Origin of the sequence: Pantoea sp. SIMBA_079 (genome assembly GCF_046940275.1) — a bacterium.
Lineage (GTDB): Bacteria > Pseudomonadota > Gammaproteobacteria > Enterobacterales > Enterobacteriaceae > Pantoea > Pantoea borealis.
Genome location: NZ_JAWRYR010000014.1, coordinates 1 through 56431, shown reverse-complemented (window position 1 = coordinate 56431; position 56431 = coordinate 1). Strand labels below are relative to the sequence as shown.

Here is a 56431-nt window from a genome sequence, read left to right as displayed (position 1 = left end):
CTGTTGGTTTTCGTCTGACGTTGACATACTGTAACGTCTGCGCAAGGACACGCGCAGCAATTCCATTGAATTTGTGAGGGTTTGAATGACCAAAGAAATGCAAACTTTAGCGATTGCTCCTCTGGGCAACCTGGAATCTTACGTTCGGGCTGCCAATAACTGGCCGGTATTGACGGCAGAAGAGGAAAAAGCACTGGCTGAGCGGCTGCATTACCAGGGCGATCTGGATGCAGCGAAAACGCTGATCCTGTCACACCTGCGCTTTGTTGTTCACATCGCACGTAACTATGCAGGTTATGGTCTGCCACAGGCGGATCTGATTCAGGAAGGCAATATCGGCCTGATGAAAGCGGTGCGCCGCTTTAATCCGGAAGTCGGCGTGCGTCTGGTCTCATTTGCGGTGCACTGGATCAAAGCTGAGATCCACGAATATGTGCTGCGCAACTGGCGCATTGTCAAAGTCGCAACCACCAAAGCGCAGCGTAAGCTGTTCTTTAACCTGCGTAAAACCAAGCAGCGTCTGGGCTGGTTTAATCAGGATGAAGTTGACATGGTGGCGCGTGAGCTCGGCGTCAGCACTAAAGATGTGCTGGAGATGGAGTCGCGCATGGCGGCGCAGGACATGACCTTTGATATGTCCTCTGACGATGAGGCAGGCGACGGCAAGCCAATGGCTCCCGTGCTCTACCTGCAGGATAAAACGTCAGACTTCGCTGACGGTATCGAAGAGGATAACTGGGACGCCCACGCTGCTGATAAGCTGAGTGATGCGATGCTCAGTCTGGACGAGCGCAGTCAGCATATCATCCGTGCCCGCTGGCTGGATGATGATAATAAAACCACGCTGCAGGAGCTGGCCGACCGCTATGGCGTCTCAGCAGAGCGCGTGCGTCAGCTGGAAAAGAACGCGATGAAGAAGCTGCGTTTGGCGATTGAAGCCTGATATTCCGCAGACCGCAATAAGGGCGACCTCAGGGTTGCCCTTTTTTATGTCTGTCATCCGGCCGGTCGCGCGGCTCTACTCTGTCTCTTTTACCCACCCGTCCGCCTGCGCGCGGAAGCCACATGCCTGCATAAAGGCCGCCCGGATCCCCTGGTCAGCATAGCCATCATCAGCGATCCACCAGTGAGCCTGCGAACGATTCTGCGCCAGAGTCTCCTCCAGTAAGTAACGCCCGACGCCGCGCCGGCGCGTGGCCTCGCGTACTTCAAAGTGCGTGATTTTGCCGTGGGTGCCGCGGATTTCCAGCTGCAGCGCGCCCAGCAGCCGGTCGTTAAACCGTGCGGCATAGAGCCGCTGCGTATCACTCATTGTGCTCTCCAGCTGCGCGATATCCTGCTGCGGCCAGATTTTAGCGAGGTCGATGCGATCCTGCGGCGTAAGTGAAACGATACGCTGAATAGTGAGTTTCATAACCCGTACCTGTACTGGCTGAAAGGGCATAGTGTAGCGAATTTATACAGTCAGAGCGCTGTCACTTTTTTGCGATAAAAACAGGTCAAATGGCAGACACTTTGCCAGGATTGTGGAGTAAGCCCGCAACGATTGCTGAATAAGCCAGCATAACGCGCTGCCCTGGTGCGCAAATTACGGCCATAACCTCCAGAGTATTATGCTGTTCAGGCCACTCATTGCTGAATATGTCAGTTGATTTACAGCAGAAAATTCCTGTTTAATAACCTGAAAATAAAGCTGTTTTAACAAAAAAAGCCAGATAAGAGCGCTAACTCCTTCTATCTGAATCAGTTTCTTCTTTCACTGGCTGAAATAAAACCAATCACAACAGACACGACATAACAGATGGGGAAGTACGCATGAAGATGAGTAAAGGACGCGCGTTACTGGCGGGCTGCGTTGCGCTGGCAATGAGCCATGCCGCGCTGGCTGCTGATATCAAAATTGCTATCGTAGGTGCAGCAACCGGCCCGGTGGCGCAATATGGTGATATGCAGTTCACGGGCGCAGCGCAGGCGATTAAAGACATTAATGCCAAAGGTGGCGTAAACGGCGACAAGCTGGTTGGCGTGGAGTATGACGACGCGTGTGACCCGAAACAGGCGGTTGCGGTTGCGAACAAAGTCGTTAACGACGGCATTAAATATGTTATCGGCCATCTCTGCTCTTCTTCTACGCAGCCTGCGTCTGACATCTATAACGATGAAGGCATTCTGATGATCACGCCGGCCGCCACCGCCCCTGAACTGACGGCGCGTGGCTATGCTGACGTTATGCGCACCACCGGTCTCGACTCCGATCAGGGTCCGACGGCAGCGACCTATATTCTGGACCAGATCAAGCCGAAGCATATTGCCGTCGTGCATGACAAGCAGCAGTACGGCCAGGGTCTGGCAGAGTCCGTGCAGAAAACCCTGAAAGCCAAAGGCGGTAACGTGGTGCTGTTTGAGGGGATCACTGCCGGCGATAAAGATTTCTCCACGCTGATTGCCCGTCTGAAGAAAGAGAACGTCGACTTTGTTTACTACGGTGGCTACTACCCGGAGCTGGGGCAGATCCTGCGTCAGGCAAAAACGGCCGGCCTGAAAGCGGGCTTTATGGGGCCAGAGGGCGTGGGTAACGCATCACTCTCCAATATTGCGGGTGATGCGTCCGAAGGCCTGTACGTTACGCTGCCGAAGCGTTATGACCAGCTGCCAGAGAACAAGGCAATTGTTGATGCTATCAAAGGCAACAGCGCCTCAAACCGCAAAGATCCGACCGGTCCGTTTGTCTGGACTACCTATGCCGCGATCCAGTCGCTGGTGGCGGGTATTGAGCGCAGCAAGAGCGACGAGCCCGATGCCATTGCCAAAAACCTGAAAGAGGGCGCACCGGTGCCAACCGTGATGGGCAACCTGAGCTGGGATCAGAAAGGCGATCTGAAAGGGTTCGAGTTCGGCGTGTTCAAATGGCACAAAGATGGCTCATCAACCGCAGTGAAATAATCGCTGTTAACCGGTTATACCCTATAGCGTAACTATCTCCCCCTCCCGTACGCGGGCGGGGGCAGGGAGCAGGCAAACGCGCTGCGAGCGGTTTGCTTCCCTGACCCTTTCTTACCCCAGAGAGGGAATCTCTGATTCACTTGCAGGTCCTCACTATGTCCGAGCAGTTTCTCTATTTTATTCAGCAGATGTTCAACGGGGTGACCCTCGGGAGCACCTATGCGCTGATCGCCATTGGCTACACCATGGTGTATGGCATTATCGGCATGATCAACTTCGCCCACGGCGAGGTCTATATGATCGGCAGCTATGTCTCTTTTATTGTCATTGCCGCCCTGATGATGATGGGTATTGATACCGCGTGGCTGATGATTGCCGCCGGTTTTATCATGGCAGTGATCATCTCCAGCGCCTACGGCTGGAGTATTGAACGCGTCGCCTATAAACCGGTGCGCGCTTCCAAGCGGCTGATTGCGCTTATCTCCGCCATCGGGATGTCTATTTTCCTGCAAAACTACGTCAGCCTGACCCAGGGCTCGCGCGATCTGGCGCTGCCGAGTCTGATCACCGGCCAGTGGACATTGGGTGAAAGCAACGGCTTCGCCGCCACGCTCACCACCATGCAGCTGGTGATCTGGGTAGTGACGTTTCTGGCAATGCTGGCGCTGACGCTGTTTATCCGCTATTCGCGTATGGGCCGCGCCTGCCGCGCCTGCGCAGAAGATCTGAAAATGGCGAGCCTGCTCGGCATCAATACCGATCGCGTCATTTCGCTGACCTTTGTGATTGGTGCGGCTATGGCAGCGGTTGCTGGCGTGCTGCTGGGGCAGTTCTACGGCTCAATCAACCCGTTTATCGGCTTTATGGCCGGCATGAAAGCATTTACTGCAGCGGTGCTGGGCGGTATCGGCAGTATTCCGGGCGCCATGATTGGCGGACTGGTACTCGGCATTGCGGAAGCGCTGACGTCAGCTTACCTCTCGACGGAATATAAAGATGTGGTCTCCTTTGCGCTGCTGATCGTGGTATTGCTGGTGATGCCAACCGGTATCCTGGGCCGCCCGGAGGTAGAGAAAGTATGAAGCGTCTCGGGCTGCTTAACGCCGTGCTTTCCGCGGCAATGCTGCTGGTACTGGCCAGCTTCTTTATGGGCGTGCGTCTGGACCTGGATGGCACCCGGCTGATTGTTGTCAGCGCGGGCGACGTTCGCTGGAACTGGATCTTCGTGGGCTGCGCGGTGGTCTTTATCTTTCAGCTGCTGCGTCCGCTGTTTGCAGGCCGGCTTCGCCGCAGCGGTAAAGCCTTTGTGCTGCCGGCGTTTGATGGCTCTACTGCGAAGCAGAAGCTGCTGATGGCGCTGCTGATCGTGGCTGCCGTTGCGTGGCCGCTGTTTGCGTCACGTGGCAGCATCGACATTGCGACGCTGACGCTGATCTACGTCATGCTGGGCCTGGGGCTTAACGTAGTGGTCGGACTCTCCGGGCTGCTGGTACTGGGCTACGGCGGCTTTTATGCCATTGGCGCCTATACCTTTGCGCTGCTGAACCACTACTACGGTTTTGGTTTCTGGGAGAGCCTGCCGCTGGCGGGCATCGTGGCTGGCGCCTTTGGGCTGATGCTGGGGTTTCCGGTGCTGCGCCTGCGCGGCGACTATCTGGCGATTGTTACGCTCGGCTTCGGTGAAATCGTGCGTATTTTGCTGCTCAACAGCACCTCCATAACCGGGGGGCCGAACGGTATCGCACAGATCCCTAAGCCCGGCCTGTTTGGCATTGAGTTTGGCCGGCGCGTCAGCGAAGGGGGATGGACCACGTTCCATGAACTGACGGGGCTTGCCTACAATCCCAACCACCGCGTGATTTTCCTCTACCTGGTGGCGCTGCTGCTGGTAGTGCTGACGCTGTTTGTGATCAACCGCCTGCTGCGTATGCCGCTGGGCCGCGCATGGGAAGCGCTGCGTGAAGATGAGATCGCCTGCCGCTCGCTGGGCCTGAGCCCGACGCGTATCAAGCTGACCGCTTTTACCATCAGCGCCGTGTTTGCAGGCTTTGCCGGCACGCTGTTTGCGGCACGCCAGGGCTTTGTCAGTCCGGAGTCGTTTACGTTTGTCGAGTCCGCTTTTGTACTGGCTATCGTGGTACTGGGCGGGATGGGGTCTCAGCTGGCGGTGATCCTCGCCGCTGTTTTGCTGGTGGTGTCGCGTGAACTGATGCGCGATCTTAATGAGTACAGCATGCTGGTGCTGGGCGGCCTGATGGTGCTGATGATGATCTGGCGTCCGCAGGGTTTACTGCCGATGAAGCGTCCGCATCTGAAACTGAAACAGAGCAAACAGGGAGAGCAGGCATGAGTCAGCCTTTATTAGCCGTTGAAGGCCTGATGATGCGTTTTGGCGGCCTGCTGGCCGTCAACAATGTGGCACTGGCGCTGCATCCGCAGGAGATTGTTTCGCTTATCGGACCAAACGGGGCCGGTAAAACCACCGTGTTCAACTGCCTGACCGGCTTTTATAAGCCTACCGGCGGAACGATCACACTGCGCGATCAGCCGCTGCAGGGCCTGCCGGGACAGAAAATCGCGCGCATGGGCATCGTGCGCACGTTCCAGCACGTGCGTCTGTTCCGTGAGATGACGGTGATTGAAAACCTGCTGGTGGCACAGCATCAGCATCTGAAAAGCGGTGTCTTTTCTGGTCTGTTAAAAACCCCGGCGTTTCGCCGTGGCGAGAGCGAGGCGCTCGATCGCGCTGCAACCTGGCTGGAGCGTATCGGCCTGCTGGAGCTGGCAAACCGCCAGGCGGGCAATCTCGCTTACGGCCAGCAGCGCCGGCTGGAAATTGCCCGCTGCATGGTCACGCGCCCGGAGATCCTGATGCTGGATGAGCCGGCAGCAGGCCTCAACCCGCGTGAAACGCATGAGCTGGATGCGCTGATCGCCGAGCTGCGCAGCGAGCATAAGGTGTCAGTACTGCTGATTGAACACGATATGAAGCTGGTTATGGGCATCTCCGATCGCATCTACGTGGTTAATCAGGGAACGCCGCTGGCGAACGGTACGCCGGAACAGATTCGCAACAACCCGGATGTGATCCGGGCTTATTTAGGTGAGGCGTAAGATGGCAAACCCGATGTTAACACTGCAGGGTGTAAGCGCCCACTACGGCCCGATTCAGGCGCTGCACAATATCAATCTGCATATCAGCCAGGGGGAGATCGTCACGCTGATTGGTGCCAACGGCGCCGGCAAAACCACGCTGCTGGGCACGCTGTGCGGTGAGCCGCGCGCCACCAGCGGCACCATTGTGTTTGACGGTAAAACCATTACCGACTGGCAGACGGCGAAAATCATGCGGGAGGCGATCGCTATTGTGCCGGAAGGACGCCGGGTGTTTTCCCGCATGACGGTGGAAGAGAACCTGGCGATGGGCGGCTTTTTTGCCAGCCGGCAGGAGTATCAGACGCGCATTGAGCGGGTTTATCAGCTCTTTCCCCGGCTGGCAGAGCGCAAAGTGCAGCGTGCCGGCACGATGTCCGGCGGTGAACAGCAGATGCTGGCAATTGGTCGTGCGCTGATGAGTCAGCCGCGCCTGCTGCTGCTGGATGAACCTTCACTCGGACTGGCCCCTATCATCATCCAGCAGATTTTTGACACTATCGAGCAGCTGCGTAAAGAGGGGATGACCATCTTCCTCGTTGAGCAAAACGCCAATCAGGCGCTGAAGCTGGCCGATCGCGGTTACGTGCTGGAAAACGGCCACGTGGTGCTGGAGGACAGTGGCGAAGCACTGCTCTCCAATGAAGCGGTGCGCAGCGCCTATCTCGGCGCCTGATCTGCCTGCGGCCCGGGATCCTGCCGGGCCGCCTTTCTCCCTGCCTGCGTTTTTTTGCTAAAAAGTGTGCACAGCGTTCACGTTTTGCCCCCTGGCTGCCCCGTTTCTGTGTGTCACATCTCTGTCATATTTCGGTTATTTTTCTATCATCTTCCCGTGTCATGTTACTCCGCGAACAAAAAATGCGTGATATTGCGCGTACCTAACAGCACAGGAAAACTTTATGACCGCTTTAACGCTTCGTCCCCGTCTGATGAGTGTGTTGCTTGGTCTGGCGCTCAGCGGTAACGCGCTGGCTGCGACCGAAATCCCTTTCTGGCACTCAATGGAAGGGGAGTTAGGCAAAGAAGTTGACTCTCTGGCACAGCGTTTTAACCAGGCGCATCCCGATTACAAAATTGTGCCCACTTATAAAGGTAACTACGAGCAGAGCCTGGCGGCGGGGATCGCAGCAGTACGCACCGGCAAAGCGCCTGCGCTGCTGCAGGTCTATGAAGTCGGTACGGCAACCATGATGGCCTCAAAAGCGATTGTGCCGGTGCATGAAGTGTTCAGCCAGGCTGGCGTGCAGATGGATGCGAAGCAGTTTGTGCCGGCCGTGGCGGGTTACTACAGCGACAGCAGCGGTCAGCTGATCTCTCAGCCGTTTAACAGCTCAACGCCGGTGCTCTACTACAACAAAGATGCCTTTAAAAAAGCGGGGCTGGATCCGGAACAGCCGCCGAAAACCTGGCAGGAACTGGCAAAAGACGCTGCCGCGCTGCGTAAAGCCGGCATGAGCTGCGGCTATGCCAGCGGCTGGCAGGGCTGGATCCAGATTGAAAACTTCAGCGCGTGGCATGCGCTGCCGGTAGCCAGTAAAAACAACGGCTTCGACGGCACGGATGCGGTGCTGGAGTTTAATAAACCGGTACAGGTGCGGCATATTCAGATGCTCGAAGAGATGAACAAAAAAGGTGATTTCACCTACTTCGGGCGCAAAGATGAGCCAACCGCCAAGTTTTACAACGGCGACTGCGGTATTACTACCGCCTCCTCAGGTTCGCTGGCGGATATCAAGCACTACGCCAAATTCAACTTCGGCGTCGGCATGATGCCGTATGACGAGACCGTACCTGAAGCCCCGCAGAATGCCATTATTGGCGGTGCCAGCCTGTGGGTGATGAAAGGCAAAGATGCGGCCACGTATAAAGGGGCGGCAGAGTTTATGAAGTTCCTCGCCCAGCCGGAGATTGCCGCCGAATGGCATCAGAAAACCGGCTACCTGCCTATCACCACCGCTGCCTATGAGCTGACCAGAAAGCAGGGCTTCTATGAGAAGAATCCGGGCGCGGATATCGCCACCCGGCAGATGCTCAATAAAGATCCGCTGCCGTACACCAAAGGTATGCGCCTCGGCAACATGCCGCAAATCCGCACGGTGGTGGATGAAGAGCTGGAAGGCGTCTGGACCGGCAAGCAGACGCCACAGGCGGCGCTGGATAATGCGGTTAAACGCGGTAACGCACTGCTGCGCCGTTTTGAACAGCAGGTGAAATAAATCCGATCCACCGGGAGCGGCGCTGTGCCGCTCCCGCTTTCAGCGTGAGTTTTCTATGCCCTCATCGTCTCGTCCGGTCTTTCGTGCCCGGCTGCTGCCCTATTTGCTGATGGCACCGCAGCTGATTATCACCGCCATTTTCTTTCTCTGGCCCGCCGGAGAAGCGCTATGGTATTCGCTGCAGAGCATCGATCCGTTTGGCATCTCGAGTACCTTTGTCGGGCTGGAGAACTTCAGCCGTCTGTTCAGCGATCCGTATTATCTCGACTCGTTCCGCACCACCATCGTCTTCAGCCTGCTGGTCACGGTACTGGGCATGCTGTTTTCGCTTCTGCTGGCAGCGCTGGTTGACTATGTCGTAAGCCTGCAAAAACTCTACCAGACCCTGCTGCTGCTGCCGTACGCGGTGGCGCCGGTGGTCGCCGCGGTGCTGTGGATGTTTCTCTTTAATCCGGGGCTTGGGCTGTTCAGTCATCTGCTCAACCAGGCTGGCTATAACTGGAATTATGCGCAGAACAGCGGTCAGGCAATGTTTCTGGTGGTGCTCGCCTCTATCTGGCAGCAGATGAGCTACAACTTTCTGTTTTTCTTCGCCGCGCTGCAGTCGATTCCGAGGTCGCTGATTGAGGCGGCAGCCATCGACGGGGCCGGGCCGGTACGCCGCTTTTTTCATCTTTCACTGCCACTGATTACGCCGGTGAGCTTCTTTCTGCTGGTGATCAATCTGGTCTACGCCTTCTTTGATACCTTCCCGGTCATTGACGCCGCCACCGGTGGCGGGCCGGTACAGTCTACCACCACGCTTATCTACAAAATTTATCGGGAAGGATTTACCGGTCTCGATCTCTCCTCATCTGCCGCGCAGTCGGTTGTGCTGATGCTGCTGGTGATTGGCCTGACTATTCTGCAGTTCCGCTTTGTTGAGCGTAAGGTGCAATATCAATGATTGAGAACCGACGCGGGCTGGATATCTTCAGCCATACTCTGCTGATTCTGGGTGTGCTGACCATTCTGTTTCCGCTCTATGTGGCCTTTGTAGCCGCCACGCTGGATAACACCGCGGTTTATCAGGTCCCGATGACGCTGGTGCCCGGCACGCATCTCTGGGAGAACGTCTCGCGTATCTGGACGCAGGGCGTTAACGGCAGCGCGGCGTTTGGCATGATGCTGCTGAACAGCTGTATCATGGCGCTGGCAATTACGTTCGGCAAAATCAGCGTCTCTATGCTCTCAGCCTTTGCGCTGGTCTGGTTTCGTTTTCCGCTGCGCACGCTCTTTTTCTGGCTGATTTTCATTACCCTGATGCTGCCGGTTGAAGTGCGCATCTTTCCGACGGTAGAAGTGATCGCCACGCTCAACCTGCTCGACAGCTACAGCGGTCTGACGCTGCCGCTGATGGCGTCGGCAACGGCCACGTTTCTGTTTCGCCAGTTTTTCCTGTCGCTGCCGGATGAGCTGATTGAAGCCGCGCGCATTGATGGTGCCGGACCAATGCGCTTCTTTTGGGACATTGTCCTGCCGCTGTCAAAAACCAACCTCGCCGCGCTGTTTGTGATCACGTTTATCTATGGCTGGAATCAGTATCTCTGGCCGCTGCTGATTATTAATGATGCCAGCCTGAGCACCGCCGTAGCGGGGGTAAAAAGCATGATCAATACCAGCGGCGGCCCGACGCAGTGGAATGAAGTGATGGCAGCGATGTTATTAACCCTGATCCCACCGGTTGTGGTGGTTCTTGTAATGCAGCGCGCGTTTGTGCGTGGCCTGGTGGAGAATGAGAAATAGATGGCAGGCGTAACCTTACAGAGCGTGACAAAATCGTATGACGGCAAAAATGCGGTGATCCAGCCGCTGACCATTACCATCAACGAGGGCGAGTTTATGGTGATGGTGGGGCCCTCCGGCTGCGGTAAGTCGACGCTGCTGCGTATGGTGGCCGGACTGGAGCGCGTCAGCTCCGGCGACATTTTTATTGCTGAGCAGCGGGTCACGGAGATGGAGCCGAAAGATCGCGGCATCGCGATGGTGTTTCAGAACTATGCGCTCTACCCGCATATGACGGTAGGCGAAAACATGGGCTATGGCCTGAAGATCCGCGGTATGAGTAAAGCGCAGATCGCTCAGCGCGTGCTGGAAACCGCGCGCAGTCTGGAACTTGATCACCTGCTGACCCGGCGACCGCGTGAACTTTCAGGCGGCCAGCGGCAGCGCGTGGCGATGGGACGCGCTATCGTACGTGAGCCGGCTGTATTCCTGTTCGATGAACCCCTGTCTAACCTTGATGCGCGGCTGCGCGTGCAGATGCGCCTTGAACTGCAGCAGCTGCACCGTCGCCTGAAAACCACCAGCCTCTATGTTACGCACGATCAGGTTGAAGCGATGACGCTGGCAGAGCGGGTGATGGTGATGAATAAAGGGATTGTGGAGCAGGTTGGCACGCCGGTAGAGGTCTATGAGCGTCCGGCCAGCCAGTTTGTCGCCGCTTTTATCGGCTCACCGGCGATGAACCTGCTGCCAGGGCAGATCAGCCGCGACGGCACGCACTTTACGCTGGATGCCCTGAACAGCCTGCCACTGGGCGGGAGACGGCCGCAGTGGGCTAACCAGACGATGACGCTCGGCATTCGTCCTGAGCATATCCATCTCTCTTCACGTGAAGCAGGCGGCGTGCCACTGGTGATCGATACGCTGGAGATCCTCGGCGCAGATAACCTTGCGCATGGCCATCTTGGCCAGGCGCGGCTGGTGGTCCGGCTGCCGCACAGCGAACGTCCGCAGGCGGGCAGCACGCTGTGGCTGCATCTGCCGGCGGATGCGTTACACTTCTTCGATTCTGTACATGGAAAACGTCTGGAATGAGTGACAACAACTGGCCCTACCCGAAAATTGTGGCCCATCGCGGCGGCGGTAAACTCGCCCCGGAAAATACGCTGGCGGCGATTGATACCGGCGCGCGCTATGGCCATACCATGATTGAGTTTGATGCCAAACTCTCGCAGGATAAACAGATCTTTCTGCTGCACGACGACACGCTCGATCGCACCAGTAATGGCTGGGGCGTGGCAGGCGAGCAGACGTGGTCGCAGCTGGCACAGCTCGATGCCGGCGACTGGTTCGGCCGGGCATTTACGGGCGAACCGCTGGCGCTGCTGACAGATGTGGCGGCGCGCTGTCGCCAGCACCGGATGATGGCAAATATTGAGATCAAACCGACCACCGGCACCGACGCTGAGACAGGTGCTGCCGTGGCGCTGGCTGCCCGTAAGCTCTGGCAGGGGCAGATACCCCCGCTGCTCTCTTCATTTTCACCTGACGCGCTGGCAGCGGCACAGCAGGCCGCTCCGGAGCTGCCGCGTGGTTTGCTGCTGGATGAGTGGGATGACGCATGGCAGGCACTGACCGCCAGGCTGGGATGCGTGTCGATTCACCTGAATTACCGGCTGCTCGACGCAGAGCGCACAGCGCGGCTGAAAGCAGCCGGGCTGCGTATCCTGGTGTATACGGTTAATCAGCCCGCGCGTGCACGCGAGCTGCTGAACTGGGGTGTGGATGCCATCTGCACCGACCGCATTGACATCATTGGTCCCGACTTCAGTTAGTTACTGTTCGGCATTGTGCCGTTCTGCTGCGTATTCTGACCCGGCTGCGACTGCAGCACCTGCTGCCGGGTACTGTCGCGTTTTTCCTGCAGCTGCCGCTGCATATTTTGCGTCTGCCGCTGCTGATCCTGATGCAGCAGGCGCTGCTGCTGCTGCTGCTGGGTCTGCATCTGCGTCTGCATACGCTGCTGGCTTGGGTTATAGCCGGGCTGATTCACATTGTTATTATTCAGCGTGTTCGCCATACCGCTCAGCGGCAGCAGGGCTGCCAGCGCAATAAGCCATGGTTTCATTATTCCCTCCGGTCGTCTGACCTGCTGTGTAAACAGGCTGCCTGCAGGCAGTCTGCGTCTTGATCATAAGTTTATGCGATATCACAAAGCCTGAAATCGGGCGTGCGTGCAATTTGCGTTAAGTGGTATGTTTTTACTGCATTAGCAAACACTTGCATTACTAAATAACAAATGTAAACAACTGAAAAGGATGGTGGCAGGATGAAGACAGCAGGCAGGTTGCGCCAGTTGAGCTGGGCGATGTTAATGAGTTTTACCGTGGTGCAGGGGGCCGCCGCCGCGCCCGCCAGTGCACCGCCTGTCTCTTACGGCGTTGACAGCGACACCTTTCATCCGGTGAAAGCGCAGCACGGCATGGTTGCTTCGGTGGACGCTATGGCAACGCAGGTGGGCGTGGAGATCCTTAAGCAGGGTGGTAATGCAGTGGATGCGGCGATCGCCGTGGGCTTTGCGCTGGCGGTTACTCATCCGCAGGCGGGTAATCTCGGCGGCGGCGGCTTTATGCTGCTGCGCACCGCTTCCGGACGGACTGCTGCTATCGACTTTCGTGAAATGGCGCCGGCGCGCGCCTCGCGCGATATGTTCCTTGATAAGCAGGGCAACGCGGATAGTAAGTTATCGCTTACTTCGCACCTGGCGTCGGGTACGCCGGGCACGGTGGCAGGATTTGCGCTGGCGGCACAGAAGTATGGCACGCTGCCGCTGCGCACGCTGCTGGCCCCGGCTATCAGGCTGGCACGTGACGGTATTATCGTCAACGACGCGCTGGCGGACGATCTCGCCACCTATGGCAAAGAGAATCTGATCAATTACGCCACCAGCCGGGCAATTTTTTATAAAGCGGACGGTAAACCTTATCAGAAAGGCGATCGGCTGGTGCAGAAGAACCTGGCCCGCAGCCTGCAGCTGATTGCGCAGCAGGGGGCAGACGCATTTTATAAAGGCCGTATTGCTGATGAGATCGCTGGCGAGATGGCACAGCATGGCGGGCTGATTGGCAAAGCCGATCTTGCTGCTTATCGTGCCGTGGAGCGCAAACCGGTCAGCGGCACCTATCGCGGCTATGAAGTGTTCTCTATGCCGCCTCCCTCATCCGGCGGGATCCACATTGTGCAGATCCTGAATATTCTGGAGAACTTCGACCTGGCGAAGTGGGGCTTCGGCAGCGCAGATGTCATGCAGGTTATGGCAGAAGCGGAGAAGTACGCCTATGCCGATCGCTCCGAGTATCTTGGCGATCCCGATTTCGTCAAAGTGCCGCAGCAGGCGCTGACCAGCAAAGCTTACGCCAGAACCCTGGCGCAGCAGATCGATGTCAGCAAAGCGCGGCCGTCATCAGAGATCAAACCGGGTAAACTGGCACCGTATGAGAGCAATCAGACCACCCATTTCTCTGTGGTGGATAAAGCGGGCAATGCCGTGGCAGTGACCTATACCCTGAACACCTACTTTGGCAGCGGGATCGTGGCGGGCAACAGTGGCATCCTGATGAACAATGAAATGGATGATTTCTCCGCGAAGCCCGGTACGCCAAACGTCTACGGTCTGGTCGGCGGTGAGGCGAATGCGATTCAGCCGGCGAAGCGTCCGCTCTCCTCAATGTCACCAACGATTGTGGCAAAAGAGGGGAAAACCTGGCTGGTCACCGGCAGTCCGGGCGGCAGCCGGATCATCACAACCGTGCTGCAGATGGTGGTTAACAGCATCGATTTTGGGATGAACGTGGCGGAAGCAACTAACGCCCCGCGTTTTCATCACCAGTGGCTGCCCGATCAGCTGCGCGTGGAGAAAGGCTTCAGTCCTGATACGCTGCGGCTGCTGGAAGCCAAAGGCCAGCACGTGAAGGTGATGCCTGCAATGGGCAGCACGCAGAGCATCATGATTGGGCCGGACGGCATGCGCTACGGCGCGTCCGATCCGCGTTCCGTCGACGATCTCAGCGCCGGTTATTAACCGCTGCGGCGGCGCACACCGGTGCGCCGTCTGCGTCGCTGACGCAGCATAACGAACGGTATTCTGGCGCATGGCGTTTCCCTGCAGGCCGGGAAAATTCTATCCGAGCTCAGCCAGTTCTGGCATCGGATGAATAAAAACCGGAAACGGGGTTTACAGACGAGAATGATAATGATTATTATTGTCATGCGAGCCCGGCCTGACAGCTGTGGTAAGCACGACATTGCTCACATTGCTTCCGGTATTGTTTAGCCAGCCTGCGTGCTGGCTTTTTTTTTATCCGCAGGCGGTCCGCCCTGGGTGCAGACGGGCATTAGACGCGGAAGCGGTAAAAATAGTGATAAACTCAGCGTATCTCTGGCCTCAGGTGCATACGATGAAGAAGAAAAGACCGGTATTACAGGACGTCGCCGATCGCGTCGGCATCACCAAAATGACCGTCAGTCGCTACCTGCGCGACCCCGAGCGCGTCTCTGCGGCGCTGCGTGACAAGATTGCTGTTGCGCTGGATGAGCTGGGCTACATTCCTAATCGTGCACCCGATATGCTCTCAAACGCCACCAGCCGCGCCATTGGCGTGCTGCTGCCCTCCCTGACCAACCAGGTTTTTGCTGACGTGCTGCGTGGCATTGAAACCGTGACCGATGAGGCGGGATATCAGACGCTGGTGGCGCACTTTGGCTACAACCCGGAAAAAGAAGAGCGACAGCTGCGCTCGCTGCTGGGCTGGAATATTGACGGGGTGATCTTAACCGAACGCACCCATACCACCGGCACGCTGCGCATGCTGGAGGTGGCCGGGATCCCGGTTATTGAGATAATGGACAGCGTTACGCCGTGTCTTGATATGGCGGTGGGATTTGACAATGTCGAAGCGGCGCGGCAGATGACGCAGGCTATCCTGAAAAAAGGGCATCGCCACACGGTCTACCTGGGGGCACGGCTGGATGAGCGTACGCTGCAGAAGCAGCAGGGATATGAACAGGCGATGCGCGAGGCGGGCCTGACACCGCATAGCGTGATGATGGAAGACGCCTCTTCCTTCAGCGCCGGCGCGCAGCTGCTGTGCGAGGCGCAGAAGCGTTATCCGGCAACGGACAGCCTGTTCTGTACCAATGATGACCTGGCTGTAGGGGCCATGTTTGAGTGCCAGCGTCAGGGGCTGCGCGTGCCGGAGCAGATGGCGATTGCGGGCTTTCACGGGCATGACATTACGCAGGTGGTGACGCCACGCCTGGCAACCGTGCTGACGCCGCGCGAACGCTTGGGGCGCGAAGCGGCCGCCATGCTGCTGGGGCGCATTGGTGGCGATTACGCCTTCAGCGGCCCGCTCGATATCGGCTTTGAAATCGCTGAAGGTGGCAGCATCTGATTTTAGCGATTATATGCGTCACTTCACACTTTTACGCTTTTCCGGCTGCCGAGGGTTGTCAGCACCGGAACGCACTCCGACAATGAATGACAGATTTGTTATCGGTAACATTGGCAGAATAAGCTGCCGGAGCGCAAAACTATGATCACGCCATCTTCATCACATCACGTTTTTATCCTGATGGGTGTATCCGGCAGCGGAAAGTCTGTCGTCGCTAATCGGGTCTCACACGAACTGAATACCGCCTTTCTGGACGGGGATTTCCTCCATCCGCGCAGCAATATCATGAAAATGGCGGAAGGCCATCCGCTGGATGATAACGATCGCCAGCCGTGGCTGCAGGCGCTGAACGACGCGGCTTTTGCCATGCAACGGACCCAGGCAGTGTCGATTATCGTCTGCTCGGCGCTGAAAAAGTCCTATCGCGACATTCTGCGTCAGGGCAATCACAACCTGAAGTTTATCTACCTGAAAGGCGATTTTGATACGATTGAAACCCGTCTCAAAGCCCGTAAAGGCCACTTCTTTAAGCCGCAGATGCTGGTGACGCAGTTTGCCACGCTGCAGGAACCTGGCACAGATGAGGCTGACGTCCTGATGGTGGATATCAATCACTCGCTGGATGACGTTGTTGCGGCTACGGTTGCGACCATCAGGGATGCAATCAACAAGGGCGAGTAATGAGTACCGCAACGCTGGTGTTAACCGCAGCAGGCTCTGTCCTGCTGCTGCTGTTTCTGGTAATGAAAGCGCGTATGCACGCCTTTGTCGCCCTGATGTTAGTTTCTATCGGCGCCGGGCTCTTCTCCGGAATGCCGCTCGATCAGATCGCCGACACCATGCAAAAAGGCATGGGCGGTACGCTGGGCTTTCTTGCCATTGTGGTGGCGCTTGGCGCCATGTTTGGCAAAATCCTGCATGAAACCGGTGCGGTAGATCAGATCGCTATCCGGATGCTGAAAACCTTTGGCGAAAGCCGGGCGCACTATGCGATGGGGATTGCCGGGTTGATCTGTGCGCTGCCGCTGTTTTTTGAAGTCGCAGTCGTGCTGCTGATCAGCATCGCCTTTGCGGTAGCGCGCCGCACCCATGACAATCTGGTGAAGCTGGTGATCCCGCTGTTTGCCGGCGTGGCGGCGGCGGCGGCGTTTCTGCTGCCGGGACCTGCGCCGATGCTGCTGGCAGCACAAATGCACGCTGATTTTGGCTGGATGATCCTGCTGGGACTCTGTGCAGCCATCCCGGGCATGCTGATCGCCGGGCCGCTGTTTGGCAGCCTGATCGCCCGGCACGTCAGCTTCAGCGCACCGCCGGAAGATCATCAGCCGGAGGTAGGCGAGGGGAAGCTGCCCTCATTTGGTTTCAGCCTCTCTCTGATCCTGTTCCCGCTGCTGCTGGTTGGCCTGAAAACCATCGGTGCCCGCTTTACCACGCCGGATACCCGGCTTTACGAATGGCTGGAGTTTATCGGCCATCCGTTTACCGCGATCCTGCTGGCGCTGCTGGTGGCGATCTATGGTCTGGCGTACCGGCAGGGCATGGATAAAGAGAAGGTGATGCAGGTGTGCGGCAGCGCGCTGCAGCCCGCTGGCATTATTCTGCTGGTGATCGGTGCCGGCGGCGTCTTTAAGCAGGTGCTGGTCGACTCTGGCGTGGGGCCGGTGCTGGGGCACGCGCTGACCGGTGCCGGTATGCCGATTGCGCTGGCCTGCTTTATTCTGGCGGGGGCCATCCGGGTGATTCAGGGTTCTGCAACCGTGGCCTGTCTGACCACTGTGGGTCTGGTGATGCCGGTGATCGAACCGCTGCATTACAGCGGCGCGCAGCTGGCGGCGCTCTCTATCTGCATTGGCGGTGGTTCAATCATTATCAGCCACGTCAATGACGCCGGCTTCTGGCTGTTTGGCCGCTTTACCGGTGCCACTGAGGGCGAGACGCTGAAAACCTGGACGCTGATGGAGACCATTCTCGGCACCACCGGCGCTGTCGTCGGCATGATTGCGTTTAGTCTGTTATCGTAAATTACCCGGGGGCGCATGAATGCGCCCCTGGATTACCCCGTAGGGTCGCCATTCATGGCGACCGTGTTAATTCCCGCACCGGATCCGATGATGCCATTCACGGCGAATAGTACCGTGCACGCCATAAACCCGGGACCGGGACGCATGAATGCGCCCCCTGCATTACCCTGTAGGGGCGTCATTAATGACGCCCTAGCCGATGCCTGCACCGGATTCGATGACGTCATTCATGACGCCCGTGTTAATTCCCGCACCGGATCCGATGATGCCATTCACGGCGAATAGTACCGTGCGCGCCATAAACCCGGGGCGCATGAATGCGCCCCCTGCATTACCCTGTAGGGGCGTCATTAATGACGCCCTGGCCGATGCCTGCACCGGATTCAATGACGTCATTCATGACGCCCGTGTTAATTCCCGCACCGGATCCGATGATGCCATTCACGGCAAATAGTACCGTGCGCGCCATAAACCAGGGGCGCATGTATGCGCCCCCTACATTACTCCGTAGGGGCGTCATTAATGACGCCCTGGCCGATGCCTGCACCGGATCCGATGATGCCATTCACGGCAAATAGTACCGTGCGCGCCATAAACCCGGGGCGCATGAATGCGCCCCCCTACATTACTCCGTAGGGGCGTCATTAATGACGCCCTGGCCGATGCCTGCACCGGATCCGATGATGCCATTCACGGCAAATAGTACCGTGCGCGCCATAAACCAGGGGCGCATGAATGCGCCCCCTGCATTACCCTGTAGGGGCGTCATTAATGACGCCCTGGCCGATGCCTGCACCGGATTCGATGACGTCATTCATGACGCTCGTGTTAATTTCCGCACCGGATCCGATGATGCCATTCACGGCGAATAGTACCGTGCGCGCTATAAACCCGGGACGCATGAATGCGCCCCTGCATTACCCTGTAGGGGCGTCATTAATGACGCCCTGGCCGATGCCTGCACCGGATTCAATGACGTCATTCATGACGCTCGTGTTAATTCCCGCACCGGATCCGATGATGCCATTCACGGCAAATGGTACCGTGCGCGCTATAAACCCGGGACGCATGAATGCGCCCCCGGCATCCTTACCTTAATCCATCTCCCGCTCATCTTCCGGCTGATCCAGCACCGTATAGGCCACTGCGCAGAACAGCGAGTTCAGTCGCTTCATGTCGCCCAGCAGCCCCAGATGCAGCGAACTGGTTTCAATGCTCTGTACGTTATTCAGATGCAGCCGCTCCACATGTGAGTGAGAGAAGCGGCGGATCAGAATACGGAAGCGATGTTTGGCTCGTCGCAGCCGTTTCGCGCTGGTGACATCATGCGACAGAAACACGGAGAGGCTCAGTCGCAGATTATTCAGTACCTGCTCCTGGAGCGTATTCAGCTCTTCCAGCCCCTCTGCCGAAAAGGCGCGTCGCGCCTGCAGCGATTTATCCGCAACGTCACCGCTCATGCGCTCAATGATGTCACCCGCCTGCTCAAGATTCAGCGCCATCTCAATGATTTCAGCCCAGCGCCGCGAATCATCTTCCGCCAGATCTTCGCGCGGCATGCGGGCCAGGTAGAGTTTTATGGCGGTATAAAGCACGTCAACATCATCATCCAGCTGCCGCACCCGGTGCGCTTCACGCAGTTCGCCCCGCACCACGCGGCTGAACGACTCCAGCATCTGCTCCAGCACGTCCCCCATACGCAGGGTTTCCCGTGCCGCATTGACCAGCGCCAGCGCAGGCGTATCCAGCGCGCTTTTATCCAGATGTCTGGGCTTGAGGTGCGCCTGATTCTCTGCGTCGTTGGCAATCATGCGCTGGCAGAGACGCGCCATCGGTGCTGCAAACGGCACCATGATCAGGCAGCGCGTCAGGTTGTAGAAAACGTGGAAAAAGATCACCAGCTCTTCATCATTCACCGGCAGCCGATCCAGCAAATCAGCGATGAAATCCACAAACGGCAGCACTGCAATGCTGCCGATAAGCTTGAACAGCAGGCTGCCGAGCGCCACCCGCTTACCTGCCGCATTAGAGCCGCTGGCGTTGATCATCGCCAGCAGGCCGCTGCCGAGGTTGGCACCAATGACCAGACAGAGCGCAACTTTGAAAGAGATCACGCCAGCAGCCGTCAGGGTCGCGGTGATCAGCACCGCCGCCAGGCTGGAGTAGCTGACGATGGCAAAAACGGCACCAATCAGCGCATCCAGCAGCGTATCGCCGGTTAGCGTAGAGAACAGCACCTGCACGCCCGCGGCCTGCGTGATCGGACGCGCAGCGGTGACAATCAGCTGCAGCGCCAGCAGGATCAGGCCAAGACCAATGGCGGCGCGGCCCATCTGTCCGACGCGCGTCTGTTTGCGGCTGAGGAAAAAGACCACGCCAAAAAAGATAAACAGCGGCGAGAGCCAGGAGAGATCAAAGGTCAGCACGCGCGCCATAATGGCTGTTCCGACGTCAGCCCCCAGCACCACCACCAGAGCAGGCGTAAGGCTGACCAGATTTTGTGCCACAAACGAGGTTACCAGCAGCGTAGTGGCGTTGCTGCTCTGCACCAGAGCGGTAACGCCAATGCCGGCCAGAAAAGCCATTGGCTTTTTTTCCACGCTGCGGCTCAGTACCCGCCGCAGATCGGCGCCGTAAACGCGCATGATGCCGGTGCGCACAATGTGCGTGCCCCAGACCAGCAGTGCGACAGCAGAAAGCAGATTAAGCAGGGTTAGCACGGTCGCAGGCTCCTGTACGCCAGGCAAAAAGCAGCCAGCTGCCTGCCTGGCGAGCACGGCAGCGGGGGAAGAACGGTATCGCACCGCATGAATTTTTCGTTAGATATAAATAACCTGAAGCGGTGTCGACCTGTTAACTGTAGCTGAATCCCACTCACCGCAATGAGATATCCACGGCGTTTACGGCGCGCCCGACAGAGAACGGCGCTCTTAACGTTATATTGTGATTCAGATCACATTGCAGCATGATGGTGCCTTTCTCGTTTGCGCATTAAGGACGCAGCAATGACAGATAAATCAGCCGCCGGTCAGCTCATCGCGACGGTGCTGCAGTGGGTACTTAACATCGGCCTGTTGATCCTGGCCGTGATCCTGGTTGTTTTTCTCGGCAAGGAGACGATTCATCTGGCTAACGTGCTGTTCAGCACCGGTGAGCAGGCGTCATCCTATCTGCTGATTGAAGGCATTGTGATCTACTTTCTCTACTTTGAATTTATCGCGCTGATTGTGAAATATTTCCAGTCGGGCTATCACTTTCCGCTGCGCTACTTTGTTTATATCGGCATCACCGCCATTATCCGGCTGATTATTGTTGACCATAAAAATCCGTTCGACACGCTCTGCTATTCGGCCGCAATTCTGATTCTGGTGGTCACACTATGGCTGGCAAACAGCAACCGGCTGAAGCGCGAATAAACGGTCATTATTCTCCCTGGCGTTCGCGGCCGTGCCAGCGGCCGCGCTCTGCGGTAAACTGAGGCAACTTTTTTGCCGGAGATCGCCTGATGTCGCACGATGCGCTGCGCCAGTTATATGCCCTGCAGTGGCTATCCGCCTCCATCCCGCTGCCAGCACCCTTGCTCGACTGGCTGCTGGAAGAAGATTCCATGACGCGCCGTTTTGAGCAGCACTGCGGGCAGGTTACCGTTGAACCTCTCCGTGAAGGCTTTGTCAGCGCAGCGGAAGTGGCAGCGGAAGCTGCTTTTCTGCCGGATGATACGCGCTTCTGGCTGCGCGAAATCGTGCTGTGTGGCGACGGTGAGCCGTGGCTACTGGGGCGCACCGTGGTGCCGGAAAGTACGCTGCAGGGACCGGAGCAGATGCTGCAGCAGCTTGGCACACGTCCACTGGGGCGCTATCTTTTTGCCTCTTCCGCGCTGAGCCGTGACTTTATTCATCCCGGCCAGGCCGGCGATCTCTGGGGACGGCGTTCGCGTCTGCGCCTGTCGGACAAGCCCCTTCTGTTAACTGAACTTTTTTTACCGGCATCGCCGCTTTACCGCGCGCTGCAGCAAGGATGAAACCGTGCAAAAATCATTAACTGCAAGCAAATGGCAGGCTTACAGCCGCCTGATGCGCATCGACAAACCTATCGGCACGCTGCTGCTGATGTGGCCTACGCTCTGGGCGCTGTGGCTGGCTGGCATGGCGGTGCCGCCGCTTCCGGTGCTGATCGTATTTGTGCTCGGCGTGATTGTGATGCGCGCTGCGGGCTGCGTCATCAACGATTACGCCGATCGCAACGTGGATGGCCACGTCAAACGCACCGCTGGCCGGCCGCTGGCGAGCGGGGCGGTTTCAGAGAAAGAGGCAAAGCTGCTGTTTGCTGCTCTGGGCCTGCTGGCATTTATGCTGGTGCTGACCATGAATCGCATGACCATCCTGCTCTCTTTTGGCGGGCTGGCGCTGGCGTGGGTCTATCCCTTTATGAAGCGCTATACCCATCTGCCGCAGGTGGTGCTCGGCGCAGCTTTTGGCTGGGCGATTCCGATGGGGTGGGCTGCGGTAAGTGAGTCCTTACCTTTAGTCTGCTGGCTGGTGTTCTTCGCCAACATCTGCTGGACGGTGGCCTACGATACGCAGTACGCCATGGTGGATCGCGATGACGATCTGAAAATAGGCGTCAAATCCACGGCGATTCTGTTTGGTCGTTTTGACAAGCTGATTATTGGTCTGCTGCAGCTGGCTGCGCTGGGGCTGATGGCGCTGGTGGGAAGCATACTGAATCTGAACGGGGCCTTCTACTGGTCACTGCTGGCTGCCGGCGCGCTGTTTGTCTATCAGCAGAGCCTGATCGCCCGGCGCGAACGTGACGCCTGCTTTCAGGCGTTTCTGAACAATAACTACGTGGGGCTGGTGCTGTTTGCGGGTGTGCTGCTGAATACGCAGCCGTTTCTGGCGCTGTTCTGAACCGACAGGGACGCATAAGAGCGTCCCTGCCTGCCTTACTCGTGTGCGACCGCACTTTCAATTGTCAGACGCACATCGCTGGTGACCAGCTCCGCCAGCATCTGCCACATCACGTGCGTGCGCTCCGCATCGGCATCACCGGAGTCGCTGATATAACGCTCATCGCGCAGCGTCAGCACCAGCGTGGTAAACACCGCTTTATCAAAGAACTCCGGAGCATTGATACCGTGCAGCACTGACAGACGCTGCGCCAGCGTACGACTCTCTTTCTCCAGCGTGCCACGGTTAATCGTGGGTTTGGCGCTGAGAATGGCAAAGGTGATCGCAAAGCGCTGCAGCGTTTCACGAATACCGGCCGCCAGCAGCTGCAGCGTGCGGTAGCGCGCGGCGCTCAGCTTAATCTGCCCGTCCAGCTGCGTCACCAGACCCTGCCGCGCCATCTCCGCACACAGCGCATTAAGCAGCGCCGGCAGTTCAGCACTTTCCCAGCGCAGGAACAGCTCACTTTTCAGCATCGGATAGACCAGACTCACCTGACGCAGAAGCTCGGCTTCACTGATTTCGCGGTGCTGCTGCACAATCGCCGCAATCAGCGACGGCATCACCAGCATATGCTGAATGTTATTGCGGTAGTAGGTCATCAGCACGGCCTGCTCGCGCGGCAGAATAATGATATCGCCGATGCTGTCCTGCTCGGTTTCAAACTTGTTCATGCCCATCGCGTGATCCAGCAGCGCTTCGGCGCTCAGATCGGGCACCGTGGCTTCCGGTGAATAGGGCACGTTGCGCAGCAGTTGCGTGTAACACTCCAGCTGCTCCGTCAGCTGCTCACGCGTCAGTGAGCGCTGACGCGACGCCAGCAGCGCGGTCACACACAGGTTCATGGCGTTGGCCGCACCCGCTTCGTTAATACGTACCATCAGGCTGGCAGCGATATCGTTCACCGCTGGCGTCATCCACGCGGGGCGCTGCGGATCGATAGGGTCAATCGCCTCGCGCCACTCAGGAATATGCTTGTTCAGATAGTTAACCAGCGGCAGCGGTTCACCAAAGTTAACGTAGCCCTGACCAAGATTGCGCAACTTACGCAGGCCGCGCACCATCTGCACAAAGCCCTCTTTCTCTTTCGCCGCGCCGCGCAGCTCTTTGGCGTAAGTCCCCACTTCCATTACATGCTCATAGCCGATGTAAATCGGGACGAAGGTGATCGGGCGGCTGCCGCCGCGCAGCAGCGCCTGCAGCGTCATGGAGAGGGTGCCGGTTTTGGGATCGAGCAGGCGACCGGTGCGCGAGCGCCCGCCCTCAACAAAGTACTCAACCGAGTAGCCACGGCTGAACAGCTCGCCCAGATATTCGCGGAATACGGTGGAGTAGAGTTTATTGCCCTTGAAAGTACGGCGAATAAAGAAGGCCCCCAGCCGGCGGAAAATCGGTCCGGCTGGCCAGAAGTTGAGATTGATACCGGCAGCGATGTGCGGCGGCACCAGTCCCTGATGATAAAGCACGTAGGAGAGCAGCAGGTAATCCATATGGCTGCGGTGGCAGGGCACATAGACTATTTCATGGCCATCCTGCGCCAGCTGACGCACGCGCTCGCCGCCGTTTACGTTAATGCCCTGATAGAGCCGGCTCCAGAGCCAGCCCATGATGCGGTCGGTGACGCGGATCGCCTCGTACGAGAAGTCCGCCGCGATCTCTTCCATCATCTCAACGGCGTTTTGCTGCGCTTTTTCATGCGAAATCTTTTTGCTGCGCGCTTCATCCTCAACGGCTTTTTCAATCGCTTTCGACTGCAGCAGTTTGTTGAACAGATCCTGACGGGCAGGCAGGCTGGGTCCTACCGCAGCCAGACGCTGACGGGCAAAATGAATACGCGCCACGCGTGCCAGTTTCTGCGCAATCGACTTATCCGTACCATGTTCAGTCGCCATCTGGCGCAGCGAGACGGTAGAAGAGAAGCGGACAAAGCTGTCGCGGCCGTGCCAGAGAATGGCAAAAAACTTCTGCACGCCATTCAGTACGCGCAGATGCGGCGTGGGCTCACCCTGAATTTCACGGCCCGGTGCCCGGCCAAACATCACCGCCACCGGCAGCATCTGGACATCCAGCTGCGGATTATTACGGTGCAGATCCAGATAGTCGTGAAACAGTTTCACTGACTCCGGATTCGCCACGTAATAAGGGAAGACGCGCGGGCCGTCATGGATAAACACATGGCGCGGCAGCAGCGTACCGTCGATCTCCAGCGGCGCAAGCGGATCGGGCAGATCAAGCCGCAGACACTGATTGCGCAATGTAAGCAGGTCTGCCTTTGAATCATAAGGCAAAACATACATCACGGGACGGGTGGGATCGATACCGTGCTCCGAAACCGGATCGGTCGGTATGACCTTACTTTTTACCAAAATAGAGAGTGGTAAATTCAATAATTTGTAATAGAGTTTACGCCAACCTGACATAGACAACTTGAAGCCTCTTGTTAGCAAAGCGCGGCAAGCATACCAGAAAGTGCAGCGAAGATCTGTGGCTGTGCCATCGTACGCTGCGCACTCATTGACGCCAAAATTACTCAAGGGTTCCCTATCCATGGCAAATAACGTTACCGGCCTGCTGCGCATTATCAAAGCCGCAGGCTACTCCTGGCAGGGTATACGCGCAGCGTGGCAACATGAGGCGGCTTTTCGTCAGGAGGCGATCGCGGCGGCGATCGCGGTGGTCATCGCCTGCTGGCTGGATGTGGACGCGGTGACGCGCGTGCTGCTGATTGGCTCGGTGATGCTGGTGGTGGTGGTAGAGATCCTGAACAGCGCGATTGAAGCGGTGGTCGACAGAATCGGTCAGGAGCGTCACCCGCTGGCAGGGCGCGCCAAAGATATGGGCTCTGCCGCCGTGCTGCTGACCATTCTGCTTGCGCTGTTTGTCTGGATTTCGCTGCTCTGGCCGCACGCGCATTAAGGCCTGAAGTACCGATATATCGCTGATTTTTGCCGCAGCTGCGGTTTTCATTTCGCCAATACCTGTATATACTCACAGCGACTGTATAAACAACCAGGGGGCGGGATGAAAGCGTTAACCAGCAGGCAGCAGCAGGTCTATGACCTGATTCGCGACCATATTAATTCAACCGGCATGCCGCCAACGCGTGCTGAAATTGCTTCACAGCTGGGCTTCCGCTCACCCAATGCGGCTGAAGAGCACCTGAAAGCGCTGGCGCGTAAAGGGGTCATTGAGATTGTCTCTGGCGCCTCACGCGGCATTCGCTTGCTGATGGAAGAAGAGACAAGCGGCGGATTGCCGTTAATCGGACGTGTGGCTGCCGGCGAGCCGCTGCTGGCTCAGGAGCACATCGAGACCCATTATCAGGTCGATGCTAACCTGTTTAAGCCGAGCGCAGATTTTCTGCTGCGCGTCAGCGGAATGTCGATGAAAGATATCGGGATTATGGATGGCGATCTGCTTGCCGTACATAAAACCCAGGATGTGCGTAACGGCCAGGTCGTGGTAGCGCGCATCGATGATGAAGTCACCGTAAAACGCTGGAAAAAGCAGGGTGCTATCGTGCATCTGCTGCCAGAAAACAGCGATTTTCAGCCTATCGAAGTGGATACGCGCCAGCAGTCACTGACCGTTGAAGGTCTGGCTGTGGGTATTGTCCGCACCGGTGAATGGCTGTAATACCTGGTTAGTCCCCCTGCTGCGGTCTGTGCCTGCACAGACCGCAGTCTGCTATATTACCCCTCTGCTTCCAACCGTGGCGCCGTGCAGCTGCATGAGGCGCGTTGCCCGCATTAACAGGACTGGCTGATGCCGCTGTTTACCTCTTCTGACCGCACGCTCTGGCGGCTGGCGCTGCCAATGATCCTCTCTAACATCAGCGTACCGCTGCTGGGCATTGTGGATACGGCCATCATTGGTCACCTCGACAGCCCGGTTTATCTCGGCGGCGTGGCCGTGGGCGCAACCGCCACCAGCTTTGTCTTTATGCTGCTGCTGTTTCTGCGCATGAGCACCACCGGTCTGACGGCACAGGCATTTGGCGCCCGGGATACACCTGCGCTGGCGCGTGCGCTGATCCAGCCGATGCTGATTGCGCTGGCAGCAGGCGTGCTGTTCATTGCATTACGTACCCCGGTCAGCGAGCTGGCGGCCGCGCTGATGGGCGGCAGCGAGGCGGTGCAGCAGCAGGCGCAAACCTTTATCGCTATCCGCTGGCTCAGTGCGCCTGCCACACTGGCAAATCTGGTGATCCTGGGCTGGCTGCTTGGCGTACAGTATGCGCGTGCACCAATGGTGCTGCTCATCACCGGTAACGTTGTGAATATCCTGCTTGATTTGCTGTTTGTTCTGCAGTGGCACTGGGGCGTGGCGGGTGCCGCCGCGGCCACCGCCGTCGCGGATTATGTGACGCTGGCGGCAGGGCTGTGGATGGTGGCACGTGTGCTGGCGCTGCGCGGCATATCATTTTCACTGCTCAAAGCCAGCTGGCGCGGCGACACCGCGCGCCTTTTCCGTCTTAACCGCGACATCATGCTGCGTTCGCTGCTGCTGCAGCTCTGCTTTGCCTCGCTGACGCTGCTGGGCGCGCGGCTCGGCCCTGAGGTGGTCGCGGTCAATGCGGTATTGCTGATGTTTCTGACCTTTACCGCCTATGCGCTGGATGGCTTTGCATACGCGGTGGAAGCCTGCTCCGGTGAGGCCACCGGCGCAGGCGATCGCAGCCGGCTGCGGCTGATCTGGTATGCCGCCTGCCGGCAGGCGGGCATCGTGGCGCTGCTGTTTGCGGTGATTTACGCCGTCTGCGGCCCGGCGATTATCGCGCTGCTGACCTCTATTGAATCGCTGCGCGAAGCGGCCGACTGCTACCTTATCTGGCAGGTGATCCTGCCGCTGGCTGGCGTCTGGTGCTATCTGCTGGACGGTATGTTTATCGGGGCCACACGCGGCCGCGATATGCGCAACAGCATGCTGCTGGCGGCGCTGGGCTATGCACTGACGCTGCTGACGCTGCCGTGGCTCGGGAACCATGGTTTATGGCTGGCTATTACCGTATTCCTCGCGTTAAGAGGCATTACCCTGGGACTGATATGGCGCTATCACTGGCGGCGCGACAGCTGGTTCAGCGTGTAATGTCATCGGGTTAACCGGCAGCGCATAAAACTGGCGAATTTTGCTGCGACGGTTAACCTTAATATGACAGATCGCAGGTCAGGCGGCGGTTCAGCCACCGCTGTGGTGGCGTTCCGTCTGGCTCAGCAAACTGTGGAGACGCGTAATGAACAGAGATGAAGCGAGCGGCAGCTGGAAACAGTTCAAAGGAAAATGCAAAGAGCAGTGGGGCAAGCTGACTGATGATGACCTGAGCGTGATTGAAGGCAGGCGCGACCAGCTGATTGGCAAAATTCAGGAGCGCTATGGCTATGCGAGAGCAGAAGCGGAGCGCGAAGTGAACGAATGGGAAAGCCGGCACAACGATCGTCGCGACTAGCGCTACCCCGGTTCAGAACATACCCCCCGCTCGCAGGCCTTCAGGCGTGCACTCAGCCCTTTTTACCGCGTTTTTTACTCATGGCTTCATGATCGTGCGCGCAGCTGGCGTGCTGGGTACAGGCAGCAATTTCAGCGCAGTTTTCGCACAGGCCGTGCGCTTCAATCACCGTATGGCGCAGGCTGAAGTTCGCCTGGTCAGCCAGTCCCGCAATGATTTTTTCCACGCCGTGTGCCTGTTGTTCACTCACGGCGGCACAGCTGTCGCAGACCAGCATAACAGAACTGTGGGCCGGCTCATTAACGTGATGACAGACCACATAGCTGTTGTTGGACTCCACGCGGTGGATAAATCCCTGTTCCAGCAAAAAGTCGAGGGCACGGTAAATCGTGGGCGGCTTCGCCTGAGGTTCACTCATACGCAGCTGATCCAGCAGATCGTAGGCGCTGACAGAACCTTTCTGCTCAGCCATCAGGCGCAGTACTTCGGCACGCTGCGGCGTAAGACGCACGCCACGATCGAGACAGAGCGCCTCAACCTGGGTCAGCAGCTGCGCTGGGGTAAGAGTTGACATAATGTTCTCCGGCTTACAGGTGATGTTATTTTATCACACTCCATCCGCCCATGCTGTTTTTGCCTGCTCTGGCCTAAGCGTGCTGTCGATCACACATATCCGGCAATTTTAAGAGTGTTTTACGCGCTATTTTTGCTTTGCAAGTGACCAGATTCCCGATATGGTTCAGGCAGGCTAAAGTTATCACTGGCCTTATAAGAGCAATAATTCGCCTGAGTGGCTAAAAAAAGCGCAGAGTGGCGCATTCGTGTCCAATTCTGCGAACAGCAGTGCTTATCCCTTTCAGTTCACAGCAATGAAGCGTTAGCCGCCATTCAGAATAGCGGTTAACACCATTATTTCGCCTACGCGACACTCAATAATTTTTTAAGGTGATAGCAGCCTCATGACGACAACACGCTTTACGCTGGCCCGGGTGGCTTATTTTGCTGGTTTAAACGCGCTGCTGGCTTCCTCTTCAGCGCTGGCCGCGGGAACCTGGTATGATGCGCGCAATGATGCGATGGGCGGAACCGGTGTCGCTTCGTCGCACTGGAGTTCTGCCGTGCTGGCTAACCCGGCGCTGATGACGCGCGCCCAGCCGGAAGAGAATGCCGGCATCATTTTTCCCTCTGCCGGATTACAGGTGACGGATAAAGACAAGCTGGTCGATCGTATTGATGACATCACCGATACGGTTGATCGCTATCGCGACGTAATTGATAACATCAACGAGAATCTCATCTCGGATCCGTTTGCTGCCATCAATGCCGTGCCGCAGCTGCGTGCCGCAGCCGGCGATATGGCCGATCAGCTGCGCAGGCTTAAAGGTAATAAAGCGGATGCGACCGCAGGCGTTGCAGTGGCCGTTACGGTTCCGAATGAGACGCTGCCGTTTGCCTTTATCACCAAAGCGTATGGCACCGCCCATATTCGTGCCAACGTGGTTCAGAGCGATATCGATTATCTGGACAGTCTGGCAAACGGCGCGTTTCCGCAGCCGGGCGATCAGGATAACCTGCGCTCCAGCGCGAACGGACTGGCAGCGCTGGTCACCGATTATGGTATTGCCATGGCGCATGAGTTTACGGTTGCCGGTCACCCGGTCTCGCTGGGTGTTACGCCTAAGCTGCAGAAGACCTGGCTCTATAACTACAGCGCCAGCGTCTATAACTACGATAAAAACGATCTTAAAAACGGGCGCTATCGCAGTTCAGACACCGGCTTTAACGTTGATGCCGGTCTCGCCACCCCGTTTGCTGAAAACTGGACGTTTGGTCTGACCGGCCAGAACCTGATCTCACGCAATCTGGATACCAAAGTTGTTAATGGCTATCGCGATACCTATCAAATCCGTCCGCTGGTAACGACCGGCCTCGCGTGGGAGCGCGGACCGGTTACCCTGACCGGCGATGTGGATCTCACGGAAACCAAACGCTTTAAGTCGCAGGAGAGCAGCCAGTATGCGGGCGCAGGCGCGGAATATCGCGTGCTCGACTGGCTGGCCCTGCGCGCAGGCTACCGGGCCGATCTGAAATCAAACGACGTTAATGTGGTTACTGCCGGTCTTGGTCTGTCGCCGTTTAACAATGCGGTGCATCTGGATCTGGCGGGCTCCGCCGGTAAAGATCGTACCTGGGGTGCGATGGTACAGCTCGGCTTTAACTTCTGACGGGTCTGTCACGGGCGGCTGTGTCGTCCGTGACGGCTGTGGTATCATTGCGCAGTTTCTCATCATTTAACTCCGGATCTACTGCGCTTCATGACTGATAACTTCTCTTCGCAACGCTTTTCCATCGCGCCGATGCTCGACTGGACCGATCGTCACTGCCGCTATTTTCATCGCAAGCTTACCGGCGATACGCTGCTCTATACCGAGATGGTGACGACCGGCGCGATTATTCATGGCAAAGGGGATTACCTTGCCTACAGCGAAGAGGAGCACCCGGTTGCTCTGCAGCTGGGCGGCAGCGATCCGGCGGCGCTGGCGCAGTGCGCCAGACTGGCTGAAGCGCGCGGTTACGATCAGATCAACCTGAACGTGGGCTGTCCTTCCGACCGCGTACAGAACGGTCGCTTTGGTGCCTGCCTGATGGCGGATGCGAACCTGGTGGCCGACTGTATTAAAGCGATGCGCGATGTGGTCTCTATTCCGGTCACGGTAAAAACCCGCATCGGTATCGACGAGCAGGAGAGCTACGCGTTTCTGTGCGACTTTACCGGCACCGTGGCAGAGCGGGGCGGCTGCGACACCTTTATCATTCACGCACGCAAAGCCTGGCTCTCAGGGCTGAGCCCGAAAGAGAACCGGGAGATCCCGCCGCTGGACTACCCGCGCGTTTATCAGTTAAAGCGCGATTTTCCGGCGCTGACCATCGCCATCAACGGCGGTGTGAAAACGCTGGAGGAGGCAAAGTTGCACCTGATGCATGTAGATGGCGTAATGATGGGCCGCGAAGCGTATCAAAATCCCTCTATACTGGCACAGGTCGATCGCACGCTGTTTGACCGCACAGCGCCGGCAGTGGATCTGGTGGCGGTGGTGCGTTCAATGTATCCCTATATTGAAGCGGAACTTGCGCAGGGCACCTATCTGGGACACGTTACCCGGCATATGCTGGGCCTGTTCCAGGGGATCCCCGGCGCGCGCCAGTGGCGACGTTATCTGAGCGAAAATGCGCATAAACCGGGCGCGGATGTGCGCGTGCTGGAAGCCGCGCTGGCGCTGGTGGCTGATCGCATCCCGCAGGAAGCGTAATCCGCGTTCTCTGAAAACCGCAGCAGAGATGGTGCGGTTTTATTTTGCCTGAAATCTGGTTTTTTTCACCACGTTTACTGAAGCACTCTGAATAAAGCCAATTTAATCAATTGGTTATAAAATGGCTATTCTGGCACGAAAATTGTATCTGTCAGGAGAGTTCTGACAGAGGAGGCTAAACGTGGAAATGGTATTTGTGCTCGGATTTTTTTTAATGCTGCTGCTGACCGGCGTTTCTCTGCTGGGGGTGATTGCGGCTTTAGCCGTTGCCACCGCGCTGATGTTTTTAACCGGCCTGTTTGCGTTTGTCATAAAACTATTACCCTGGCTGCTGCTGGCCGTGGTCGCTGTCTGGCTTTGGCGCCACTTTACGACGCCGGGTGGCAACGCCCGACTGAACCGGCTTAAAAGAAAAATCAGCCGAATGGAGCGACGCGGCTGGTAATAAATGCGGCTCAGATCACAGCGCTGAATGCTGCTGGCATCAGATAAGCATTAAACATATTTTTTACTTATATTTTCTGCCACTATACGAATACAGATTCAGTACCGCTGTCCCTACACCAGCGCGAACGAAAAAAAAGAATCAGGGGCTTCCTTCAGGAAGCCCTCTTTTTTTGGCTGAATCAGGGTAACAGCAGGCTGGAGCCCTGCGTCGCACGACTCTCCAGACTCTGATGCGCGCGCACGGCATCACGCAGCGGGAATTTCTGCTGTTCCGGTACGTTTACCTGAATGGCGCGGCTGGCTATCAGCGAAAAGAGTTCACTGCTTGCCTGCTCCAGCTCCTCACGGTTTGTGATATAGCCAAACAGCGACGGGCGGGTAACAAACAGAGAGCCTTTTTTGTTGAGAATACCCAAATCCACGCCGGTTACCGGGCCGGAAGCGTTGCCAAAGCTCACCAGCAGCCCGTGGCGCTGCAACGAATCCAGCGACGCTTCCCAGGTATCTTTACCGACAGAGTCATACACCACGGCCACCTTTCTTCCCTGCGTCAGTTCGCTGACACGCTGCGCAATATCCTCTTCGCGATAGTTAATGGTGGCCCATGCGCCGGCCGCTTTAGCCGTCTGCGCTTTCTCTGCGGAACCCACCGTGCCGATAAGATGTGCGCCCAGCGCTTTGGCCCACTGACAGGCAATCAGGCCCACGCCGCCTGCGGCAGCATGAAACAGAAACGTTTCATCTGCTTTCACTTTCCAGGTCTGACGCAGCAGATACTGGACCGTCAGCCCTTTGAGAAATGAGGCGGCCGCCGTTTCAAAAGAGATACTTTCCGGCAGCAGCGCCAGCCGCTCCTCCGCAACGTTGTGTATTTCGCTGTAAGCGCCCAGGGCGGCCTGACAGTAAACCACCCGATCGCCAGGCTGAAAACGCGTAACCGCCGCGCCCACTTTGCTCACCACGCCAGCCGCTTCGGTGCCGAGTCCGGAAGGAAAATCTGAAACCGGATAGAGCCCGCTGCGCACATAGGTGTCGATATAGTTAATGCCTATCGCCCGGTTTTCCACCTGCACCTCATGCTCAGCCGGATCGGCAGGATCAAAATCAACCCACTGCAAAACCTCCGGGCCACCGTGCTGACTGAACTGAATACGCTTTGCCATGCTGACTCCTGTGAATGTTCATCCGGGGGCGGTATACTTGCGCGTCCCTTTCACGATCGGTAATGCATTCACTATGGCAGGAAATAAACCCACCAACAAATCGAACGAACCCCGCGATCGGCAGCTGGAAGGCGTAAAAATGCCGCCGCACTCCATAGAAGCGGAGCAGTCGGTGCTGGGTGGGTTGATGCTGGACAATGAGCGCTGGGACAACGTCTCTGAGCGCGTTGTTGCAGACGATTTTTTTAACCGCTCGCACCGCATGATTTTCGCTGAGATGCAGCGGCTGCTGGAGCTGGGCCAGCCTATTGACCTGATTACCCTGTCAGAGTCGCTGGAAACGCGCGGCGAGCTGGAGATGGCGGGCGGCTTTGCCTACCTGGCCGAATTAGCAAAAAATACGCCAAGCGCGGCGAACATTGGCGCTTATGCAGATATCGTGCGTGAACGTGCAGTGGTGCGTGAGATGATCGCGGTGGCCAATCAGATTGCCGATGCCGGTTACGATCCGCAGGGCCGGAGCAGTGAAGACCTGCTCGACTTTGCCGAATCCAACGTCTTTAAAATTGCCGAGCAGCGCGCGAATAAAGATGATGGCCCGCAGAACATTGAGCAGATCCTTGAAGCCACCGTTTCCCGGATAGAAGCGCTGGTCTCCACGCCGCATGACGGCGTAACCGGCGTAGATACCGGCTATCAGGATCTGAACAAAAAAACGGCCGGTCTGCAGGGGTCCGATCTGATTATCGTGGCCGCGCGTCCTTCCATGGGTAAAACCACGTTCGCCATGAACCTGTGCGAAAATGCCGCGATGCTGAATGAGAAGCCGGTGCTAATCTTCAGTCTGGAGATGCCCAGCGAGCAGCTGATGATGCGTATGCTGGCGTCACTGTCGCGCGTGGATCAGACGCGTATTCGTACCGGTCAGCTGGAAGATGAGGACTGGGCGCGCATCTCCGCCACAATGGGTATTCTGCTGGAGAAGAAAAACATCTTTATTGATGACTCTTCCGGCCTGACGCCAACCGAAGTTCGCTCGCGTGCCCGCCGCGTGTTTCGCGAGAATGGCGGTCTGAGCATGATCATGATCGATTACCTGCAGCTGATGCGCGTGCCGTCGCACTCCGAGAACCGTACGCTGGAGATCGCAGAAATTTCGCGCTCCCTGAAAGCTCTGGCTAAAGAGTTGAATGTGCCGGTCGTGGCGCTGTCGCAGCTAAACCGTTCACTGGAGCAGCGCGCAGATAAACGTCCGGTCAACTCCGATCTGCGTGAGTCCGGCTCGATCGAGCAGGATGCTGACCTGATCATGTTTATTTACCGCGATGAGGTGTATCACGAGAACAGCGATCTGAAAGGCATTGCTGAGATCATCATCGGTAAACAGCGTAACGGGCCAATCGGCACCGTGCGTCTTACTTTCAACGGCCAGTGGTCGCGTTTTGACAACTACGCCGGCCCGCAATACGACGACGAATAAGCCTTTACCTGCCTGTGCATGCACGTTTTGTGCATGCATCTCACGTCATCAGAAAATAGTGTTGGACAAGCTTGCCTGCTATCAGGTTATCTGTGCCAAAGCGAACGGGATAACGCTGTGGGATCAGAATGACGCAGGTAGACGATTACGATCTTAAGATATTGACGCTATTACAATCTAATGGCCGCCTCACCAATCAGGAGCTGAGCGATCTGGTGGGTCTGTCCGCATCACAGTGCTCACGTCGCCGTATTAATCTTGAACAGGCAAATTTAATTCTCGGCTATCACGCCCGGCTGTCGCCCGATGCGGTAGGCCTCGGCATGGTGGGGCTGATTGAAGTGCGGCTGAAAAACCATACGCCCGATTATGAAGATAATTTTTTGCAGATGGTTGAAGCAGAACCTGCCATTGTTGACGCGTTTAAAACCACCGGAGACGCTGACTATCTGCTGAAAGTGGCAGTGGCCGATCTCGCCTCGCTGAGTGCGCTGATCAGCCAGCTGGTGGCGGGTCATCAGAGCGTGTCGCACGTTAAAACGGCGGTGGTGCTCAACCGGCTGAAAGAGAATGGCCTGATGATGAAGCCTGCGCACAAAGTGCGCCATAAAGGTGCATGATGCGCCATAAAAGTGCATCAGATTGCTTTTTTATGCTTACTTCTCGCGAAAAATACCGAATTTGTGCATGAATCAACGGTTTTATTTTGACTGATGCATAAAAACACGCAATAAAGCGCCTTAGATATCAATGGGATAATCGCTGGCACCCTCCGGCTGAGCAGCAGCAATGCCGGAGTGGTGCGTTTTTTGCAAATGTATCGCTTTTATTTGCACAGAGATCTCCCGATGGACAATATCGCTCAGCCAGTGGCGGCTCCTCATTCCCGTATTGAAGATGCGCTGGCTATCGTGCTGGGAACGCTGATGGTCTCATTTGGCGTTATGCTGCTGAAACAGGCGGGCGCGCTGACCGGCGGAACAGCCGGTATCGCCTTCTTAATCAGCTACCTTTCGTCATCCTCTTTCGGTGCCGCCTTTTTTGTCATCAATCTGCCGTTTTACTGGCTGGCTATACGCCGTATGGGGTGGGAATTTACCTGCAAAACCTTTGGCGCCGTCGCGCTGGTCTCCCTGTTTACCCAGCTGCATCCGCTGTTTGTCCACTTTTCGGCATTAAATCCTTTTTATGCGACACTGTTCGGTAACGTGGTCATGGGGATCGGGTTTATAGTGTTGTTTCGCCACAAAGCCAGCCTGGGCGGGATCAATATTCTGGCGCTCTGGTTACAGGATCGCACCGGGTTGCGTGCCGGGAAGCTACAGATGATGGTCGATACCTGCGTGGTCGGCGCCTCGCTGTTTGTTGTACCGCCACCAATGCTGCTGGCCTCTGTTGCGGGCGCGGCGATCCTTAACCTTATCATTGCAATGAACCATCGTCCCGGCCGCTATCAGGTATAAAAGCGCCGTCTTACGCTTACTAACGCATTTTTATGGAGATCTGCACCGTGTTTCAAAACGTTGATGCCTACGCCGGCGATCCGATTCTGTCGCTGATGGAAACCTATAAACAAGATCCGCGCGCGCATAAGGTGAATCTCAGTATCGGCCTGTTCTACAACGAAGCGGGAATTGTTCCGCAGCTGCAGGCCGTTGCGGCAGCAGAAGAGCGTCTGCAGGCGCAGCCGCATCAGGCATCACTTTATTTGCCGATGGAAGGTTTAGGTCCTTATCGCAACGCGATTGCGCCGCTGCTGTTTGGTCACGACCACCCGGTGCTGAAGGCGGGACGCATCGCCTCTATTCAAACGCTGGGGGGATCCGGTGCGCTGAAAGTAGGGGCTGATTTCCTCAAGCGCTATTTTCCGCACTCTGAGGTCTGGGTCAGCGACCCGACCTGGGAAAATCACGTAGCGATTTTTAACGGCGCGGGTTTCGCGGTAAATAGTTATCCCTGGTATGACGCTGAGACCAACGGCGTTAAGTTTGACGCGTTTATCAGCTGCCTGAAATCGCTGCCGAAGCACACCATTGTGCTGCTGCATCCCTGCTGTCACAACCCGACCGGTGCCGATCTCACTGATGCCCAGTGGGATGAGACCACCGCCGTGCTGAAAGCGCAGCAGCTGATCCCGTTCCTCGATATCGCCTATCAGGGCTTTGGCGCAGGAATGGAAGAGGATGCTTACGCCATTCGCGCTATTGCCGCAGCGGGTCTGCCGGCGCTGGTGAGCAACTCATTTTCTAAGATCTTCTCGCTCTATGGCGAGCGCGTGGGCGGGCTTTCTGTGGTCTGCGACAGCGCCGAAGAAGCGGGGCGGGTGCTGGGCCAGCTGAAAGCAACCGTACGCCGCAACTACTCCAGCCCGCCAAATTTTGGTGCCCAGGTGGTCTCCTGCGTGCTGAATGATGCCGCACTACTGAACATGTGGCTGGCCGAGGTTGACGCGATGCGCCTGCGTATTGCGGAGATGCGCCAGGCACTGGTCAGCGAACTGCAGGCGATTCTGCCGGGCAAAAATGTCGACTACCTGCTGAAGCAGCGCGGTATGTTCAGCTATACCGGCCTCAGCGCACAGCAGGTTGATCGGCTGCGTGATGAGTTCGGGATCTATCTCATCGCCAGCGGGCGTATGTGCGTTGCTGGCCTGAATCACAGTAACGTCAAACGCGTTGCAGAGGCGTTTGCTGCCGTTATGTAACCGCCGGACGCAACACCACGAACCATCCGTTTAATGCGGATGGTTTTTTTTTGCGCGCGCCAGGCCACGCTCATGCTTTTTACAGTGGCAGGGTTTACCTTTCGCCAACATGCTGCACACTTAAGAGACCTGTTTTTTTAGGACTTTGATATGTGGCAGCAACAAACCCTTACCCTGAGCGCAAAAGCGCGCGGGTTTCACCTCATTACCGATGAGGTCTTAAGCCAGCTTAACGGCCTTGCCGGCATGCGCATTGGCCAGCTGCATCTGCTGTTACAGCATACATCTGCGTCGCTGACGCTGAATGAAAACTGCGATCCCACCGTGCGCAGTGATATGGAACAGCACTTTTTACGGCAGGTGCCTGAAAACGCAGACTGGCAGCACGATTATGAAGGGGCCGATGATATGCCTGCCCATATTAAGTCATCGCTGCTGGGCGTTTCACTGCTGCTGCCGGTGAGTCACGGGCGGCTGATGCTGGGAACCTGGCAGGGGATCTGGCTGGGTGAACATCGCATACAGGGCGGTGCCAGACGCATCGTCGCGACTTTACAAGGGGAGTAACCGATGACGATTTCTGAGCTATTGACCTACTGCATGAGTAAACCCGCCGCAGAGCAGGACATTAAAGAGGCGTGGGATGCGACACAGATCAAGAGTCACGGCGTACTGTTTGCCATGCTCTATGAGAAAGCGGGACGGCCGGCGGTGACGCTGAAAACCTCCCCCGCGCTGGCCGAGCTGTTGCGTGAAGAGCACAACGACGTCTTTCCCAGCGAATATCTCAATAAATCCTGCTGGAGCACGCTGTGGCTGGATGGCTCGCTGAAGGATTCGCAGATTTACTATCTGGTTGACGCCTCCTATCAGCAGGCCGACGCCACGCACGCGGCGGGCGCCGGCCAGCACAACGTCTGAGCCGTTACGCCGCAGACGTGTCGCGCAGGGTGTTGATGTCGATGACAAAGCGATATTTCACATCGCTTTTCAGCATGCGCTCATACGCCTCATTGATCTGATCCATGGCAATCAGTTCAATGTCTGAGGTGATGCCGTGCTCGCCACAGAAATCGAGCATCTCCTGCGTTTCAGCGATGCCGCCGATCAGCGAGCCAGAGACACTGCGGCGCCTGAAAATCAGGTTAACCACCTGAGGTGCCGGATGATCGTGCTCGGGCACACCTACCAGCGTCATATTGCCATCGCGCTTCAGCAGGGTAATAAACGGGTTGAGATCGTGCTGCGCGGCTACCGTGTTCAGAATAAAATCGAAGCTGTTCGCATGGGCCGCCATCTGATCGGCATCTTTAGAAATCACCACTTCATCAGCGCCAAGACGTTTGCCATCTTCGACTTTTGATGGCGATGTCGTAAACAGCACAACCTGCGCGCCCATCGCATGGGCAATTTTCACGCCCATATGGCCCAGACCGCCCAGGCCAACGATGCCAACTTTTTTACCCGGGCCGACATTCCAGTGGCGCAGCGGCGAGTAGGTGGTGATCCCCGCACACAGCAGCGGCGCAACGCCTGCCAGGTCGAGATTTTCCGGCACGCGCAGCACAAAATCTTCGTTGACCACCATGCTGGTGGAATAGCCACCGTAGGTGACCGCGCCGGTTTCACGATCCTGGCCGTTGTAGGTGCCTGTCATGCCCTCTTCGCAATACTGCTCCAGTCCTTCCTGACAGCTCGGACAGCTGCGGCAGGAGTCAACCATACAGCCAACGCCGACGAGGTCGCCGGGCTGATATTTATGGCTGTGCGCGCCCACGGCGGTTACGCGGCCGACAATTTCATGGCCTGGTACGACCGGAAAAATCGTGTTGTTCCATTCGTTGCGCGCCTGATGCAGATCGGAGTGGCAGACGCCGCAATAGAGCACTTCAATTTCCACATCATGGTCACGCAGTTCGCGCGGTTTGTAGTCGAACGGGGCGAGCTTTGATTTGGCGTCCTGTGCGGCCCAGGCATGGGTAATATTCATGGTGTCTCCAGTCGGATGTGTCGTGAGTAGGGTATGCAAACGCCTTACGGGGTTCGAAAGGCCGGAACGCTGAGGCAGCGTTGAAAAGCAGACCGCTATAAGCGTAGTCAGCCAGCCTGGATGCGGCTATGCCTGAAGATGCCTGATTCTTGCCTGTTTCTGCATTTTGCTGCGCAATCAGGCAGCGCTGAACAGCTGAAAAATAAAAAGCCGCCCCGGAGGGCGGCCTGATAACGACAAAGCTTATGAACCGAAAAGCCTTACTTCTTCAGCATCGGTTTCAGGAAGCGTGCGGTATGTGACTTTTCACACTCTGCCACGGTTTCCGGCGTACCGGCGACCAGGATCTCACCGCCGCCGCTGCCGCCTTCGGGTCCCAGATCCACGATCCAGTCTGCGGTTTTAATCACATCCAGATTGTGCTCAATCACCACGATGGTATTGCCCTGATTACGCAGCTGATGCAGCACTTCCAGCAGCTGTGCAATGTCGGCAAAGTGCAGGCCGGTGGTCGGCTCATCCAGAATATAGAGCGTCTGCCCGGTACCGCGCTTCGACAGCTCACGCGCCAGCTTGACGCGCTGCGCCTCACCACCGGAGAGCGTGGTAGCGGACTGGCCAAGACGGATATAGGAGAGGCCGACATCCATCAGCGTCTGCAGCTTGCGTGCCAGCGCCGGGACCGCTTCAAAGAAGTCGCGCGCTTCTTCAATCGTCATCTCCAGCACTTCGTGAATGCTTTTGCCTTTGTACTTGATCTCCAGCGTTTCACGGTTGTAGCGCTTGCCTTTACACTGATCGCACGGCACATAGATGTCGGGCAGGAAGTGCATTTCCACCTTGATCACACCATCACCCTGACACGCTTCACAGCGTCCGCCGCGCACGTTGAAGCTGAAGCGGCCCGGATTATAGCCGCGCGAGCGCGACTCCGGCACACCGGCAAACAGTTCACGCACCGGCGTAAAAATGCCGGTATAGGTGGCCGGGTTAGATCGTGGCGTACGCCCGATCGGGCTCTGATCGATGTCGATCACTTTATCAAAGTGCTCGAGCCCCGCGATCTCACGATACGGTGCTGCTTCACCGCTGGTTGCACCGTTAAGCTGCTGCTGCGCAATCGGGAACAGCGTATCGTTAATAAGCGTTGATTTCCCGGAGCCGGAGACGCCGGTAATACAGGTAAACAGGCCAACCGGCAGCGTCAGGGTCACATCCTTGAGGTTATTGCCGCGCGCGCCGGTGAGTTTCAGCACTTTAGCCGGATCGCCTTTCACCCGCTCGGCCGGCACCGCGATTTCGCGCTTGCCGCTCAGGAACTGCCCGGTCAGCGAATCTTCATTCGCCATAATGGCGTGTACATCACCTTCCGCCACTATCTGGCCGCCGTGTACGCCCGCGCCCGGACCGATATCAATGATATGGTCTGCCGCTCTGATAGCGTCTTCATCATGCTCAACCACAATCACGGTATTGCCGAGATCGCGCAGGTGGATCAGGGTCGAGAGCAGACGTTCGTTGTCGCGCTGGTGTAGCCCGATAGAGGGCTCATCGAGAACATACATCACGCCAACCAGGCCGGCGCCAATCTGGCTGGCCAGACGAATACGCTGCGCTTCGCCGCCGGAGAGGGTTTCTGCCGAACGCGACATAGAGAGATAGTTCAGGCCGACGTTGACCAGGAAGCTCAGCCGATCGCCGATCTCTTTCAGGACTTTCTCAGCAATTTTTGCGCGCTGTCCGCTCAGTTTAAGGTTGGTGAAGAACTCCATCGCATGACCAATACTCATTTCAGAGATGGTGGGCAGGTTGGTATCTTCAACAAATACGTGGCGCGCTTCACGGCGCAGGCGCGTACCGTGACAGCTGGTGCAGGCGCGATTGCTGATAAACTTCGCCAGCTCTTCGCGCACCGCATTGGACTCTGTCTCTTTATAACGACGCTCCATATTGTGCAGCACCCCTTCAAACGGGTGACGCCGCACGGAAGTATCGCCGCGATCGTTGATATATTTGAATTCAATATTCTCTTTGCCCGAGCCATACAGGATCACCTGACGCGCTTTATCGCTCAGGCTGCTGAACGGCGCCTCTACGTCAAAGTCGAGGTGCTCGGCGAGCGAGCGCAGCATCTGAAAATAGTAGAAGTTGCGGCGATCCCAGCCGCGAATCGCGCCACCCGCCAGCGACAGCTCAGGATTCTGCACCACGCGATCGGAGTCGAAGTACTGCTGCACGCCGAGGCCATCACAGGTCGGACAGGCGCCGGCCGGGTTGTTAAATGAAAACAGGCGTGGCTCCAGCTCTCGCATGCTGTAACCGCAGATCGGGCAGGCGAAGTTAGCGGAGAAAAGCATCTCTTCGCTGTCTGGCTCGTCCATGTCCGCCACAATTGCGGTGCCGCCGCTGAGTTCAAGCGTGGTTTCAAACGACTCCGCCAGACGCGTGGCAAGATCGTCGCGCACGCGGAAGCGATCGATGACCACTTCAATAGTGTGCTTTTTCTGCAGCTCAAGCTTCGGCGGATCGGAGAGATCGCACACTTCGCCATCGATGCGCGCGCGGATGTAACCCTGCGCCGCCAGATTTTCCAGCGTTTTAGTGTGCTCACCTTTGCGATCTTTCACCACCGGCGCCAGCAGCATCAGGCGGCGACCCTCTTCCTGCGCCAGCACCTGATCCACCATCTGGCTTACGGTCTGCGCCGCAAGGGCGACGTCGTGATCGGGACAGCGCGGTTCTCCCACGCGGGCAAACAGCAGGCGCAGGTAGTCGTGGATTTCAGTAATGGTACCCACTGTCGAACGCGGGTTATGCGAAGTCGATTTCTGCTCAATGGAAATGGCGGGCGACAGGCCTTCGATGTGATCGACATCCGGCTTCTCCATCAGCGAGAGAAACTGGCGCGCGTAAGCAGAGAGGGACTCTACATAGCGCCGCTGACCTTCAGCATACAGCGTATCAAACGCCAGCGATGACTTCCCGGAACCTGAGAGACCGGTGACAACGATCAGCTTATCGCGTGGAATGATCAGGTTAATATTTTTCAGATTGTGGGTGCGAGCACCGCGGACTTCGATCTTATCCATTCACCTTTCCCGGATTGAACTACACCCGCTATGCCAGCAAAGCATAACGGATAGAAACGCATCATTATGGCACAAAAAATAACCTGAATAAATATCCAGTAGTTTTATCCTTTGGTACACTAGAGACGCAAAACTGGAAGCACGCTCCAAAGTATCCATCATAGATCAGGACGTGTTAAACTTTGTCGTTTAGACTTATAGCATCAACTCATCGGGAGAGAGCAACATGGCCAGTCGTGGCGTAAACAAAGTGATTCTTGTCGGGAATCTGGGTCAGGATCCGGAAGTGCGTTTCATGCCAAACGGTGGCGCTGTAGCCAACTTCACGCTGGCCACGTCTGAAAGCTGGCGTGACAAGCAGACCGGTGAAAACAAAGAGAACACCGAATGGCACCGCGTTGTGCTGTTTGGCAAACTGGCTGAAGTGGCCGGTGAATATCTGCGTAAAGGCTCACAGGTCTATATTGAAGGTCAGCTGCGTACGCGTAAGTGGCAGGATCAGAGCGGCCAGGAAAAATATACCACTGAGGTTGTTGTCAACGTAGGCGGCACCATGCAGATGCTGGGTGGACGCCAGCAGGGCGGTGCCAATGCAGGTGGCGCACCGATGGGCGGCCAGAGCAGCGGCGGAAATAACAACGGCTGGGGTCAGCCACAGCAGCCGCAACAGCAGCAGTCTCAGGGCGGCAATCAGTTCAGCGGTGGCGCGCAGCAGCGTCCACAGCAGCAGAGCGCACCGGCGAACAACGAACCGCCAATGGATTTCGACGACGATATCCCGTTCTGATCCCCTGTTGCGTTAAAAAAGCCTCGCCTGCGAGGCTTTTTTTTTGATGGCCTGCTGCGATTCTGGCGCGCGGTGCGGTTACCCGGCCTGAAAGTCTTTGTAGCTTAACAACGCTGATCGTTTATCCCGCCACCTGCGGGTCAGCCTGGTTTGTTATCTCTGCGGGATCACCTGTCAGCGGTTGGCTCTTTTATACACCTAACACTGTGCCAGATGTGGCCCGTTTATCAGTATGCTGTTACCGGCTTTCGCTGACGCCGCTCGCCTGCCTGTTTACGTATTCCGCTTTATCCTCATGCCACTGCCGGTGACGTAACGGCCCGCGTTAATGTGCAGCGTTATACCGGCGTTTTTAAGAATTTAGCCCACCCGCTTTTGCCTGACTTATCCGCCTTTTCGCCTGCGTATTCGCCGCTATATGCTCCTGAGCGGGCAGACAGGCTGTGTTTTAATCACCTTTTGACATAACGCTATGCTGCTATGGCATGCTCACCCTGGTGACAGATGCATCATGGCGTCTGTTTTTTATACGGAACGGGGGAGTAATTGCATATCAATGAGACGAAACGAGCATAAAAAATGGCTAAAACTGCTCTTCTGCCCCTGGTTTTAATCAGAGAATGGTCCTGTTTATCCGGAAGTAAAACCATCCAGCTCTCAAGCAGGGGCACTTTGGTTAAGAATGATCCCGGTCACATTCCACAGAAAAATATTAAAACTGACGACAAATAACCGAATGTTATTTACCAGTGATAGCGCTTTTTACACCGTATAGTTTAAAGCTCATTACGTTTTTTCGCGGGAAAATTCCTGGAGATATTAAATCACAAATTGATTATTACCGACGCTGCACTGATTTTTAAGCGCAGCCGTCAGGGCCAGGATAAATGAGAGTGCAAAAGTGGTACGGCAGGGAAGGATCTTTAGCCAGGCTAATTAAACATCGGTGCGATTTAGCGTCATTAACAGCATTGTTAATGTAATAAACGAAGCGCCAATCTCACCGCAATGAGATTGGCCAACGTCTAACTGGCTTATACTACAAGACTTTTGCTGGTGTGAATCAATTTTACCGCAAAAAAAGAAGCATTTCCCTGATAGTAACCATCAGGAAAAAATGGTGCGAATTGTTATATTGTGAACGCCGAATTAAATGATCTTCATCTCTTCTGGTAAGAACAAATCTCAGCATTTAGTCAAATAACAGCGGCCTTGCATCTATTAGCGATTTTCCGATCCTGACGGGTAGTGGTAAACACTGCGGCTAATGTCGAGCAAACGACAGCTGCGGCGGGTTCCAATATCAAAGGTCGTCTGCAAAAAGTTGACTGCCTGACGCTTTTCATTGGTGGTAAAGAAGTTTTTAAGCACGCTCTGCAGCATCTCTTTGTCTGAACTCAACGTTTGCAGCTCACGGGTAAGATTCTGTAGTTTGTCCTCTAACTCTTTGATTTTTCTTCCTTCTTCAGAAGAAAGACCTGAAAATTTCTTCTTCCAGCTGTAGAAGGTAGCCTCTGAAATGCCGAGCTCTTCACAAATCTCCCTGACTTTTACTCCTGTTTCAGAAGCTTTAATGGCATTTGTGATTTGCTCTTCGCTATATCGTGACTTTCTCATAAATGCTCTTACCTTTCTTATCAATTAGTGGATGAGAATTACTGTATTAATATCTGGCACTGCAAAAACGGTATTAATGCAGTATTAAAGTGCGCGATTTGAATTGCGAGGGATAAATTAAGATATTTAGAATAAATATCATCATGGGATAAATCTTATTTTATTATGAATGCCAATGAACATCTTCCTGGCATTGGCTTTTTGATATAGATTCATTCCATCCCAAATGCAGAAAAATACGACAAACATTGGATATTCGGTACAGCTTTCTTGCAAAAAAGAGAGGGCGTGCCAGTAAACTTTTGTCTCGAATTCGGGTTGAAATCGTTTACATCCGCTGAAATTCGCACCAGATTTAATCAGAATTTTCCTGAATTTCTCTTCTAAATCCTGACGCGAGTCTCATTTTTCGGACCAGCCTGGTTTGAAGTTATTAATTTTTGTCAGGCCCACTGAGCGCTTGTTAATTCATTTCAAGGACGTTTTACCGCAAGGCAGTTGCTGTAAGTAATACTAAGGACCAGTCAATGAAATTGAGCGTAATGTCTAATGCCGTCTGGATGATGTCTGAAAAAGTCGTCTCGGTGTTCGGCGTCATCTTTGTCACCTCCTATGTGGCAAAATCGTTTGGCCCGACCATATTTGGCCAGATGGCATTTTCAGCTTCGCTATTCTCCATGGTGCAGACCGTGGCGATTTTCGGTACCGAAACCATCCTGTTCAAGCGCATCAGCAAAAGTGCGCCTAAAGGTCTGCGTCTGATGGCCGTGGCGCGTACCATGCGTCTCGCATTGCTGTTGCTGACCTCCATCCCGGTCTTGATTTGGGTCTGGTACAACATGCAGGAGAATTTTCTCGCCTTTGCGCTGGCCTCATTTATCTCCTCGGTGTTTGTAACGCAGGACACTTTTAGCGTCTACAACAACGCACGGCTCGCTTCGCGGCTCAATACGCTGGCTAACTCAGTGGGACTCCTGCTTGGCTTCGCCCTGAGCTTTACCATCGCATGGCTGCATCTCAATCCGCTGTGGCTGACCGTGTCCATCGTGGCGGTCACGCTGGTGCCTTATCTCATCAAGCGCATCAATTTTTACCGTGAGCATCAGGATATTGCGCCGCCGCAACAGAAACGCACCACCTATCTGCGCTACCTGATGTATGCCGGTTTGCCGCTGGCTATCTCCAGTATTTTTATCTCCGTGCAGGTGAAAGCGGCACAGATGTTTCTGGCCGGTATCGCCTCAGCCCGCGATCTGGGTCTGTTCGCTGCGGCCAATACTATTTCGGCTTCGTGGATTTTTATCCCGGTTGCCATCATCACTTCCTGCTTTTCGGAAATTTTCCGTGAGCGTGGAGCAGCCGCAATCAAACTCACCGCGCGGCTGAACGGCTATGTCATGGGAGTTTCATTGCTGTTATTGGCGGTGATCGCCATGTTTGGCGAGAAGATCATCATCGCGTTATATGGTCACGAGTACACACAATCGGGAAGTCTCGTTACGTTACTGTCGTTAGCAACCTGCTTTTCGGCAATGGGGACCGTAGCTTACCGCTACATGGTCAAAGAGGGCGGGTTTAACTATCTGCTGAAGAAGATCCTCTGCCTGATGGTCATCAGCCTGCCACTCTCATGGTGGCTGATTCAGGGCTACGGCATTATGGGTGCCGCCTGGAGCGTCTTCATCACTGAACTGCTCTCCCTTACCGTAATGAATTACTTCTTTAAAAACGGCGTCATTCAAAAAATTCAGGTTTCCTCACTCAACTACAAAACCTACAAATGAGGTCAGATATGCTCAGGTTGAAAGAAGAACTCAGAAGAAGCGTTCAGTATTTTATCAAGAAGATGCCCTGGGCTACGCAGGATCGCATCTACTACTTCCGTAAATTCCGTAAGCTGCCTAATCTGCGCGAGCCTAAGGTGTTTAACGAGAAGGTGCTGTATCGCAAATTTGTGTATGGCGACTATCAAATCTATGGTCGCCTGTCGGACAAGTATTCAGTACGTGAATACATTGCTGAGAAGGTAGGCAGTGAGTATCTGATCCCGCTGGTCTATGAAACCAGCGATCCGCATTCGCTCCATACGCTGTCGCAGTGGAAGAATACTGTGATCAAGCCTAACCATGGCTCTAACATGGTTGAAATCCTGCTGGAAGAGCCGGATGCGCTGAAGAAGCAGCAGATCATCAGCGACTGTCATCGCTGGCTGAAAACGGATTTCGCTAATGAAGCGCGTGAAATTCACTATCGCTACATTAAGCCGCGTATTCTGGTAGAGCAGTATATCGGTGATGGCAAAAGTGCGCCGATTGACTACAAATTTCACATGTTCAACAAGCGCGATGGCAATTTTGAATATGTGCTGCAGGTGATCTACAACCGCTGCAACCCGCTGTTGTCGATGAACTTTTACGTCAATAATCTGAATGAGGCGTATCACAAGATCCGCGATACCGGCCTGGATGTTGAGCCCATTTTACCGCAGCTGCAGAAGGCGCTGGCGCTGAGTAAGACGCTGGCCAGCGATTTCGACTATGTGCGCGTTGACTGGTATATCCATGGGGAAGAGATCTACTTCGGTGAGCTGACCTTCACGCCGGGTGCCGGGCTGGTAACCGGTCTGGACCGCGGTCTGGACCAGATGATGGGTGATATGTGGATTCAGGATCGTCGCGGTACGAAGAGACCGGGCGTTTCGGTTGCGGAAGTCGGTATTCCCGCCGTGTTGAAGAAAATTTGATCGTACAGCAATATAAAGAACCCCGCGGCGCGGGGTTTTTTATGCGCTCTGTTCAGGGTATTGGCCACTCAGCCGGCGCCTGACTCATCACATCAATAAAAGCCTGTTTGCTAATCTGCATAAAGTTATGCACGTTCTCCATGCTCAGCGTAATCCCCAGCAGGCCGGTCACAAACCAGCAGGACATTCCCACGCCAAGACCGCCGCACAGCAACGCCATAACCGGATGACTCTTTTGCCGCAGTTTTATTTTCATTGAGCTGGCGAGAAACATCAGAACGGCGCTCAGAATACCCCAGCGCATCACCAGTAAGCTGGTTGTTAACGTAGCCATTGAGAAAAAACCCCTTCGAATCAGCGATATCCCTGACATTAACCGGACATCACTGACGGCAAAGAGCGCGTCAGGAAACGCTCTCACGTCATAATAAGTGTGATTTGGATCACATTATATCAGCGAGTTTGAAATTTTGAACAAATTTTGTACCCGTAACTGCCGGGCTGAGGGAGGGGGTGAAGCTGAAGAGGGGGCGCCTGTGTATCAGGCGCACCGATCACCGGACAGGACAACATTCACCGGTGGTACGCTGAGCAAAACTGTTCATTGTGTCGCTGCAGCCAAAGCTTAGCAGGCGAGGTCGCTGTGCAATAGCCTGACGACGCATCGCGTGACGATACGCGGTAGGGGTCTGTGAAAACTGCCGACGAAACACGCGTGAAAAGGTCTGCTGCGAGTCGTAACCATACTGCATAGCGATATCAAAAACCGGCCGCTGCGTCTGAAGCAGCGCTTCTGCCGCCATTGTCAGACGCCGTTCACGAATATAGCCACCCAGCGTCTGTTTCGTCACGGTACGGAACATACGCTGCAGATGCCATTTTGAGTAACCCGATTTTGCCGCCACATCATCAATTGACAGTGCTTTATCCAGATTCTGATCGATCCAGTTAGTCAGTGAATGAATGATTTCCTGTTGCATCATAGCCTCATCCTTCTGAAAGGGTGTCACCCGGTGAGAAATTCGTACTTTTGATGGTGAGCGAGTATAGTTCCTCAAGTTAACTTGAGGTAAAGGCTGATGGTAAAAAAAGAGCGTAACTATCCAAAGCCGGTGCTGACGCCGGGGGAAGTGGCGAAACGTAGCGGCGTAGCGGTCTCGGCACTGCACTTTTATGAAACCAAAGGGTTGATCTCCAGCACCCGTAACAGCGGCAATCAGCGACGCTACAGCCGTGACGTACTGCGCCGCGTGGCGATCATTAAAATTGCGCAGCGTATCGGTATTCCACTGGCGACGGTAGGTGAGAGCCTGATGCATGTGCCGGCGAATAAACGTATGTCAACGCAGGAGTGGGATGCGCTGACACAGCACTGGCGTGAGGAGCTGGATAAGCGCATTGAGACGCTGACGCGGCTGCGGAACGATCTGGATGGATGTATTGGCTGTGGCTGTTTGTCGATGCGTGACTGTCCGTTACGTAACCCCGGCGACCGGCTGGCACAGCAGGGCTCAGGCGCCGTGCTGCTTGACCCGGAGCAGGATGAGCAGGGGCGTTAATCCGCTATACTGGTGCGATACCTTTATCAGCAAGGAGCTGTATATGATCACTGTTCATCATCTGGAAAACTCCCGTTCACATCGTGTGTTATGGCTGCTGGAAGAGCTGGCGGTACCGTATCAGATCAAACGTTATCAGCGGGAAAATACGATGCTGGCCCCTGACGAGCTGAAGAAGGTACATCCGCTGGGTAAATCACCGGTGATAACCGATGGCAACCGCGTCATTGCCGAGTCCGGTGCCATTCTGGAGTATCTGCAGCTGAAATATGACAGCGAGCAGCAGCTGACGCTAAGCAATGAAGATGAACAGATTCAGGGGCGCTACTGGCTGCATTACGCCGAGGGCTCGCTGATGCCGCTGCTGATCATCAAACTGGTCTTTGCTCAGCTAAGCAAAAAACCGGTGCCCTGGCTGCTGCGCCCAATCGGTCGCGCCATGAGTAAAGGTCTTGAGAAGGCCTGGCTGAATAAGCAGCTGGCATTGCATACCCGCGTGATTGAACAGCACTTAAGCCAGCACCCTTTTTTTGCCGGCCCGCGTTTTAGCATCGCTGATGTTCAGATGAGTTTTCCGCTGCTGGCGCTGCAGATGCGCGGCGGCCTGCACAATCTGCCTGCCACCACCCGCTGGCTGGAGGAGATGCAGCAGCGCGCCGGCTGGCAGCGGGCGCTGAAGCAGGGCGGCCCGATTAAGTTCAGCGACTGAGGGCGTCCCGGAATCCAATAACCGCGTGGGGCAGAGCGCCATGAATGGCACCCCTACAAAACCGCATGCGGCCCAAATCCGATAACCGCGTGGGCCATGGTGCCGGTGCCGCCGCAGGGAGCGTATTAATGCGCCCCGGAATCCGATAACCGTGGGGCAGAGCGCCATAAATGGCGCCCCTACAAAAAACCGTATGCGCCCGGGTCCAATAACCGTGGACCAGGGCGCCATTAATGGCGCCCCTACAAAAACCGTATGCGCCCCGGAATCCGATAACCGTGGACCAGGGCGCCATTAATGGCGCCCCTACAAAACCGCATGCGGCCGGATCCGATAACCGTGGACCAGGGCGCCATTAATGGCGCCCCTACAAAAACCGTATGCGCCCCGGAATCCGATAACCGCGGGCCAGGGCGCCATGAATGGCGCCCCTACAAAACCGCATGCGGCCCGAATCCGATAACCGCGTGGGCCAGGGTGCCGATGCCGCCGCAGGGGGCGCATTCATGCGCCCCGGATCGCTCTGTGGTGTCGTTTAATCCTGTCCGGCGACGATTAACAGTTGAAAATAGCACCCCAAACGCCAGATAATCGCCTGCCTTTTTATCTCTCCCTCTTTGACGGGAAGTACATAGCTGCGTAATCGTTTGCGCCTCTTTTCTCTTTGAGAAATCCCCACCAGGGTGATGCGTAAGCAGCAGCTGTGCGGCGACTTACATCTAAAATATGCAGAGGAATAATTATGTCTGGCGACTCACGCCCGGCCAGTGGAAAACTGGACGCCTGGTTCCACATTTCAGCACGCGGCAGTAACGTGCGTCAGGAAGTGCTGGCGGGGCTCACCACCTTCCTGGCGATGGTCTACTCGGTTATTGTGGTGCCGGGCATGCTTGGTAAAGCGGGTTTTTCCCCGACGGCAGTGTTCGTTGCCACCTGCCTGGTCGCCGGTTTTGGCTCTCTTTTAATGGGATTGTGGGCCAATCTGCCGCTGGCTATCGGCTGTGCTATTTCACTTACCGCCTTCACTGCATTCAGCCTGGTGCTTGGGCAGCATATCAGCGTGCCGGTAGCGCTGGGTGCCGTATTCCTGATGGGATTACTGTTCACGTTTATCTCGGTGACCGGTATCCGCGCCTGGATCCTGCGAAACCTGCCAATGGGCGTGGCGCACGGTACCGGCGTAGGGATTGGCCTGTTCTTACTGCTGATTGCGGCAGACGGTATTGGCCTGGTGGTGAAAAATCCGGCCGCAGGCCTGCCGGTGGCGCTGGGCGACTTCACCGCGTTCCCGGTCATCATGTCGCTGGTGGGTCTGGCAGCAATCTTTGGTCTGGAAAAACGCCGCGTACCCGGCGGGATCCTGCTGACTATACTGGCTATCTCTCTCATCGGGCTTGTGTTTGATCCAGCCGTGACCTGGCAGGGGCTGTTTGCGCTGCCGAGCCTGAAAGATGCCAGCGGCCAGTCAGCGATGTTCAGTCTCGATATCGCGGGCGCACTGCAGCCGACCGTACTGCCCAGCGTGCTGGCGCTGGTCATGACGGCGGTATTCGATGCGACCGGTACCATTCGTGCGGTCGCCGGGCAGGCTAATCTGCTGGATAAAGAAGGGCAGATCCTCAACGGCGGCCGGGCGCTGACCAGCGACTCGCTTAGCAGCCTGTTTGCGGGTCTGGTGGGTGCGTCTCCGGCAGCGGTCTATATTGAATCAGCAGCCGGTACGGCAGCGGGTGGCAAAACCGGCTTAACCGCTATCGTCGTAGGCATACTCTTTCTGCTGATGCTGTTCATGTCGCCGCTTGCCGGTCTGGTGCCCGCCTATGCGACCGCGCCGGCGCTGATGTATGTTGGGCTATTAATGCTCAGCAACGTGGCAAAAATTGATTTCAGCGATTTCGTTGACGCCATGTCAGGCCTGCTGACCGCGGTGTTTATCGTGCTGACCTGTAACATTGTGACCGGCATTATGCTGGGCTTTGCCTCGCTGGTGATTGGCCGTCTGTTTGCCGGGGAGTGGCGCAAACTCAACGTGGGGACGATAGCGATCGCTGTTGCCCTGGTCACATTCTACGCTGCAGGCTGGGCTATCTGACCAGAGGTTCCGGTCATTTCCGGATAATCCCCTGACTTTGCCAGCGCCGCACATCGGGTCCCCCTGTGTGCGGCGTTTTGTTTTACACTTTTTAGCGTAACAACCCTCGCTTTTAACCATTTCGATTCGCCTAAGGTAAGCATGGAAATCTTTTTTACTATTCTCATTATGACGCTGGTGGTATCACTCTCCGGCGTCGCGGCAAGAATCCTGCCGTTTCAAATTCCGCTGCCGCTGGTGCAGATCGCGGCGGGTGCCTTACTGGCCTGGCCCACGTTTGGTCTGCATGTTGACTTCGATCCGGAACTCTTTCTGGTGCTGTTTATCCCGCCGCTGCTGTTTGCGGACGGCTGGAAGACGCCTATCAATGAGTTTCTGAGCCATGGCCGCGAAATCCTCGGGCTGGCGCTGGTGCTGGTGCTGATCACCGTGGTCGGTATCGGCTACCTGATCTACTGGCTGGTGCCGGGGATTCCGTTAATTCCGGCTTTTGCGCTGGCGGCCGTGCTGTCGCCGACCGATGCCGTTGCGCTGTCGGGTATCGTTGGCGAAGGGCGCATTCCAAAGAAAATCATGTCGATTGTGCAGGGTGAGGCGCTGATGAACGACGCCTCTGGCCTGGTATCGCTGAAGTTTGCGGTCGCCGTAGCCATGGGCACCATGGTCTTTACCTGGGGCGGTGCCAGCGTTGAGTTTCTCAAAGTCGCCATCGGCGGGCTGATTGCGGGTGTCGCTGTGTGCTGGCTCTATGGCCGCTCGCTGCGCCTGCTGAGTCGCTGGAGCGGGGACGATCCGGCCACGCAGACCGTGCTGCTGCTGCTGCTGCCGTTTGCCTCCTACCTGATTGCCGAACACCTTGGCGTCTCCGGTATTCTTGCCGCCGTGGCAGCCGGTATGACTATTACCCGCTCCGGTATTATTCGTCAGGCTCCGCTGGCCATGCGCCTGCGTGCAAACAGCGTCTGGCAGATGCTGGAGTTTGTTTTCAACGGCATGGTATTCCTGATGCTCGGCCTGCAGCTGCCCGATATCCTGTCAACATCCATTGAGCAGGCGAATGCCGATCCCAACGTCGAGCTGTGGATGCTGTTTACCGATGTGGCGCTGGTGTATGCGGCACTGATGATTGTGCGTTTTAGCTGGCTCTGGATCATGCAGCGCGCCAGTATGCGTCTGCTGAAGAAGAAACCGCTGGAGTTCTCTAACTACTCGCTGCGCGAGTTGCTGATTGCCTCTTTTGCGGGCGTACGCGGGGCGATTACGCTGGCGGGTGTGCTCTCGATTCCGCTGTTTCTCAGCAATGGCGATCCGTTCCCGGCGCGTTATGAACTGGTGTTTATCGCTACCGGCGTGATCCTTTTCTCGCTGTTTGTCGGCGTGATCCTGCTGCCTCTGCTGCTGCGCGGTATCGACAGCCATGATAAAGCAGGCCACCGTCATGAGCTGCAGCATGCGCGTGCCGCCATGGCGGGCGTGGCGATCGAAAGCCTGCATAAGATGGAACAGCGGCTGGAGAATGATACCGAAGAGAATATCGATCCGGAGCTGCTTAAAGAGGTCAGCCTGCGGGTAATTGGTAATCTGCGCCGCCGCGTGGATGGCAAGAATGACGTGGATCAGGCGCTGTTTGCTGAGAACCTGGAGCGTCGTTTCCGTCTGACCGCGCTGCGCGCCGAGCGTGCGGAAGTGTATCACCTGCGCGCGACGCAGCAGATTTCCAATGAAACGATGCAGCGCCTGCTGCGCGATCTCGATCTGCTGGAAGCGCTGCTGATTGAGAAAGAGGCGTAACCTCTTCAGAATGCCGCCGCGTCTCACATCTGCAGACGCGGCGCATCATCCGGCCAGTGTGTGCGACAGCAGCTGATCCAGGCTTCCGCACTGCGTGAGAGATAACTGCCTTCCCGCCAGATCAATCCGATACGCCACTCCAGCGCTGACGCCAGCGGCAGCCACGCCAGCGACTGCGGGTCCAGCCGCTGACAGATAGGTTCCGGCAGTACGGCGACGCCCATCCCTGCCTGCACCATCGCTGCCAGGAAATCCCACTGACCACTGCGCAGCGCAATCTGCGGCGTTACGCCTTCACGCTGAAACGCCTGCATCAGCTGCCGGTTCAGGGCAAACTCTTCATTCAGGATCAGCAGCGGATGCCGGGCCAGCTCTGCCAGCGTCAGGTGCGAACGGGCGTGCCAGGCCGCACTGCGCGACACCAGCACGCAAAGCGGATGGCGCATCAGCTCCAGCGTGTTAAGCGGTAAATCCGGCTCAACCGGCAGCGCGGTAAGTGCAATATCCAGCGCGCCGCTCAGCACTGCCTGCTGTGCGGTCAGCCCGCCTGACTCTGCAATATGCAGCTGCACGCCCGGATAGCGGCGCTGAAAGGCTGAAATAGAGCCGGCGATCTGCATGCCCACCATGGGCGGAATGCCCAGGCGCAGCTCACCGGTTTTCAGCTGATTGATATCACCAATCTGCGCTTCCAGCTGATGAAACTCCTGCAGGATCGCAAGTCCGCGCTGATAGACCGCCTGACCGCTGTCGGTCAGATGCAGCCGGCGTCCCTCCCGCCGCAGCAGCGCACAACCCAGCTCCTCTTCCAGCTGACGCACCATTTTGCTGATGGTGGGCTGCGTAACATAAAGCTGTTCAGCTGCACGGGTAAAACTCTGCTGCTGTATCACAGCCACAAAGTAACGCAGAGCGCGTATATCCATAATCATTCCTTAATGGCATAGTCCGGATGATTTTAATTCATTTCTTTCACGGTTAGCGGCAGATTTATACTGCGTTTCTCACCTTAATTACCGGAGATCGCTATGGCTGTCGCCACTCACCCGCGCCCCCGCCTGCTGCAGCGCCTGATGCTGCCGCTGCAGCTGCTGCTTTATATCGGGCTGTTCAGCGCCTGTGATGCCCTGGTGCGGTGGCTGCACCTGCCGCTGCCGGCAAACGTACTCGGCATGGTCGTGCTGCTGTTATTGATCGTTTTACGCGTGTTGCCGCTGGACTGGGTCCGTGCCGGGGCAAACTGGCTGCTGGCTGAAATGCTGCTGTTTTTTATTCCGGCGGTAGTGGCCGTAGTGAATTACAGCGATCTGCTGCGCAGTGAGGGATGGCGTATTTTTGTTGTGATCGCGATAAGCACGCTGCTGGTGCTGGCGGTTACGTCGCTGGTGGTCGATCGTCTCTACCGGTTTGAAACGGCGCGGGCAGCACGCGGGCAGGACAGGTATGAGTAATGCCATCATCAGCCTGCTCTGTCTGGCGCTCACCCTGCTGGTGTATTACCTCAATAAGTATCTTTACCGGCGCTGGCGGCGGCTGATGCTGATGCCGCTGGTGCTGACGCCGCTGGTGCTGGTCGGCTTGCTGCTCATCACCCACGTCAGCTGGCAAAACTATATTGCGGAGAGCCACTGGCTGCTCTGGCTGCTGGGCCCGGCCACGCTGGCGTTTGCCGTGCCGGTGTATGAAAACATGGCGCTTATCCGGCGTCACTGGCTGTCGCTGAGTGCCGGCGTACTGACCGCAACCACGGTTGCCGTCTGCAGCTCAGTGTGGCTGGCGCGTCTGCTGGCGCTGCCGGAGAGTATTCAGCGCAGCCTGGCGGTGCGTTCGGTTACCACGCCGTTTGCGCTGGCCGCAGCCGGTCCGATGGGCGGACAACCCGATCTGGTCGCGCTGTTTGTGGTGATCACTGGCGTATTTGGCATGGCTACAGGGGATATTCTTTTTCTGCGTATCGCCATAAAACAGGGCGTGGCAAAAGGCGCCGGGCTGGGCGCGGCTTCTCACGGTGCCGGAACGGCCCGCGCTTACCAGATTGGTCAGCAGGAGGGCGTGGTTTCCAGCCTGGTGATGATGCTTTCCGGTGTGGTAACGGTTCTGCTGGTGCCGCTTATGAGCCATCTGCTGTGGCACGCCTGACACGTTTATTAATAAAACGTTCCCGCTGTAATTTAATTTTACGTAAAGGTTTCCAATAAAAGTTGTGTCTGACGACTATGCTAACTACTCTTTGCGCCGACTTATTTTTTCCTTCATGGAGTGGATTAGCATGATCAAGCAACTTGTTACCGGAAGCGTTTTGGGCCTTGCACTGCTGAGCGGTAGCGTACAGGCAATTGAGGGCAGTGTTGACGTGGGTGAGCATAGCACCAACCTGAACCTTGGCCTCGGTACCACCTCTCCGGGTCTGTTTCTGAAAGGTAACTGGCTGCGCAGCGACCATGACGGCAGCACTTACGGTGCAGGTCTGGGCTATAACATCGATGTGGGCGATCTGCGCGTCGCGCCAACGGCAAAAGCGCTGTTTACGCATCCGGAAGATGGCCGTGATGGTTTCACCATCGCCGTAGGTGCAGGCGCACAATACAGCTTCAACAGCATGTGGGGTCTGTATGGTGAATATTACTACGCACCGGAAGCGTTTTCCGATCGTCTGGACAGCTATCAGGAAGCGTCAGGCGGCCTGAGCTTTACGCCAGTTTCACTGCTGAACCTGCGCGTGGGCTACCAGTATATTGAGCTGAACAACAAAGGCAGCCGTAAAGATAACGTGCTGGTAGATGGCCCATACGTCGGTGCATCACTGCGCTTCTGATCTGCCGCTGCAAACCAGGGGCGCATAAATGCGCCCCCTACGTTACCCCCCACACGGGCGTCATTAATGACGCCCGTGTTGATTCCCGCACCGCATCCGATGACGTCATTATTGACGCCCTGGCCGATGCCCGCCCGTGATTGAATGACGCCGTTCATGACGATGGATACCGTGCGCGCAATAAACCAG

The 56431-nt window shown here is 56.3% G+C and carries 54 protein-coding genes; 41 read left to right on the top strand and 13 right to left on the bottom strand.

Annotation, left to right across the window (positions count from 1 at the left end; genetic code table 11):
• Nucleotides 1-85 precede the first annotated feature (85 nt).
• Entirely contained in the window at nucleotides 86-943 is an 858-nt protein-coding gene (rpoH, locus tag SB719_RS16195; RefSeq protein WP_065650387.1) for an RNA polymerase sigma factor RpoH, read from the top strand.
• Between the two features lie 75 nt (nucleotides 944-1018).
• Here rpoH and panM read toward each other — a convergent pair whose 3' ends face one another.
• Nucleotides 1019-1414 carry an aspartate 1-decarboxylase autocleavage activator PanM gene (gene panM, locus SB719_RS16190; protein ID WP_304235001.1) on the bottom strand — a complete coding sequence of 132 codons (396 nt, stop codon included), beginning with the start codon at nucleotides 1412-1414 and terminating at the stop codon, nucleotides 1019-1021.
• 401 nt (nucleotides 1415-1815) lie between these two features.
• On the opposite strand from panM, the gene SB719_RS16185 reads away from it, so the two are divergent.
• The 10 genes from SB719_RS16185 to ugpQ all read left to right on the top strand — a co-directional run bounded on the left by SB719_RS16185 (nucleotide 1816) and on the right by ugpQ (nucleotide 11911).
• Nucleotides 1816-2943: a branched-chain amino acid ABC transporter substrate-binding protein gene (locus SB719_RS16185; protein WP_412159413.1), complete on the top strand. Its 1128-nt coding sequence runs from the start codon at nucleotides 1816-1818 to the stop codon at nucleotides 2941-2943.
• Nucleotides 2944-3098: 155 nt separating this feature from the next.
• Nucleotides 3099-4025 (top strand): high-affinity branched-chain amino acid ABC transporter permease LivH, encoded by a 927-nt coding sequence (livH, locus tag SB719_RS16180; RefSeq protein ID WP_065650384.1) that lies wholly within the window; start codon nucleotides 3099-3101, stop codon nucleotides 4023-4025.
• On the top strand, nucleotides 4022-5293 hold the full coding sequence (locus tag SB719_RS16175; protein WP_292977011.1) for a high-affinity branched-chain amino acid ABC transporter permease LivM: 1272 nt from the start codon (nucleotides 4022-4024) through the stop codon (nucleotides 5291-5293). Before livH ends, SB719_RS16175 begins: the two co-directional genes overlap by 4 nt.
• Complete coding sequence (livG, locus tag SB719_RS16170) at nucleotides 5290-6057, top strand: high-affinity branched-chain amino acid ABC transporter ATP-binding protein LivG (protein ID WP_065650382.1); 768 nt, start codon at nucleotides 5290-5292, stop codon at nucleotides 6055-6057. Before SB719_RS16175 ends, livG begins: the two co-directional genes overlap by 4 nt.
• A gap of 1 nt (nucleotide 6058) precedes the next feature.
• Entirely contained in the window at nucleotides 6059-6772 is a 714-nt protein-coding gene (gene livF / locus SB719_RS16165; RefSeq protein ID WP_065650381.1) for a high-affinity branched-chain amino acid ABC transporter ATP-binding protein LivF, read from the top strand.
• A 223-nt stretch (nucleotides 6773-6995) separates the two neighbouring features.
• Nucleotides 6996-8312, top strand: a complete 1317-nt coding sequence (gene ugpB / locus SB719_RS16160) for a sn-glycerol-3-phosphate ABC transporter substrate-binding protein UgpB (RefSeq protein ID WP_065650380.1) — start codon at nucleotides 6996-6998, stop codon at nucleotides 8310-8312.
• A 55-nt stretch (nucleotides 8313-8367) separates the two neighbouring features.
• Nucleotides 8368-9258 carry a sn-glycerol-3-phosphate ABC transporter permease UgpA gene (gene ugpA / locus SB719_RS16155; RefSeq protein WP_065650379.1) on the top strand — a complete coding sequence of 297 codons (891 nt, stop codon included), beginning with the start codon at nucleotides 8368-8370 and terminating at the stop codon, nucleotides 9256-9258.
• Nucleotides 9255-10097, top strand: a complete 843-nt coding sequence (gene ugpE, locus SB719_RS16150; RefSeq protein ID WP_065650378.1) for a sn-glycerol-3-phosphate ABC transporter permease UgpE — start codon at nucleotides 9255-9257, stop codon at nucleotides 10095-10097. The genes ugpA and ugpE overlap by 4 nt, the downstream gene beginning before the upstream one ends.
• Entirely contained in the window at nucleotides 10098-11171 is a 1074-nt protein-coding gene (locus SB719_RS16145) for a sn-glycerol-3-phosphate import ATP-binding protein UgpC (protein WP_412159412.1), read from the top strand. It begins immediately after the preceding gene.
• Nucleotides 11168-11911: a glycerophosphodiester phosphodiesterase gene (ugpQ, locus tag SB719_RS16140; RefSeq protein WP_065650376.1), complete on the top strand. Its 744-nt coding sequence runs from the start codon at nucleotides 11168-11170 to the stop codon at nucleotides 11909-11911. The genes SB719_RS16145 and ugpQ overlap by 4 nt, the downstream gene beginning before the upstream one ends.
• Here ugpQ and SB719_RS16135 read toward each other — a convergent pair.
• Nucleotides 11908-12204 (bottom strand): DUF2756 domain-containing protein, encoded by a 297-nt coding sequence (locus SB719_RS16135; RefSeq protein WP_065650375.1) that lies wholly within the window; start codon nucleotides 12202-12204, stop codon nucleotides 11908-11910. The two genes, ugpQ and SB719_RS16135, sit on opposite strands and share 4 nt — an antisense overlap.
• Before the next feature lie 201 nt (nucleotides 12205-12405).
• Between SB719_RS16135 and ggt the strand changes: the two genes are divergently transcribed.
• The 4 genes from ggt (at nucleotide 12406) to gntU (ending at nucleotide 17550) form a co-directional block, all read left to right on the top strand.
• Nucleotides 12406-14157 (top strand): gamma-glutamyltransferase, encoded by a 1752-nt coding sequence (ggt, locus tag SB719_RS16130; protein WP_412159411.1) that lies wholly within the window; start codon nucleotides 12406-12408, stop codon nucleotides 14155-14157.
• 376 nt (nucleotides 14158-14533) lie between these two features.
• The gene (gene gntR / locus SB719_RS16125; protein ID WP_412159410.1) at nucleotides 14534-15529 is read left to right on the top strand and encodes a gluconate operon transcriptional repressor GntR; all 996 of its coding nucleotides are present in this window, start codon (nucleotides 14534-14536) and stop codon (nucleotides 15527-15529) included.
• A gap of 141 nt (nucleotides 15530-15670) precedes the next feature.
• Nucleotides 15671-16210 carry a gluconokinase gene (gene gntK, locus SB719_RS16120; protein WP_065650372.1) on the top strand — a complete coding sequence of 180 codons (540 nt, stop codon included), beginning with the start codon at nucleotides 15671-15673 and terminating at the stop codon, nucleotides 16208-16210.
• Nucleotides 16210-17550: a gluconate transporter gene (gntU, locus tag SB719_RS16115; protein ID WP_065650371.1), complete on the top strand. Its 1341-nt coding sequence runs from the start codon at nucleotides 16210-16212 to the stop codon at nucleotides 17548-17550. Before gntK ends, gntU begins: the two co-directional genes overlap by 1 nt.
• 331 nt (nucleotides 17551-17881) lie before the next feature.
• On the opposite strand, the gene SB719_RS16110 is transcribed toward gntU, so the two are convergent.
• Together SB719_RS16110 and SB719_RS16105 are read right to left on the bottom strand one after the other, a co-directional pair.
• Complete coding sequence (locus tag SB719_RS16110) at nucleotides 17882-18034, bottom strand: hypothetical protein (protein ID WP_412159409.1); 153 nt, start codon at nucleotides 18032-18034, stop codon at nucleotides 17882-17884.
• 610 nt (nucleotides 18035-18644) lie between these two features.
• Nucleotides 18645-20270 carry a Na/Pi cotransporter family protein gene (locus SB719_RS16105; RefSeq protein ID WP_065650367.1) on the bottom strand — a complete coding sequence of 542 codons (1626 nt, stop codon included), beginning with the start codon at nucleotides 20268-20270 and terminating at the stop codon, nucleotides 18645-18647.
• Between the two features lie 285 nt (nucleotides 20271-20555).
• Between SB719_RS16105 and psiE the strand changes: the two genes are divergently transcribed.
• The 3 genes from psiE to ubiA all read left to right on the top strand — a co-directional run bounded on the left by psiE (nucleotide 20556) and on the right by ubiA (nucleotide 22460).
• Nucleotides 20556-20966, top strand: a complete 411-nt coding sequence (gene psiE, locus SB719_RS16100) for a phosphate-starvation-inducible protein PsiE (protein WP_065650366.1) — start codon at nucleotides 20556-20558, stop codon at nucleotides 20964-20966.
• Nucleotides 20967-21055: 89 nt separating this feature from the next.
• Nucleotides 21056-21571, top strand: a complete 516-nt coding sequence (ubiC, locus tag SB719_RS16095; RefSeq protein ID WP_065650365.1) for a chorismate lyase — start codon at nucleotides 21056-21058, stop codon at nucleotides 21569-21571.
• 4 nt (nucleotides 21572-21575) lie between these two features.
• Nucleotides 21576-22460, top strand: coding sequence for a 4-hydroxybenzoate octaprenyltransferase (ubiA, locus tag SB719_RS16090; RefSeq protein ID WP_065650364.1), 885 nt, complete (start codon nucleotides 21576-21578; stop codon nucleotides 22458-22460).
• Between the two features lie 35 nt (nucleotides 22461-22495).
• Here ubiA and plsB read toward each other — a convergent pair whose 3' ends face one another.
• Nucleotides 22496-24919 (bottom strand): glycerol-3-phosphate 1-O-acyltransferase PlsB, encoded by a 2424-nt coding sequence (gene plsB / locus SB719_RS16085; RefSeq protein ID WP_065650363.1) that lies wholly within the window; start codon nucleotides 24917-24919, stop codon nucleotides 22496-22498.
• 127 nt (nucleotides 24920-25046) lie between these two features.
• Between plsB and SB719_RS16080 the strand changes: the two genes are divergently transcribed.
• From SB719_RS16080 to SB719_RS16065, 4 genes are all read left to right on the top strand, one after another.
• A complete protein-coding gene (locus SB719_RS16080) occupies nucleotides 25047-25415 on the top strand; it encodes a diacylglycerol kinase (RefSeq protein ID WP_065650362.1) in 369 nt (122 codons plus the stop codon).
• 105 nt (nucleotides 25416-25520) lie between these two features.
• Nucleotides 25521-26135, top strand: a complete 615-nt coding sequence (gene lexA, locus SB719_RS16075; protein WP_065650361.1) for a transcriptional repressor LexA — start codon at nucleotides 25521-25523, stop codon at nucleotides 26133-26135.
• A gap of 129 nt (nucleotides 26136-26264) precedes the next feature.
• Nucleotides 26265-27587 carry an MATE family efflux transporter DinF gene (gene dinF / locus SB719_RS16070; protein ID WP_304235022.1) on the top strand — a complete coding sequence of 441 codons (1323 nt, stop codon included), beginning with the start codon at nucleotides 26265-26267 and terminating at the stop codon, nucleotides 27585-27587.
• 145 nt (nucleotides 27588-27732) lie between these two features.
• Nucleotides 27733-27945 (top strand): CsbD family protein, encoded by a 213-nt coding sequence (locus SB719_RS16065; RefSeq protein ID WP_065650359.1) that lies wholly within the window; start codon nucleotides 27733-27735, stop codon nucleotides 27943-27945.
• A 52-nt stretch (nucleotides 27946-27997) separates the two neighbouring features.
• Here the strand turns inward: SB719_RS16065 and zur are convergent, their stop codons facing one another.
• Complete coding sequence (gene zur / locus SB719_RS16060) at nucleotides 27998-28519, bottom strand: zinc uptake transcriptional repressor Zur (RefSeq protein WP_065650358.1); 522 nt, start codon at nucleotides 28517-28519, stop codon at nucleotides 27998-28000.
• A 385-nt stretch (nucleotides 28520-28904) separates the two neighbouring features.
• Between zur and SB719_RS16055 the strand changes: the two genes are divergently transcribed.
• The 3 genes from SB719_RS16055 (at nucleotide 28905) to pspG (ending at nucleotide 31701) form a co-directional block, all read left to right on the top strand.
• The gene (locus SB719_RS16055; RefSeq protein WP_412159408.1) at nucleotides 28905-30170 is read left to right on the top strand and encodes a conjugal transfer protein TraF; all 1266 of its coding nucleotides are present in this window, start codon (nucleotides 28905-28907) and stop codon (nucleotides 30168-30170) included.
• Nucleotides 30171-30260: 90 nt separating this feature from the next.
• Nucleotides 30261-31256, top strand: a complete 996-nt coding sequence (gene dusA, locus SB719_RS16050) for a tRNA dihydrouridine(20/20a) synthase DusA (RefSeq protein WP_314688083.1) — start codon at nucleotides 30261-30263, stop codon at nucleotides 31254-31256.
• A 187-nt stretch (nucleotides 31257-31443) separates the two neighbouring features.
• Nucleotides 31444-31701, top strand: a complete 258-nt coding sequence (gene pspG / locus SB719_RS16045) for an envelope stress response protein PspG (RefSeq protein ID WP_065650355.1) — start codon at nucleotides 31444-31446, stop codon at nucleotides 31699-31701.
• 181 nt (nucleotides 31702-31882) lie between these two features.
• On the opposite strand, the gene SB719_RS16040 is transcribed toward pspG, so the two are convergent.
• Nucleotides 31883-32866, bottom strand: a complete 984-nt coding sequence (locus SB719_RS16040) for a quinone oxidoreductase (protein ID WP_304235029.1) — start codon at nucleotides 32864-32866, stop codon at nucleotides 31883-31885.
• A 73-nt stretch (nucleotides 32867-32939) separates the two neighbouring features.
• On the opposite strand from SB719_RS16040, the gene dnaB reads away from it, so the two are divergent.
• The 6 genes from dnaB to SB719_RS16010 all read left to right on the top strand — a co-directional run bounded on the left by dnaB (nucleotide 32940) and on the right by SB719_RS16010 (nucleotide 37971).
• Nucleotides 32940-34346 (top strand): replicative DNA helicase, encoded by a 1407-nt coding sequence (gene dnaB, locus SB719_RS16035; protein WP_039381986.1) that lies wholly within the window; start codon nucleotides 32940-32942, stop codon nucleotides 34344-34346.
• A 128-nt stretch (nucleotides 34347-34474) separates the two neighbouring features.
• Entirely contained in the window at nucleotides 34475-34966 is a 492-nt protein-coding gene (locus SB719_RS16030; RefSeq protein WP_039381989.1) for an Lrp/AsnC family transcriptional regulator, read from the top strand.
• Between the two features lie 228 nt (nucleotides 34967-35194).
• Nucleotides 35195-35809 (top strand): YitT family protein, encoded by a 615-nt coding sequence (locus SB719_RS16025; RefSeq protein WP_065650520.1) that lies wholly within the window; start codon nucleotides 35195-35197, stop codon nucleotides 35807-35809.
• A 47-nt stretch (nucleotides 35810-35856) separates the two neighbouring features.
• Entirely contained in the window at nucleotides 35857-37050 is a 1194-nt protein-coding gene (locus SB719_RS16020) for an amino acid aminotransferase (protein ID WP_293006308.1), read from the top strand.
• A 150-nt stretch (nucleotides 37051-37200) separates the two neighbouring features.
• Complete coding sequence (locus tag SB719_RS16015; protein ID WP_304235036.1) at nucleotides 37201-37617, top strand: secondary thiamine-phosphate synthase enzyme YjbQ; 417 nt, start codon at nucleotides 37201-37203, stop codon at nucleotides 37615-37617.
• A 3-nt stretch (nucleotides 37618-37620) separates the two neighbouring features.
• Nucleotides 37621-37971 carry an MmcQ/YjbR family DNA-binding protein gene (locus tag SB719_RS16010; protein WP_304235038.1) on the top strand — a complete coding sequence of 117 codons (351 nt, stop codon included), beginning with the start codon at nucleotides 37621-37623 and terminating at the stop codon, nucleotides 37969-37971.
• A 4-nt stretch (nucleotides 37972-37975) separates the two neighbouring features.
• On the opposite strand, the gene SB719_RS16005 is transcribed toward SB719_RS16010, so the two are convergent.
• On the bottom strand, nucleotides 37976-39040 hold the full coding sequence (locus SB719_RS16005) for an NAD(P)-dependent alcohol dehydrogenase (RefSeq protein ID WP_292968306.1): 1065 nt from the start codon (nucleotides 39038-39040) through the stop codon (nucleotides 37976-37978).
• 260 nt (nucleotides 39041-39300) lie between these two features.
• On the bottom strand, nucleotides 39301-42129 hold the full coding sequence (gene uvrA / locus SB719_RS16000) for an excinuclease ABC subunit UvrA (RefSeq protein ID WP_065650348.1): 2829 nt from the start codon (nucleotides 42127-42129) through the stop codon (nucleotides 39301-39303).
• Nucleotides 42130-42355: 226 nt separating this feature from the next.
• Between uvrA and ssb1 the strand changes: the two genes are divergently transcribed.
• On the top strand, nucleotides 42356-42916 hold the full coding sequence (ssb1, locus tag SB719_RS15995; RefSeq protein ID WP_065650347.1) for a single-stranded DNA-binding protein SSB1: 561 nt from the start codon (nucleotides 42356-42358) through the stop codon (nucleotides 42914-42916).
• A 1221-nt stretch (nucleotides 42917-44137) separates the two neighbouring features.
• Here ssb1 and SB719_RS15990 read toward each other — a convergent pair.
• Nucleotides 44138-44533: a transposase gene (locus SB719_RS15990; protein WP_039382017.1), complete on the bottom strand. Its 396-nt coding sequence runs from the start codon at nucleotides 44531-44533 to the stop codon at nucleotides 44138-44140.
• A 527-nt stretch (nucleotides 44534-45060) separates the two neighbouring features.
• Here SB719_RS15990 and SB719_RS15985 point away from each other — a divergent pair.
• Nucleotides 45061-46317: a polysaccharide biosynthesis C-terminal domain-containing protein gene (locus tag SB719_RS15985; RefSeq protein ID WP_039382019.1), complete on the top strand. Its 1257-nt coding sequence runs from the start codon at nucleotides 45061-45063 to the stop codon at nucleotides 46315-46317.
• Between the two features lie 8 nt (nucleotides 46318-46325).
• Nucleotides 46326-47276, top strand: a complete 951-nt coding sequence (locus SB719_RS15980) for an ATP-grasp fold amidoligase family protein (RefSeq protein ID WP_065650346.1) — start codon at nucleotides 46326-46328, stop codon at nucleotides 47274-47276.
• Between the two features lie 52 nt (nucleotides 47277-47328).
• Here the strand turns inward: SB719_RS15980 and SB719_RS15975 are convergent, their stop codons facing one another.
• Nucleotides 47329-47610, bottom strand: a complete 282-nt coding sequence (locus tag SB719_RS15975; protein ID WP_065650345.1) for a YjcB family protein — start codon at nucleotides 47608-47610, stop codon at nucleotides 47329-47331.
• Nucleotides 47611-47830: 220 nt separating this feature from the next.
• Nucleotides 47831-48259, bottom strand: a complete 429-nt coding sequence (soxS, locus tag SB719_RS15970) for a superoxide response transcriptional regulator SoxS (protein WP_065650344.1) — start codon at nucleotides 48257-48259, stop codon at nucleotides 47831-47833.
• A 96-nt stretch (nucleotides 48260-48355) separates the two neighbouring features.
• Here soxS and soxR point away from each other — a divergent pair, with 96 nt between their 5' ends.
• The 4 genes from soxR to SB719_RS15950 all read left to right on the top strand — a co-directional run bounded on the left by soxR (nucleotide 48356) and on the right by SB719_RS15950 (nucleotide 53427).
• Complete coding sequence (gene soxR / locus SB719_RS15965) at nucleotides 48356-48835, top strand: redox-sensitive transcriptional activator SoxR (protein WP_065650343.1); 480 nt, start codon at nucleotides 48356-48358, stop codon at nucleotides 48833-48835.
• A gap of 43 nt (nucleotides 48836-48878) precedes the next feature.
• Nucleotides 48879-49544 (top strand): glutathione S-transferase family protein, encoded by a 666-nt coding sequence (locus tag SB719_RS15960; protein ID WP_304235044.1) that lies wholly within the window; start codon nucleotides 48879-48881, stop codon nucleotides 49542-49544.
• Nucleotides 49545-50286: 742 nt separating this feature from the next.
• On the top strand, nucleotides 50287-51636 hold the full coding sequence (locus SB719_RS15955; RefSeq protein WP_304235046.1) for an NCS2 family permease: 1350 nt from the start codon (nucleotides 50287-50289) through the stop codon (nucleotides 51634-51636).
• A gap of 141 nt (nucleotides 51637-51777) precedes the next feature.
• Nucleotides 51778-53427 (top strand): Na+/H+ antiporter, encoded by a 1650-nt coding sequence (locus tag SB719_RS15950; protein ID WP_065650341.1) that lies wholly within the window; start codon nucleotides 51778-51780, stop codon nucleotides 53425-53427.
• A 23-nt stretch (nucleotides 53428-53450) separates the two neighbouring features.
• Here the strand turns inward: SB719_RS15950 and SB719_RS15945 are convergent, their stop codons facing one another.
• Nucleotides 53451-54353 (bottom strand): LysR family transcriptional regulator, encoded by a 903-nt coding sequence (locus SB719_RS15945; RefSeq protein ID WP_065650340.1) that lies wholly within the window; start codon nucleotides 54351-54353, stop codon nucleotides 53451-53453.
• 102 nt (nucleotides 54354-54455) lie between these two features.
• On the opposite strand from SB719_RS15945, the gene SB719_RS15940 reads away from it, so the two are divergent.
• From SB719_RS15940 to SB719_RS15930, 3 genes are all read left to right on the top strand, one after another.
• Nucleotides 54456-54878, top strand: a complete 423-nt coding sequence (locus SB719_RS15940; protein ID WP_412159407.1) for a CidA/LrgA family protein — start codon at nucleotides 54456-54458, stop codon at nucleotides 54876-54878.
• Nucleotides 54871-55566: an LrgB family protein gene (locus SB719_RS15935; protein ID WP_412159406.1), complete on the top strand. Its 696-nt coding sequence runs from the start codon at nucleotides 54871-54873 to the stop codon at nucleotides 55564-55566. The genes SB719_RS15940 and SB719_RS15935 overlap by 8 nt, the downstream gene beginning before the upstream one ends.
• 130 nt (nucleotides 55567-55696) lie before the next feature.
• Nucleotides 55697-56242, top strand: coding sequence for a YfaZ family outer membrane protein (locus SB719_RS15930; RefSeq protein WP_039382044.1), 546 nt, complete (start codon nucleotides 55697-55699; stop codon nucleotides 56240-56242).
• The last annotated feature ends 189 nt before the right edge of the window (nucleotides 56243-56431 follow it).

Bases quoted from the DNA above. Each gene is read 5' to 3' on its own strand.
- rpoH (WP_065650387.1), top strand. From the start codon at position 86: ATGACCAAAGAAATGCAAACTTTAGCGATTGCTCCTCTGGGCAACCTG.
- panM (WP_304235001.1), bottom strand. From the start codon at position 1,414: ATGAAACTCACTATTCAGCGTATCGTTTCACTTACGCCGCAGGATCGC.
- SB719_RS16185 (WP_412159413.1), top strand. From the start codon at position 1,816: ATGAAGATGAGTAAAGGACGCGCGTTACTGGCGGGCTGCGTTGCGCTG.
- livH (WP_065650384.1), top strand. From the start codon at position 3,099: ATGTCCGAGCAGTTTCTCTATTTTATTCAGCAGATGTTCAACGGGGTG.
- SB719_RS16175 (WP_292977011.1), top strand. From the start codon at position 4,022: ATGAAGCGTCTCGGGCTGCTTAACGCCGTGCTTTCCGCGGCAATGCTG.
- livG (WP_065650382.1), top strand. From the start codon at position 5,290: ATGAGTCAGCCTTTATTAGCCGTTGAAGGCCTGATGATGCGTTTTGGC.
- livF (WP_065650381.1), top strand. From the start codon at position 6,059: ATGGCAAACCCGATGTTAACACTGCAGGGTGTAAGCGCCCACTACGGC.
- ugpB (WP_065650380.1), top strand. From the start codon at position 6,996: ATGACCGCTTTAACGCTTCGTCCCCGTCTGATGAGTGTGTTGCTTGGT.
- ugpA (WP_065650379.1), top strand. From the start codon at position 8,368: ATGCCCTCATCGTCTCGTCCGGTCTTTCGTGCCCGGCTGCTGCCCTAT.
- ugpE (WP_065650378.1), top strand. From the start codon at position 9,255: ATGATTGAGAACCGACGCGGGCTGGATATCTTCAGCCATACTCTGCTG.
- SB719_RS16145 (WP_412159412.1), top strand. From the start codon at position 10,098: ATGGCAGGCGTAACCTTACAGAGCGTGACAAAATCGTATGACGGCAAA.
- ugpQ (WP_065650376.1), top strand. From the start codon at position 11,168: ATGAGTGACAACAACTGGCCCTACCCGAAAATTGTGGCCCATCGCGGC.
- SB719_RS16135 (WP_065650375.1), bottom strand. From the start codon at position 12,204: ATGAAACCATGGCTTATTGCGCTGGCAGCCCTGCTGCCGCTGAGCGGT.
- ggt (WP_412159411.1), top strand. From the start codon at position 12,406: ATGAAGACAGCAGGCAGGTTGCGCCAGTTGAGCTGGGCGATGTTAATG.
- gntR (WP_412159410.1), top strand. From the start codon at position 14,534: ATGAAGAAGAAAAGACCGGTATTACAGGACGTCGCCGATCGCGTCGGC.
- gntK (WP_065650372.1), top strand. From the start codon at position 15,671: ATGATCACGCCATCTTCATCACATCACGTTTTTATCCTGATGGGTGTA.
- gntU (WP_065650371.1), top strand. From the start codon at position 16,210: ATGAGTACCGCAACGCTGGTGTTAACCGCAGCAGGCTCTGTCCTGCTG.
- SB719_RS16110 (WP_412159409.1), bottom strand. From the start codon at position 18,034: ATGCGCCCCTGGTTTATGGCGCGCACGGTACTATTTGCCGTGAATGGC.
- psiE (WP_065650366.1), top strand. From the start codon at position 20,556: ATGACAGATAAATCAGCCGCCGGTCAGCTCATCGCGACGGTGCTGCAG.
- ubiC (WP_065650365.1), top strand. From the start codon at position 21,056: ATGTCGCACGATGCGCTGCGCCAGTTATATGCCCTGCAGTGGCTATCC.
- plsB (WP_065650363.1), bottom strand. From the start codon at position 24,919: ATGTCAGGTTGGCGTAAACTCTATTACAAATTATTGAATTTACCACTC.
- SB719_RS16080 (WP_065650362.1), top strand. From the start codon at position 25,047: ATGGCAAATAACGTTACCGGCCTGCTGCGCATTATCAAAGCCGCAGGC.
- lexA (WP_065650361.1), top strand. From the start codon at position 25,521: ATGAAAGCGTTAACCAGCAGGCAGCAGCAGGTCTATGACCTGATTCGC.
- dinF (WP_304235022.1), top strand. From the start codon at position 26,265: ATGCCGCTGTTTACCTCTTCTGACCGCACGCTCTGGCGGCTGGCGCTG.
- SB719_RS16065 (WP_065650359.1), top strand. From the start codon at position 27,733: ATGAACAGAGATGAAGCGAGCGGCAGCTGGAAACAGTTCAAAGGAAAA.
- zur (WP_065650358.1), bottom strand. From the start codon at position 28,519: ATGTCAACTCTTACCCCAGCGCAGCTGCTGACCCAGGTTGAGGCGCTC.
- SB719_RS16055 (WP_412159408.1), top strand. From the start codon at position 28,905: ATGACGACAACACGCTTTACGCTGGCCCGGGTGGCTTATTTTGCTGGT.
- dusA (WP_314688083.1), top strand. From the start codon at position 30,261: ATGACTGATAACTTCTCTTCGCAACGCTTTTCCATCGCGCCGATGCTC.
- pspG (WP_065650355.1), top strand. From the start codon at position 31,444: ATGGTATTTGTGCTCGGATTTTTTTTAATGCTGCTGCTGACCGGCGTT.
- SB719_RS16040 (WP_304235029.1), bottom strand. From the start codon at position 32,866: ATGGCAAAGCGTATTCAGTTCAGTCAGCACGGTGGCCCGGAGGTTTTG.
- dnaB (WP_039381986.1), top strand. From the start codon at position 32,940: ATGGCAGGAAATAAACCCACCAACAAATCGAACGAACCCCGCGATCGG.
- SB719_RS16030 (WP_039381989.1), top strand. From the start codon at position 34,475: ATGACGCAGGTAGACGATTACGATCTTAAGATATTGACGCTATTACAA.
- SB719_RS16025 (WP_065650520.1), top strand. From the start codon at position 35,195: ATGGACAATATCGCTCAGCCAGTGGCGGCTCCTCATTCCCGTATTGAA.
- SB719_RS16015 (WP_304235036.1), top strand. From the start codon at position 37,201: ATGTGGCAGCAACAAACCCTTACCCTGAGCGCAAAAGCGCGCGGGTTT.
- SB719_RS16010 (WP_304235038.1), top strand. From the start codon at position 37,621: ATGACGATTTCTGAGCTATTGACCTACTGCATGAGTAAACCCGCCGCA.
- SB719_RS16005 (WP_292968306.1), bottom strand. From the start codon at position 39,040: ATGAATATTACCCATGCCTGGGCCGCACAGGACGCCAAATCAAAGCTC.
- uvrA (WP_065650348.1), bottom strand. From the start codon at position 42,129: ATGGATAAGATCGAAGTCCGCGGTGCTCGCACCCACAATCTGAAAAAT.
- ssb1 (WP_065650347.1), top strand. From the start codon at position 42,356: ATGGCCAGTCGTGGCGTAAACAAAGTGATTCTTGTCGGGAATCTGGGT.
- SB719_RS15990 (WP_039382017.1), bottom strand. From the start codon at position 44,533: ATGAGAAAGTCACGATATAGCGAAGAGCAAATCACAAATGCCATTAAA.
- SB719_RS15985 (WP_039382019.1), top strand. From the start codon at position 45,061: ATGAAATTGAGCGTAATGTCTAATGCCGTCTGGATGATGTCTGAAAAA.
- SB719_RS15980 (WP_065650346.1), top strand. From the start codon at position 46,326: ATGCTCAGGTTGAAAGAAGAACTCAGAAGAAGCGTTCAGTATTTTATC.
- SB719_RS15975 (WP_065650345.1), bottom strand. From the start codon at position 47,610: ATGGCTACGTTAACAACCAGCTTACTGGTGATGCGCTGGGGTATTCTG.
- soxS (WP_065650344.1), bottom strand. From the start codon at position 48,259: ATGATGCAACAGGAAATCATTCATTCACTGACTAACTGGATCGATCAG.
- soxR (WP_065650343.1), top strand. From the start codon at position 48,356: ATGGTAAAAAAAGAGCGTAACTATCCAAAGCCGGTGCTGACGCCGGGG.
- SB719_RS15960 (WP_304235044.1), top strand. From the start codon at position 48,879: ATGATCACTGTTCATCATCTGGAAAACTCCCGTTCACATCGTGTGTTA.
- SB719_RS15955 (WP_304235046.1), top strand. From the start codon at position 50,287: ATGTCTGGCGACTCACGCCCGGCCAGTGGAAAACTGGACGCCTGGTTC.
- SB719_RS15950 (WP_065650341.1), top strand. From the start codon at position 51,778: ATGGAAATCTTTTTTACTATTCTCATTATGACGCTGGTGGTATCACTC.
- SB719_RS15945 (WP_065650340.1), bottom strand. From the start codon at position 54,353: ATGGATATACGCGCTCTGCGTTACTTTGTGGCTGTGATACAGCAGCAG.
- SB719_RS15940 (WP_412159407.1), top strand. From the start codon at position 54,456: ATGGCTGTCGCCACTCACCCGCGCCCCCGCCTGCTGCAGCGCCTGATG.
- SB719_RS15935 (WP_412159406.1), top strand. From the start codon at position 54,871: ATGAGTAATGCCATCATCAGCCTGCTCTGTCTGGCGCTCACCCTGCTG.
- SB719_RS15930 (WP_039382044.1), top strand. From the start codon at position 55,697: ATGATCAAGCAACTTGTTACCGGAAGCGTTTTGGGCCTTGCACTGCTG.